At 58.9% G+C, this 57,671-nt stretch carries 48 protein-coding genes and 1 other RNA gene (1 of these 49 running past the window's edge); 21 read left to right on the top strand and 28 right to left on the bottom strand.

From position 1 onward, the window contains the following. Nucleotides 1-872, bottom strand: partial view of a phospholipase D-like domain-containing protein gene (locus tag H1B37_RS19105; protein WP_182868263.1) — the 5' portion only. The gene continues 514 nt to the left of window position 1, outside the view; 872 of the gene's 1,386 nt are visible here — the first part of the coding sequence; the start codon lies at nucleotides 870-872; the stop codon falls past the left edge of the window. 53 nt (nucleotides 873-925) lie between these two features. Continuing rightward, nucleotides 926-1,726, bottom strand: a complete 801-nt coding sequence (locus tag H1B37_RS19100) for a DUF1206 domain-containing protein (protein ID WP_286177900.1) — start codon at nucleotides 1,724-1,726, stop codon at nucleotides 926-928. A 402-nt stretch (nucleotides 1,727-2,128) separates the two neighbouring features. Here H1B37_RS19100 and H1B37_RS19095 point away from each other — a divergent pair, with 402 nt between their 5' ends. Further along, entirely contained in the window at nucleotides 2,129-2,950 is an 822-nt protein-coding gene (locus H1B37_RS19095; RefSeq protein ID WP_182868261.1) for an EcsC family protein, read from the top strand. 11 nt (nucleotides 2,951-2,961) lie between these two features. Here H1B37_RS19095 and H1B37_RS19090 read toward each other — a convergent pair whose 3' ends face one another. From H1B37_RS19090 to H1B37_RS19050, 9 genes are all read right to left on the bottom strand, one after another. After that, nucleotides 2,962-8,946, bottom strand: coding sequence for a PAS domain S-box protein (locus tag H1B37_RS19090; protein WP_182868260.1), 5,985 nt, complete (start codon nucleotides 8,944-8,946; stop codon nucleotides 2,962-2,964). 478 nt (nucleotides 8,947-9,424) lie between these two features. Further along, the gene (locus H1B37_RS19085) at nucleotides 9,425-9,931 is read right to left on the bottom strand and encodes a response regulator (protein WP_182868259.1); all 507 of its coding nucleotides are present in this window, start codon (nucleotides 9,929-9,931) and stop codon (nucleotides 9,425-9,427) included. Between the two features lie 172 nt (nucleotides 9,932-10,103). Beyond that, nucleotides 10,104-10,388: a hypothetical protein gene (locus H1B37_RS19080; RefSeq protein ID WP_182868258.1), complete on the bottom strand. Its 285-nt coding sequence runs from the start codon at nucleotides 10,386-10,388 to the stop codon at nucleotides 10,104-10,106. A 569-nt stretch (nucleotides 10,389-10,957) separates the two neighbouring features. Then, a complete protein-coding gene (locus tag H1B37_RS19075) occupies nucleotides 10,958-11,884 on the bottom strand; it encodes a YihY/virulence factor BrkB family protein (RefSeq protein WP_182868257.1) in 927 nt (308 codons plus the stop codon). 49 nt (nucleotides 11,885-11,933) lie between these two features. Next, a complete protein-coding gene (locus H1B37_RS19070; protein WP_182868256.1) occupies nucleotides 11,934-12,110 on the bottom strand; it encodes a YqaE/Pmp3 family membrane protein in 177 nt (58 codons plus the stop codon). A gap of 127 nt (nucleotides 12,111-12,237) precedes the next feature. Further along, nucleotides 12,238-13,257, bottom strand: coding sequence for a hypothetical protein (locus H1B37_RS19065; RefSeq protein WP_182868255.1), 1,020 nt, complete (start codon nucleotides 13,255-13,257; stop codon nucleotides 12,238-12,240). A gap of 163 nt (nucleotides 13,258-13,420) precedes the next feature. Beyond that, entirely contained in the window at nucleotides 13,421-13,618 is a 198-nt protein-coding gene (locus H1B37_RS19060; RefSeq protein ID WP_182868254.1) for a hypothetical protein, read from the bottom strand. Between the two features lie 106 nt (nucleotides 13,619-13,724). Then, nucleotides 13,725-14,003 (bottom strand): DUF5658 family protein, encoded by a 279-nt coding sequence (locus tag H1B37_RS19055; RefSeq protein WP_182868253.1) that lies wholly within the window; start codon nucleotides 14,001-14,003, stop codon nucleotides 13,725-13,727. A gap of 666 nt (nucleotides 14,004-14,669) precedes the next feature. After that, nucleotides 14,670-15,002: a DUF4235 domain-containing protein gene (locus H1B37_RS19050; RefSeq protein ID WP_182868252.1), complete on the bottom strand. Its 333-nt coding sequence runs from the start codon at nucleotides 15,000-15,002 to the stop codon at nucleotides 14,670-14,672. 422 nt (nucleotides 15,003-15,424) lie between these two features. Between H1B37_RS19050 and H1B37_RS19045 the strand changes: the two genes are divergently transcribed. The 3 genes from H1B37_RS19045 (at nucleotide 15,425) to H1B37_RS19035 (ending at nucleotide 18,524) form a co-directional block, all read left to right on the top strand. Then, on the top strand, nucleotides 15,425-15,916 hold the full coding sequence (locus tag H1B37_RS19045) for a PA2169 family four-helix-bundle protein (protein WP_182868251.1): 492 nt from the start codon (nucleotides 15,425-15,427) through the stop codon (nucleotides 15,914-15,916). 47 nt (nucleotides 15,917-15,963) lie between these two features. Beyond that, nucleotides 15,964-17,511 carry an alkaline phosphatase family protein gene (locus tag H1B37_RS19040; RefSeq protein ID WP_182868250.1) on the top strand — a complete coding sequence of 516 codons (1,548 nt, stop codon included), beginning with the start codon at nucleotides 15,964-15,966 and terminating at the stop codon, nucleotides 17,509-17,511. Nucleotides 17,512-17,771: 260 nt separating this feature from the next. After that, nucleotides 17,772-18,524 (top strand): hypothetical protein, encoded by a 753-nt coding sequence (locus tag H1B37_RS19035; RefSeq protein ID WP_182868249.1) that lies wholly within the window; start codon nucleotides 17,772-17,774, stop codon nucleotides 18,522-18,524. 207 nt (nucleotides 18,525-18,731) lie between these two features. On the opposite strand, the gene ssrA is transcribed toward H1B37_RS19035, so the two are convergent. Further along, nucleotides 18,732-19,103: a transfer-messenger RNA gene (ssrA, locus tag H1B37_RS19030) on the bottom strand. Between the two features lie 225 nt (nucleotides 19,104-19,328). Between ssrA and H1B37_RS19025 the strand changes: the two genes are divergently transcribed. Further along, a complete protein-coding gene (locus tag H1B37_RS19025; protein ID WP_182868248.1) occupies nucleotides 19,329-19,949 on the top strand; it encodes a hypothetical protein in 621 nt (206 codons plus the stop codon). A gap of 2 nt (nucleotides 19,950-19,951) precedes the next feature. Here the strand turns inward: H1B37_RS19025 and H1B37_RS19020 are convergent, their stop codons facing one another. Both H1B37_RS19020 and H1B37_RS19015 read right to left on the bottom strand, forming a co-directional pair. Then, nucleotides 19,952-20,560, bottom strand: a complete 609-nt coding sequence (locus tag H1B37_RS19020; RefSeq protein WP_182868247.1) for a metallophosphoesterase family protein — start codon at nucleotides 20,558-20,560, stop codon at nucleotides 19,952-19,954. Nucleotides 20,561-20,648: 88 nt separating this feature from the next. Continuing rightward, nucleotides 20,649-21,941, bottom strand: coding sequence for an outer membrane protein assembly factor BamB family protein (locus tag H1B37_RS19015; RefSeq protein WP_182868246.1), 1,293 nt, complete (start codon nucleotides 21,939-21,941; stop codon nucleotides 20,649-20,651). 141 nt (nucleotides 21,942-22,082) lie between these two features. On the opposite strand from H1B37_RS19015, the gene H1B37_RS19010 reads away from it, so the two are divergent. Next, on the top strand, nucleotides 22,083-23,081 hold the full coding sequence (locus H1B37_RS19010; RefSeq protein ID WP_182868245.1) for a Gfo/Idh/MocA family protein: 999 nt from the start codon (nucleotides 22,083-22,085) through the stop codon (nucleotides 23,079-23,081). 68 nt (nucleotides 23,082-23,149) lie between these two features. Here the strand turns inward: H1B37_RS19010 and H1B37_RS19005 are convergent, their stop codons facing one another. Continuing rightward, on the bottom strand, nucleotides 23,150-23,575 hold the full coding sequence (locus H1B37_RS19005; protein ID WP_182868244.1) for a YkgJ family cysteine cluster protein: 426 nt from the start codon (nucleotides 23,573-23,575) through the stop codon (nucleotides 23,150-23,152). A gap of 685 nt (nucleotides 23,576-24,260) precedes the next feature. Between H1B37_RS19005 and H1B37_RS33925 the strand changes: the two genes are divergently transcribed. The 5 genes from H1B37_RS33925 (at nucleotide 24,261) to H1B37_RS18980 (ending at nucleotide 30,033) form a co-directional block, all read left to right on the top strand. Further along, nucleotides 24,261-24,941, top strand: a complete 681-nt coding sequence (locus H1B37_RS33925; protein ID WP_353620866.1) for a ribonuclease HI — start codon at nucleotides 24,261-24,263, stop codon at nucleotides 24,939-24,941. Between the two features lie 234 nt (nucleotides 24,942-25,175). After that, nucleotides 25,176-27,425, top strand: a complete 2,250-nt coding sequence (gene glgB / locus H1B37_RS18995; protein WP_182868317.1) for a 1,4-alpha-glucan branching protein GlgB — start codon at nucleotides 25,176-25,178, stop codon at nucleotides 27,423-27,425. Between the two features lie 94 nt (nucleotides 27,426-27,519). Continuing rightward, nucleotides 27,520-27,939 carry a bifunctional nuclease family protein gene (locus H1B37_RS18990; RefSeq protein ID WP_182868243.1) on the top strand — a complete coding sequence of 140 codons (420 nt, stop codon included), beginning with the start codon at nucleotides 27,520-27,522 and terminating at the stop codon, nucleotides 27,937-27,939. 12 nt (nucleotides 27,940-27,951) lie between these two features. Then, nucleotides 27,952-28,809 (top strand): pantoate--beta-alanine ligase, encoded by an 858-nt coding sequence (gene panC, locus H1B37_RS18985; protein ID WP_182868242.1) that lies wholly within the window; start codon nucleotides 27,952-27,954, stop codon nucleotides 28,807-28,809. 255 nt (nucleotides 28,810-29,064) lie between these two features. Next, complete coding sequence (locus tag H1B37_RS18980; protein WP_182868241.1) at nucleotides 29,065-30,033, top strand: UDP-glucuronic acid decarboxylase family protein; 969 nt, start codon at nucleotides 29,065-29,067, stop codon at nucleotides 30,031-30,033. Nucleotides 30,034-30,122: 89 nt separating this feature from the next. Here H1B37_RS18980 and H1B37_RS18975 read toward each other — a convergent pair whose 3' ends face one another. The 3 genes from H1B37_RS18975 to H1B37_RS18965 all read right to left on the bottom strand — a co-directional run bounded on the left by H1B37_RS18975 (nucleotide 30,123) and on the right by H1B37_RS18965 (nucleotide 31,758). Beyond that, nucleotides 30,123-30,794 carry a 16S rRNA (guanine(527)-N(7))-methyltransferase RsmG gene (locus H1B37_RS18975; protein WP_182868240.1) on the bottom strand — a complete coding sequence of 224 codons (672 nt, stop codon included), beginning with the start codon at nucleotides 30,792-30,794 and terminating at the stop codon, nucleotides 30,123-30,125. A 20-nt stretch (nucleotides 30,795-30,814) separates the two neighbouring features. Beyond that, nucleotides 30,815-31,009 carry a hypothetical protein gene (locus tag H1B37_RS18970; protein ID WP_182868239.1) on the bottom strand — a complete coding sequence of 65 codons (195 nt, stop codon included), beginning with the start codon at nucleotides 31,007-31,009 and terminating at the stop codon, nucleotides 30,815-30,817. A gap of 80 nt (nucleotides 31,010-31,089) precedes the next feature. Next, entirely contained in the window at nucleotides 31,090-31,758 is a 669-nt protein-coding gene (locus tag H1B37_RS18965) for a PEP-CTERM sorting domain-containing protein (RefSeq protein WP_182868238.1), read from the bottom strand. A gap of 387 nt (nucleotides 31,759-32,145) precedes the next feature. Between H1B37_RS18965 and H1B37_RS18960 the strand changes: the two genes are divergently transcribed. Continuing rightward, the gene (locus H1B37_RS18960; RefSeq protein WP_220498269.1) at nucleotides 32,146-34,140 is read left to right on the top strand and encodes a hypothetical protein; all 1,995 of its coding nucleotides are present in this window, start codon (nucleotides 32,146-32,148) and stop codon (nucleotides 34,138-34,140) included. On the opposite strand, the gene tmk is transcribed toward H1B37_RS18960, so the two are convergent. Beyond that, nucleotides 34,119-34,757 carry a dTMP kinase gene (gene tmk, locus H1B37_RS18955; RefSeq protein ID WP_182868236.1) on the bottom strand — a complete coding sequence of 213 codons (639 nt, stop codon included), beginning with the start codon at nucleotides 34,755-34,757 and terminating at the stop codon, nucleotides 34,119-34,121. The genes H1B37_RS18960 and tmk overlap by 22 nt on opposite strands. 388 nt (nucleotides 34,758-35,145) lie before the next feature. On the opposite strand from tmk, the gene H1B37_RS33920 reads away from it, so the two are divergent. Next, nucleotides 35,146-35,292 carry a hypothetical protein gene (locus H1B37_RS33920; protein ID WP_286177896.1) on the top strand — a complete coding sequence of 49 codons (147 nt, stop codon included), beginning with the start codon at nucleotides 35,146-35,148 and terminating at the stop codon, nucleotides 35,290-35,292. Nucleotides 35,293-35,339: 47 nt separating this feature from the next. On the opposite strand, the gene H1B37_RS18945 is transcribed toward H1B37_RS33920, so the two are convergent. Together H1B37_RS18945 and H1B37_RS18940 are read right to left on the bottom strand one after the other, a co-directional pair. Continuing rightward, on the bottom strand, nucleotides 35,340-36,365 hold the full coding sequence (locus H1B37_RS18945; protein ID WP_182868234.1) for a helix-turn-helix transcriptional regulator: 1,026 nt from the start codon (nucleotides 36,363-36,365) through the stop codon (nucleotides 35,340-35,342). Nucleotides 36,366-37,200: 835 nt separating this feature from the next. Continuing rightward, a complete protein-coding gene (locus H1B37_RS18940; protein WP_182868233.1) occupies nucleotides 37,201-37,860 on the bottom strand; it encodes a metallophosphoesterase family protein in 660 nt (219 codons plus the stop codon). Between the two features lie 391 nt (nucleotides 37,861-38,251). Here H1B37_RS18940 and H1B37_RS18935 point away from each other — a divergent pair, with 391 nt between their 5' ends. The 4 genes from H1B37_RS18935 to H1B37_RS18920 all read left to right on the top strand — a co-directional run bounded on the left by H1B37_RS18935 (nucleotide 38,252) and on the right by H1B37_RS18920 (nucleotide 42,817). Next, on the top strand, nucleotides 38,252-40,357 hold the full coding sequence (locus H1B37_RS18935) for a vWA domain-containing protein (RefSeq protein ID WP_182868232.1): 2,106 nt from the start codon (nucleotides 38,252-38,254) through the stop codon (nucleotides 40,355-40,357). 97 nt (nucleotides 40,358-40,454) lie between these two features. Further along, on the top strand, nucleotides 40,455-41,579 hold the full coding sequence (locus H1B37_RS18930) for a hypothetical protein (RefSeq protein ID WP_286177895.1): 1,125 nt from the start codon (nucleotides 40,455-40,457) through the stop codon (nucleotides 41,577-41,579). Nucleotides 41,580-42,145: 566 nt separating this feature from the next. Continuing rightward, a complete protein-coding gene (locus tag H1B37_RS18925) occupies nucleotides 42,146-42,544 on the top strand; it encodes an HU family DNA-binding protein (protein WP_182868231.1) in 399 nt (132 codons plus the stop codon). Between the two features lie 54 nt (nucleotides 42,545-42,598). Continuing rightward, complete coding sequence (locus H1B37_RS18920) at nucleotides 42,599-42,817, top strand: hypothetical protein (protein WP_182868230.1); 219 nt, start codon at nucleotides 42,599-42,601, stop codon at nucleotides 42,815-42,817. 155 nt (nucleotides 42,818-42,972) lie between these two features. Here H1B37_RS18920 and H1B37_RS18915 read toward each other — a convergent pair whose 3' ends face one another. From H1B37_RS18915 to H1B37_RS18885, 7 genes are all read right to left on the bottom strand, one after another. Further along, nucleotides 42,973-44,616, bottom strand: a complete 1,644-nt coding sequence (locus tag H1B37_RS18915) for a flagellar hook protein FlgE (protein WP_182868229.1) — start codon at nucleotides 44,614-44,616, stop codon at nucleotides 42,973-42,975. Between the two features lie 202 nt (nucleotides 44,617-44,818). Beyond that, nucleotides 44,819-45,184: a flagellar hook capping FlgD N-terminal domain-containing protein gene (locus H1B37_RS18910; protein WP_220498268.1), complete on the bottom strand. Its 366-nt coding sequence runs from the start codon at nucleotides 45,182-45,184 to the stop codon at nucleotides 44,819-44,821. 10 nt (nucleotides 45,185-45,194) lie between these two features. Continuing rightward, complete coding sequence (locus H1B37_RS18905; protein WP_182868227.1) at nucleotides 45,195-47,126, bottom strand: flagellar hook-length control protein FliK; 1,932 nt, start codon at nucleotides 47,124-47,126, stop codon at nucleotides 45,195-45,197. 235 nt (nucleotides 47,127-47,361) lie between these two features. Continuing rightward, nucleotides 47,362-48,363, bottom strand: coding sequence for a sigma-54 interaction domain-containing protein (locus tag H1B37_RS18900; protein WP_182868226.1), 1,002 nt, complete (start codon nucleotides 48,361-48,363; stop codon nucleotides 47,362-47,364). A gap of 5 nt (nucleotides 48,364-48,368) precedes the next feature. After that, nucleotides 48,369-48,755: a hypothetical protein gene (locus H1B37_RS18895; RefSeq protein WP_182868225.1), complete on the bottom strand. Its 387-nt coding sequence runs from the start codon at nucleotides 48,753-48,755 to the stop codon at nucleotides 48,369-48,371. After that, entirely contained in the window at nucleotides 48,742-49,788 is a 1,047-nt protein-coding gene (locus tag H1B37_RS18890; RefSeq protein WP_182868224.1) for a tetratricopeptide repeat protein, read from the bottom strand. Before H1B37_RS18890 ends, H1B37_RS18895 begins: the two co-directional genes overlap by 14 nt. Beyond that, complete coding sequence (locus H1B37_RS18885; protein ID WP_182868223.1) at nucleotides 49,785-52,076, bottom strand: hypothetical protein; 2,292 nt, start codon at nucleotides 52,074-52,076, stop codon at nucleotides 49,785-49,787. The genes H1B37_RS18890 and H1B37_RS18885 overlap by 4 nt, the downstream gene beginning before the upstream one ends. 213 nt (nucleotides 52,077-52,289) lie before the next feature. Between H1B37_RS18885 and H1B37_RS18880 the strand changes: the two genes are divergently transcribed. The 4 genes from H1B37_RS18880 to H1B37_RS18865 all read left to right on the top strand — a co-directional run bounded on the left by H1B37_RS18880 (nucleotide 52,290) and on the right by H1B37_RS18865 (nucleotide 57,224). Continuing rightward, on the top strand, nucleotides 52,290-52,583 hold the full coding sequence (locus H1B37_RS18880) for a flagellar biosynthesis anti-sigma factor FlgM (protein WP_182868222.1): 294 nt from the start codon (nucleotides 52,290-52,292) through the stop codon (nucleotides 52,581-52,583). Between the two features lie 94 nt (nucleotides 52,584-52,677). Further along, nucleotides 52,678-54,087, top strand: coding sequence for a flagellin N-terminal helical domain-containing protein (locus tag H1B37_RS18875; RefSeq protein WP_182868221.1), 1,410 nt, complete (start codon nucleotides 52,678-52,680; stop codon nucleotides 54,085-54,087). Nucleotides 54,088-54,780: 693 nt separating this feature from the next. Continuing rightward, nucleotides 54,781-56,775, top strand: coding sequence for a flagellar filament capping protein FliD (gene fliD, locus H1B37_RS18870; RefSeq protein WP_182868220.1), 1,995 nt, complete (start codon nucleotides 54,781-54,783; stop codon nucleotides 56,773-56,775). A 38-nt stretch (nucleotides 56,776-56,813) separates the two neighbouring features. Further along, nucleotides 56,814-57,224 (top strand): flagellar protein FliS, encoded by a 411-nt coding sequence (locus H1B37_RS18865; RefSeq protein WP_182868219.1) that lies wholly within the window; start codon nucleotides 56,814-56,816, stop codon nucleotides 57,222-57,224. Nucleotides 57,225-57,671 lie beyond the last annotated feature (447 nt).

Genomic DNA, 57,671 nt, shown 5'->3' with positions numbered 1-57,671 from the left:
GGCATGACCGTCAAACGTGACGGATCCTCGACGTCGCCCTCCCTATCGGCATCGAATTGACACTGCGAGAGTTCTTCCCCGGTTTGAAACGTCCAATCACTGCAGAAGACTGACTGCAATTGCGACGCGGCGGGCCCCTCGATCCATAAACTCAAGTCGACCCAAGTTTCGTCATCCGGGTCTTCCGTGACCTCTTCCTCGACAATGTTCGCACCGCCCAAAATCGCCCGCCTTCCATCGGCGACGGCCAGCTTTCGGTGATTGCGAAAGTTCAAGTAGGCCAGTTTCGACAGGCTGGACATCCGTTTGAAGCGCGCGGCTTTCCCGCCGGCCGCGTGAACCGCTTCAAGCTGCTCCTCCGATAGCACAAACGACCCGAAACCGTCGACCAGCAACCGAACCTGAACACCCTGACGCGCTTTTTCGCAGAGCCGGTCGACCAGCGCACGCCCCGTATCTTTTTCGTCCAAGATGAAAGTCATGACGTGAATCGTCTCACGAGCCCCATCGATCAACTCCATGAAGGCATCCCGCACCTCGCCAGGGCGACTTAGCAGTCGCACCTGGTTGGCCACCGTCGGCGGTCCGAGTCCGCGCGCGGCGAGCATTCGTTCCACCACGTCACGCAATTCGCGTTTGGCACTACCGATCGTGGGCAAATTGACCAAATCGCGTTTTTCGTGCTCCGCAGAAATCTTCCGCCCCCCGAGCCAGAGGCACAGGATCAATCCGATCGGTGGCGACAAAAGGATCAACCCCAACCAACCGATCCGCCCGATGCTGTGCCGCTGATCGTTGCGGATGATGGTCATTGCCACGATCGAGAGGAACGCGCCCGCAACGGAACTCAAATAGGCCACGATCCAGATCATGTTGTGCTCTCGATGCTCTCCGTGAAATTCGACCGCATATCATGCCAGTTCTATCATTTTACGTTGAACCTGCGATACCACCCCATCAACAGCATGTGAACGGCGTAGCACATCAGTCCGAAACCGGTGATCCCGATCAGGATTTTTCCATAGGTCTGCGCGGCAATCGCGGCCAAAGCGTCGCTCATGCCGGCGATCTCGCCGTCAGACGTCCCACGGATGGCCGACATCAAGATGAATCCGCCGATGATTGCAAACGCGATTCCTCGGGTGCTGATTCCCGTCCGGCCGGCGTGTAACGCCAGCTTGCGGGTCGTTTCACTCATCGCCGAAAGCTCATACTTCGTCATGAACTTGGCCCGGTAGGCCTTGTAAAAAAAGTAGCATGCGACCGCAACGGTGACCGCGCCCGCCAATCCCAGCGCGATGCGTCCCCACGTCGATTCGAGCAGCGGACTTGCCGCGCCGCCTTGCGATCCGTTTCCGCCCGAGGACCATCCCAAAGCCAAAGAGCCGGCGAAACACCCCAAGCTTAGATAGGCAACTCCGCTGACCGCGTACCCGATTCGCTTGCAAACGCCTTTGACACCGTTGCCAACCCCATCGGTATCCTTGCCCGCCTGAACCGCTCGCCAGGCAAAGTAGCCGAGCAGCCCGATCGCTACCAACCCCAGCAAAAAGCGTCCAAAGGGCTGTTGCCCAATCTCACGAATGGCGTCGCGAGCCCCCGCGATCTCGCCGCCGGCACCGATTGCCAGCTTGAACGCCAAAAAGCCCATGATGAAGTAGACGAGGCCCTTGGCGAAATGACCGAACCGCCCCAACGATTCGATCCACGCGGGGACTTCGGGCATCGAACGGGTCTGGAAACCATGCCAAGTTGAGCTTTGCGAATCAGATACAGAAGGATGACGGCGCTGCGCCGAGGGGCTGCTAGTCGACATGAAATGGTCTCCGCGGAAAGTGGGTAAATGCACACTGAGGCGGACTCAGGCTCTGACCCAACCCGCCGGATTGACCTCAACGCAACCATCATGCCAACCACGAACCGCGCGACGTCACTACGCCTTAAATCCGACGAATGCGATCACCTCAATCCGCGAGTTTCGTCCGCTCTCCGTTTTTCGCCGCCAATCGAGGCAAAGAGGCTCGGCACATCATTTGCCTCGGTGGTCTACAATCATCGCACGACGACCAGTTTGGCCGTTTTTCGACCGATTGATTCATCCGACAAGGTCAAGGCAGAGAGACTGAACATGAATGACGAGCTTCTTTCTGGCGCGCTGCCTGACGAAGCCACCGCAGAGCTTCGTGAGGCCAAACGAATCTTGGAACATCACGGAATCGCCGATCGACTGACCGAGCTGGTCGGGGCGCCGATTACCGCGTCGATCAAGATGTTGCCTGATGTCGCTGAGAAGACGCTGCACACCGCGATCGACCATTCCCTCCGTGTGGCCTTGGACGTCGCGCTGCGAACACTCGGCGAACACTCGGTCGAATCCAAAAAGCCGCGTCTGTTGACACACAAGTTGTTGGCGGGAATCAGCGGTGCGGCAGGCGGGGCCTTGGGCGGGGCGACGATTGCGGCCGAGTTGCCGGTTTCAACCGTCCTGATTTTACGCAGCGTGGCCGACATCGCCCGCAGCGAAGGCGAGGATCTTTCCGCTGTCGAAGCACGACTGGCCTGTTTGCAAGTCTTTGCCCTCGACCCGGGTAAAGACTCGGCAATCGACGATGACACCGAAATCGGCTATTTCGCGGTTCGAGCCGCGATGGCCAAACAGATTCGCGATGCATCGCAGCATATCGTCAAGAATGGTGTGGCGGACAAGACCGCCCCGGCCTTGGTGAAACTGATCAGCCAGATCGGCAAACGCTTCGGCGTGGTGGTCAGCGAAAAACTGGCCGCACAAGCGATTCCGGTCATCGGAGCAATCGGCGGCGCGCTGATCAACAGCTACTTCATCGATCACTACCAAGACCTGGCGCGAGCGCACTTCACGATTCGCCGGCTGGAACGGGATCACGGTGAGGCGCTCGTCCGCGAGGCCTACGGTTCGCTAACGGTGCGTTGACGCTTCGCCACTCACGATGACGTGTCGGTCTGGCGGATCATCTGACGGACCAGCCGCAACAGCTTCTTTGCGTCGATGGGTTTGGACAGGTAGTCATTGCAACCGGCCTGCAAACATTTATTCATGTCACCTTGCATCGCGTCGGCGGTCAGGGCGATGATTGGTGCGTTGTATCCGATTGCCCTCAGTTTTCGTGCCGTCGAATAGCCGTCCAACTTGGGCATTTGCATGTCCAACAGGACTAAATCGGGGCAACTGCCGTTTCCCAGGCACTCACTGACATGCTCGACGGCCAGCAGACCATCCTCGCACTCCTCGACGACCGCCCCGGCGTTGGTCAGAATTCGTTTGCTGAGAAAGCGAATCTCTCTGCGGTCGTCGACGACCAACACTCGACAGGAAAGCTCGACCGGAGCATCATCTTCCGTCGTCGCATCGTCATCACCGTCGGATCGGCTCGCGTCGTCTTGGGCCCAGTCGGAAGCGTCGACTTGGCCGGTTGCGACGCGGACCGAAAACGTGCTGCCGACGCCTTCGGCACTGCGGACCGAGATGTCGCCGCCCAACATTTCGGCCAGCCGTTGGCTGATCGCCAGCCCCAACCCGGTGCCGCCGAAATTGCGGGTCACGCTGGTATCGCCCTGGGCAAACGGACGAAACAGTCGACGAAGTTGTTCGTCGGGGATTCCGATCCCGGTATCTACCACGTCGATGTGCAATTGTCCTTCGGCGGCGACGAAACGCACTCGAATCGTCACCCGGCCCTTGCGGGTAAACTTGATGGCGTTGCCGACCAGATTGATCAGAATCTGCTTCAACCTCTTTGCGTCCGTTCGAATCAGTCTTGGTAGATTCCCGTCGTATTGGACCTCCAGTGTCAATCCACCCTCGGTCGCGCGGACTTCCATGATCCTGCGGACGTCCTCAACCAGCCGGCGCGGATCAAAACTCTCACGCTGGACATCCAACTTTCCGGCTTCGATCTTTGACAGGTCCAAAATATCGTTGATGATTTCCAACAAGTAATCGCCGTTTCGTCGAATCGTCTCGAGATACTGGTTGGCTTCCTCGTGATCGATCAAATCTCTCAACAGATCGGCGTATCCCAAGATGGCGGTCATGGGCGTACGGATTTCGTGAGACATGTTCGCCAGGAATTCGCTTTTGGATGCGTTGGCTTCGCGGGCACGACGCTCACTTTCACGCATCGCGTCGGCTTGCAAGTGTTCTTGTGTCGCATCCCAATTGACACCGTACATACTGACCACTCGTCCGGAATCGTCACACACCGTTTCGCCGACTCCAGCGACCCAGCGGATTTCGCCATCGGGACGGATGATCCGAAATTCGCTGTCATACGGCGCGACGCCATCGATCGCGTTTTGCCAGGCCTGCCTCAGTGCATCGACGTCCTCGGGATGGACCAGCGAAAAGAACAGTTCCGAACTGGCTGGTTGTGCCGAATCGATCCCCAGCAACTCGTATAACTCTCGGGTCCAAATACTTTTTGTCGGTGACCACTCCCACGCCGCCATCCCGCCGGCGCGAAGTGCCATTTCCATCCGCCGGGTGGCGGAACGTTGCTCCCGTTCGATTTTTACGCGTTCGCGGATGTCGACGCCGGACGGGATCAGGTACTCGACCTTGCCCTCGCCGTCAAAAACCGGTGCGATCATGAAATCGATCATCACACCGTCGCTGCCATAGGAAAACAGCGAGACGTCGTATCGTACGACTTCGCCGTCGAGCGCTCGGCGCATCGCGTCACGCATTTGGCGGGAAACTTCGGGGTCATAGTTCCACCAGGGTGCATCGGCGAAATGCTTTCCGAGCACTTCGTCGCGTTTCGTTCTGGCAATTTCCAACGAACGGTCGTCGACTTCCAACAGGATACCGTTGCGATCGATGACGCCGACCAGCCCGAGTTGGTTGTTGATCACGCGACGCAGATGAGCCTCGCGATCGATCAACTCCTTTTCCCAGTGTTTTCGCTGGGTGACATCGACGGCAACGCTGACCATCGCCAGCGGTGTTCCATCGGCCGCACGCGTGATTCGGCCTCGACTGAGCGTCCACAACGTGGATTGATCGGTACCACGAAGCACACGAAATTCCACCTCGTGCGTCGCACAATGACCGCTAAACGCCGACGCGATCATACCTTCCAGCCTCGACCGATCCTCCGGATGCACGACCTGCAGAAAACCGGACTTGGTCGGCTGAAATTCCTCCGGAGTGTACCCGAACATCTTGTACATCTGATCGGACCACGTGATGTGATCCGATTCGATGTCCCACTCCCATAACCCCATCCCGCCGGAATCCAATGCCAGCTGAAGACGTTGCTCACGTTGAAAGACCGCCTTTTCCGCCGCTTTGCGATCGCTGACATCGACTCCCGAGGGAATCAGATGGGTGATTTGTCCGTCGGCATCGCGTACCGGGCTGATCATAAAATCGATCGTGATGGTCGCATGATCTCCCACGCGAACGTCGGTGTCATAATGTACGATCTCGCCCGAAGCCGCCTTTTCAAACTCACTTTTCAGCCGCTCCGCCACGCGGTCGTCGTAGCTCCACCAATAACAATCCCAAAACTTCTTGCCGATCACATCTTCCCGTTTTAACCCGCCGGCCCGCAGTGCGGCGGCGTTCGCTTCGACCAGCGTCCCGTCCGGCTGCAACACGCCGACCATACTCAATTGGTGATCGATGACGCGGCGCAGATGCCCCTCGCGGTCGGCAAGGTCCAATTCTTTTCGTTTGCGTTCGGTGACATCAACGACGACACCAAAAAAATCCTCCGCAACACCATCGGTCGCCCGAACCAATCCCCGCGCACGGAGATGGCGCAAGTCACCGTTGGGCCATCTGACGGGATACTCTTCGTCATAGACCTCGCCCGTTTGGATGGCGCGTTCGATCGCCGAAGAGACGCGTCGGCGTGACGATTCCTCGATTCGGTCCATGAACTCCGACAACGCCGGTGTGGCGTCCTCGTCGAACCCGAACAATCGGTTCAGCGTCGGATTCGAAACCGGTTGACCGGTCCGCATGTCCCAGCTCCATGGAGCGATATCGGCGACCTCCAGCGACAGCTCGACACGCATCTTCGCATCGGCGAGCAGCCTTTCATCTCGCCGGCGTTCGGTGATGTCGAAAAAGGTCACGACACAGCCGATGATCTCTCCGTCTCGAATCTTCGGGTGTGACCAATACTCCGCTTCAAAGGGCGTTCCGTCGGCGCGCCAGAAGACTTCGTCATCGATGTGCATCCGTTTGCCTTCGTGGATCGCCCGGACGATCTTGCATTCGTCCTTCGGATACCGGCTGCCATCACGACGCTTGTGATGAATCACCGCATGCATGTCTTTGCCGAGCAGATCGTCCGGCGAATCGTATCCGAGCAGTCGAGCGCAGGCGGTGTTGGCAAACGTGCAGATTCCGTCACGGTCGGTGCCATAAATCCCCTCGGCGGTGGAACTCATCAACGCCGCCAGTCTGGATTCGCGTTGAACCAGGTCCGAGACATCGACAAAGGTCACAACGACACCGTCGGTCGCGCCGGCGGCCGAACGGTACGGAAGCACGCGGCGGATATAGTGCTTTCCCGACTTCGCACGAACCGTATGCTCGATGACGCCGACTTCGTCGAGTGTCGTCGGGTCGGGCAAGGGCGGCATCTGGTCAACTGACGGGACAATTTGCTCGAGCGGTCGACCGACGTCGGACGCCAACAACCCATAGATTTCCTTGATCGCCGGGGTGAACCGCCGGATCTTTAGCTGTTTGTCCAGGAAAACCGTCGCGATCTGCGTGCTGCGGAGCAGATTTTCCAAGTCGGCGTTGGCGCGGGCCAGCGCGTCGCTGCCGGCGCGGATCTGTTCTTTCGAACTCTCCAGTTCCTCATTGGCCGATTGCAACTCCTCGTTCATCGACAACAGTTCTTCGTTGGATGACTTCATCTCCTCATTGGCGGCTTCCATGTCCTGCAGCGTCCGCTCCAGATCACCACGCGTGGATTCAAGCTCGCGCTCCATCTGTGTGATGACCGCATCCGCGTCTCGATCGTCCTCTGACTCGGCGTCGGCCGACCGGTCTTGATGATCGCGGCGAATCGGTTTCCCGACATCCTGGAACACGACCAGGAACAGTTCCTCGTTCTCGCCCAATTGTGGCATCGGTTGCACCGTCAGCATGACACGCTGAATCAGCCCCCCCGTGCGTATCGAAAGATTCTTGTGAGTGACCTTGCGTCGAAACTTGGTGGCTTCATTGATGGCGCTCCGCATCGCGATCCGCAAACCCGGCGAAGCCAATTTGACGATGTGATTCTGAAAGTCGCCGCCGCCGACCGCCAAGTACTTTGACACGCCATCGGAGGAGTTGAGCACCTGACCGGATTGATCGATCACGACGGCCTGCGGTGCAAACTCGTCCAGGATGATCCGCTGCCGCAATCCATTGAGGTCGACGGTTTGATCGGGTTGTGTTTCACCGCCGCGAACCTGTCTGACCTGCCCCTTTCGCATCGTCAGCGCGTTGACCGGACCGGTCGCCGCTTCCTTTCGCTGGGAGATGCGAAATTGGTTGTCCAACGCCTCGAACAATTCACCATGCGATGAAATGGTCTCGCTCGGCCCCAAAAACAGGTATCCGAAGGGACGCATGGCGTAGTGAAAAAGCGGAATCAGCTTTTCTTGCAGGTGGGTCCCCAGATAGATCAACAGGTTTCGACAGGAGACCAGATCCTGTCGCGAGAACGGTGGATCGCCGATCAAATTGTGCTTGGAAAACAGCACACGACTCCGTAATTGCTTGCTGACTTGGTAGTGGTTGCGATGTTTGACGAAAAAACGCTCCAACCGCTCCGGGCTCACATGGTCTTCGATCCCCGTCGCATACCTGCCGTCCCTGGCGACCTGCAGCGCCCGCTCGTCGATGTCGGTGGCAAAGATCTGGAACGCCGGAGGATCTTCCATCTTGTCGGCATGTTCCAAGCAAAGCATCGCCAAAGAGTAGGCTTCTTCGCCCGTGCTGCAGCCCGCCACCCAAATACGGACCGTCTCGTTTTCCGGCTTACCGTCGAATATTTCTGGCAGCACGGTCGACGCGATCGCATCAAAGGCTTCGGGATCCCGAAAAAACGCCGTCACGCCGATCAACAGCTCTCGAAACAGCGCCTCAGCCTCTTCGTCGCTGGAACGCAATCGGCTCAAGTACTCGTCGGCGTCGGCGAGTTTGAGTAATTGGATGCGTCGTAAGATGCGACGTGTCAGCGTGCTGGTTTTGTAGTGCCGAAAATTGTGGCCGGTCACCTTCAACAGATGTTTCGTGATCAGCGGGATCGAAACGCCGATCTGCTCGTGAAGGCGGCGCAGATCATCCTGTTTTCCGCGTTCGGCGGCGTGATCGGCATACCGCCGCAACTCCGCGGCGATCTCGCCGGGACGACAGACGTGGTCGGCCGCTCCGATGGTCGCCGCACTGGCGGGCATGCTTTCGTATTTGGCCGATTGAGGATCTTGCGCAAACGTCAACCCGCCGCCGTCGCTGATCGATTTCAAGCCGACCGTTCCGTCGCTGCCGGCCCCCGACAGCACAATCCCGATCGCCCGACCGGCTTGGTCAGCGGCCAAGGACTGAAAGAAATGGTCGATCGAGGTCAGCGGACTGTCGTCGTCACCGAGTTCAACCGGACGCGCAGCACCATTTTGGATCTCCAGATACATCCTGGCCGGAGCGATATAGACACGGCCGGGTTTCAGCACACAGCGCTCGGTGATCTCGACGACGTCCAACTTTGTCGACGTCTCCAGCAATGGACCGAGAAGCGACGGCTCGGAAGGGTCACGGTGCTGAACAACCACCAACGATAGCCGGTCGCAATCTCCCAGGTGCTGCAATAATTCCTTCAGGGCTTCCAGCCCACCGGCCGACGCGCCGACACCGACAATCAACGGCCCGTCGATCAATTCATCGTGATTGTTGTTCATTCGCTACCCAGCCCCCATCTCCCTTGCCGAATCCCCGAAACCCCTCCACCTAGAGGACCTCGACCCCAACGCACGACCGTTTTGCGATCATCATCCCATGGAATCCGATTCAACCTCGCACGTCAATCACCGTTCGTTCTTCGAAAGTCGGTCGACCGGACCTTGCCCACGGATTCCCCTCCCTAACAAGTGCGTCGAAACCAATCGCTACCCGTCAACGCAATTAGAGACGAATGAGCCGATTTCGTCTCCCGGAATTTCCTAGATTTCCTATCACGACGGCAACCAAACGTGGGCAAACGCGATGAAACGCCCGATGGCACACCCCCCGGATTAGAAGCACCGAGGCCGGCATCCCAACGGAGTTGGACAACACGGGCCGCCCGCGTCCTGAGTCATGCGATCGTTTCGAGGTCCAAACGCGTCGTTTTGCTTCGACGTCAGACGATATCGACACCCATGATCAGTTGACCGCGTCTCAGTCCTTCGGCCGCAGCGAGTGATCCGAATCACCGCGCAGCAATCGGCGAAGCTTTGGAGAGATTGTCGGGCACGCGTCTAAGACTTCCTGGGGCGGCGTTTCCTTTTTTCCTCGCTCAAGAGAACGGAGTGGGGAACCGGATCCATCTGGCTGAAGGATCGCGACCACGTCTCGGAACAGACTGTCTCGGTCCAGCGGCTTGGGTGAAAACCGAATTGCGCCCACCTGCTTCGTGATGGACTCAATCTCGTCGTCCTGCAAACTGCTGATCGCAATAACCGGGACGCGTTTGACACCAGCCCCACCATACTCGCGAATCGCCCCGATCAAATCCAAACCGCTAACACCGGGCATATCGATGTCGGTGATGACCAAATCAAAGCTGTGATCCTGGACCAATTGCCACGCCTCCTCGGCTCCAGACGCAAGTGAGCACGAGAACCCCCAGTCGACGAACCATTGGTGAAGCAGTTCGCGATAGGCTCGCACATCATCAACGATCACGCATCGGCGATTGGCAAAAGGTGGTGTCAATGCATCAAACCATGAGTTTCGATTTGACACACCCCGGAGATTGAAACGCGGTCTCTACCGGGGGTGTCGCGGGCTGATAAAAACGGCCGTCGCAAATGATCTTTGCGACGGCCGGGTAGAAACGCGACGATCGAAGCTTGGATTATTCGTCGTCCTCGGGCAACGTGACATCCACGTCCGGCACCTTCACCTTGGCCTTTTCGGTGTCCACGTCAACATCCACGTCAGGAACCTCGATCTCCTTCTCCTTCATTTCAACATCGACGTCAGGCGTGTCGACGTCGTATTCGGGAAGGTTGCCGGGGTCTCCGGAAACTTCAACATCAACGTCCGGCAGACGGCCTTCCTCGGTTTGCTCAACATCACAACCGGCACTCGCGACCAGCAAGCCGACGGCACAAAACGATGCAAAAAATTGTTTCAACATGACTTTCTCTTCGAAACGGGTGAGCCACGATGTCGACAGCGGTGACTCAACGGGACGGTAGTACTTGGATCGTCGACAACTCAATCCCATGCAACGGCTGTACCAAACGCCGTACTCATTCCAAAACTTCTTGGCAGTAGCCCGGGGATCGAAGACCTCCACCGAGATCGGCTGAACCGCGTGAACGGCAACGTGTCTTGACGCGTTCGGCCTGCTTTTCACGGCAGTATCGAATCGCGTAGGTAAATTGAGCCATCGGCAGGCTGACTCCGTGGACGGTGTGAATGGTTGCGGGATACATCTGTCTTTCTCCGAATGGTTTTGATTCCAAATCGTTTTCAAGACTGACGGAGCAACCAACATGCCACTTGCATCGAATCGCTGCACGCCTTCAAAACTGTTTCAATAGAGTCCGCTCCGATCGATTGTCGACCAACGAAAAAACGCAGCCTCCAGACCCACGGTCCGACGGCTGCGTTTTTGAATCGAAATCTTTGCCCCTTTCCAGCTGTGAGGACTCCTCGCGTCGTCCACTACCTTTAATCCGAATTTTAAGACGAAAAGGGATACTAGGACGTCGTCGCCCGATCACCGCTGACCAACCGCCGCTCGACACGGACCGCGCCTTCTTCCGGTTCCAGCCCACGGCCATACACGGTGGCCCACGCCTGGGTGAACTCCGCCCCCAGTAAAAAGATCATCGATGAGTAGTAGACCCAGACCAGTAGGACTGCCAGCGATGCCGCGGCGCTTCCTAGACGGGCCGCCGGATCCGCATTTTCAAAGTAGATGCCCAGTCCGTAGCGACCCAATGAAAACAGTCCCGCAGTCACGAACGCCCCGACCGCAACATCACGCCAACCGATCTCGGCATCCGGCATGAATTTGAACATTGCGGCGAAAATCACCATCGTGACGACGAAGATGACCGCGTAGTTCAGAAACGCAACAACGGTCTCTTCCAATCCGACCCATTGACCGATTTGCGACCCGACCGCGGCCAGCACGGTGCTGACCACCATTGACACCAGCAGTAGGAATCCCAGACCGAGAATCATGCCGAGCGACAGGACACGTTTAACGACGAACGATTTGACGCCGCCTTGGTCAGGGTCCGGCTGGACACGCCACACCAGATTAAGTGAGGCCTGGACCGCGGCAACCAACCCCGTTGCACCGAATAGAATCCCGGCAAGACTGACCAACGACTTCCACCACACCCCGCCCTGCTGGCGGTTTTCTTCCAAAATGGTTGTGATTTCGTCCGCCGCTGCTTCGTTTCCGATCAACTGGCCGGCTTGGTTTTCGATCAATCGCTGCGCCTTTTCCCTTGCGACGTCTGCGTCATACGCGACCGTCATCGAATAGGTGACGATCGTTAGCAACAGATACAAAAGCGGGGGCAATGCGAAAACAGTGTAGTACGCCAACGCAGCCGCTAGCGTCGTGCAATTGTCCGTCGAAAACTGCGTGAAAGTCGTCTTGAGTAACTTCATCGGTACACCATGCTGGTTGTGCGAGACATCGTCGGGTTGCTCAAACGCCCTACAGCGTGATCGCCAGGGCGTGAACGATTCCGACGATCCAGAACCCCAACAGGGTCAAGACAATGTTCAGCCAGAATTGGCCTGAGAGACCTCTCTGTGCGAAGACGGCTGCCGGAGGAAGCAGGATCGCTAGGATGATCATCAAGAATTTGTTTTGCGTCGCGACGGTGGACATCAGGGGACTCCATAAGGTTTGTGGTGAAGTGAAACCGAGCGTTGCGTTGGCTCGATCGTTCCACATTTCCCCGATGCAGCTTCCGTACCAAACTCTGCCAACATTGATGACCTACGGAAACTGTCGACTAACGCGACAATTGAAACAGTGTCGTCGGATCGACTGGGATGGTGATCCACGGCGACTGCTGCGACGACGGTTCAGAGCGTGATACGAGCCGCATCTTTGTCATCGAAACCAAGGCGGACAGCGGAGAGGACGCCGTGGTGGGAAAGAAACTGCCGGCACTGTTGAATCCGATCAACAAACCGCCCATCGGCCCGAAGCGGTTTTCCAACCAGCCACGGTGAATCAGAATATCAGCCGGACCATTTAAAGGCACTTCCACCAGCCCCGCTGCAACCGATCGTTCATCATCCAACTCGAACGCAGGCACACCAAGCACTGCGTAAAGGGTGTCGCCGGAAGAACAGAATTGCGGCGGCTCGTTCCCCAAGATCGACTTCAACCAACCAGGCATGCTGCTCATGCGAAGCGATCCGTTCAGTGCAGCAATTTGCTTGTCGACATGCCGCTGAAAATGTTCGGCGATTCGGTCGAGCGTCCGGCGACGACTGATCCGGAGAGTCTGCTCCCGCCTCTCGGCAACACGCTTTGCCGCGACGCGTTTGGTGATGCGAGAGAACATCCGACGGCGTGTCGAAATACCTTCAGTATGACTGTTCGTGTTGCCATCGATCTCAACCGGCCCGCGGCGAATACCTTTTTCCAAATCAAACTTCAAGACGACCGACGCATCAAAGTCGGTCCAGCAACGCGAGTGCACGATAACCGGACCGTTGTACCCATTGGTCTTGCTGGACACGCGACCGGTGAAATGAATTCGGATCGCCGCCGATTCGCGACTGGGTTCCAAATCGGCTCCGAGACGCCCGGCTGTATTCGCTTTTCCGACAACATGCGTACCCAGCAACATCGTGTCGACATCCATGTTCTCATTGATGGTCGTACCGAGTTCGCGCTGGATCCAAGACTCTGACACCCGGACGATCACGCCGGAGCCCCCTGCAGGCGACTCCGCGTTGCCAAGGCCGCCACCGAACCAAGCAAAGACAAATAGCAGTAACGATTGGCTAGCGATTCTCATTGGCTCTCTCCAAAACACCCCCGGTCACTATCGCGTCAAAACTTTCCCAACACCGCCCCCAGCATTCTGAATCGCCGCGACACTCGGGCATTCCGTCATGGACGACGCGAGAGGAGTCCTCGCAGCTGGAACGAACGCTGACAAAGCCCTAGGCATTGGGGCCCTAGGCATTGGGGACACGCCCACCAATCCCCAGCGTCACCAACAGAGACTCTCGTCGAGCCCGGCCGAGTGCATGGCGATTCGCTCGCTCGGCGGGACTCCAGTTTCGACGGATGACGTTGATTTGTTCCTGAATCAAACGTTCGGTGACGTCGATCTCGTCGTCTTGCAAAACAGTCGGTTCCGTGTAATTGGACATCGTATCAGTCTCCCGCGCTAAAAGTGAGTTTTCAAATCCTGCGAAAGCAACAGCCGTGCCAATCCCCACTCACCGGCGAAGACATTCTGAAAATCGTTTCGATCGTCTAAGAGAAGTCCAGCGGGTAAAGCCACCACGCCAACGCGACACCGGTGTAAATCACAATCGAAACCAGACACCCGACCTCGGCCATCCAATGTCCGCGGCCGACGAGAAAGCCGACCATCGCGACGCTGACCATCGCTGCTTTGAAGACCCGCAAACCGGTCGCCCCATGCGCTGACAGCAGCCACTCGGCGATCGGATTCGCTTCGTGCAACACACCGGCCCGAAACGCCGAAAGCGTCATCTCCAGGTCGTACCAATTTAGAAGTGCGAGGATCAAACCGAAGCTCAGCACTCGAGAAGCGCGGTCAAATTCCGGAGTAAAACTCTCGGTTTGTGCGAAATCTGCGAACCTGAGTTTGCTATGTGTAGCTTGCACGCCTGCTTCCCCCAACGAGTACGAACGGTTCTGCTCGAACCGAACATCACTCGGGGTTTGAGACACGTCGGCTGAAGCGGTGAGTCACCGAACGCAGATGTCGTGCCAATCGGACGAGCCTCGCTTACAATGCTTCGAAGGGCGCGCCTTGAACGCCACGCTCGACGAACTCATCAAGTGCACGGACGAGAAACGAACCGCATCCTTTCGTTATCGCGAGATTCGAAACGGTTCCGATCAGCGTGACGTTGAATCCGCCGAGCAACCGGCGACGTGTTCGAGAAATCCGACACAGACCCCTTCGTGCCACCTTGCGCCGTTGTTCGACAAGAATCCAACGTGGCCTCCCGCCTGACAGTGCAGCGGATAGAGCGGGGCATCTTCTTTCCATCGGTAGTCACGAAAGGGGCTCGCCGTCACCACGGGATCGTCGGCGGCGTGAATCAGAAGGGTCGGCGTCTCAATCCGCGACAGAATCCCTTGCGTGGACGTTTCGCCATCGTAGATGCCAATCGAAGCCCCTCGCCGAGCTTTCCGGCAAGAGCAATTCGGAGATCACGAGACGATTCACCGACGGCGGTACACACCCGACGCCGTGCGTCGCGATGCGATTCGGGCGGCGCCAATGACTGCACCCGACAACGCCCCCCACAACAATGCTTCTTTCCAACTGACCGTGTGTGACGCCGGGTTCTTCGGTGGCGGCTGCCCCACCGACTTGCGCCAAACGGCCTCCAACGCCTCTCGCGTGATCAACGTGGCAGCGGTCGCCGCGGCAAACGCAACCACGGCCTCGTTGCTGGTGATCCCCGCGTTCCTTTCCGGTGTTTCGCCCAATCCGGTCGCCTGGCCGAACTTGTCACGCAGGTCTTCCAGGGGTTCGTCAATCGTATCAAGCATCGTCTTAAACTCTCCAGGTGGTGAAAGGTTGGATGTTCGCAATTCGAATGGACTCGTCGCCCCGCTCACGCCCCGAAAACGGAACTGCGGTGGAATGCGAAAACCGCTCTCGGATTTCCCGGCTGGTGACCGATGCGAACGTTGTGCCAATGGATCAACCGATCGCAATCCCACTCGGTTCTGCCGTCGACTGACTTCGAAGCGACCAGTGTGACAGATTGCCGACCAACAGAAACGCTTCGGAATGCCGTCGATTCATCAACCGATTTCCCGACAACTGGAATGCAGCCCCCACGTTGTCGAACTGCCGCTAGATCATTGACCATCCGCTACCCCGTCTTTGGCACATCGCTTGCGTCCGGTTGACCGAGAGCATTCTTTTTCCCGATCAATCCTTACCGTTGACGCTGAGTATTTAAAACATGTCGGTTGACACCAACGCGCCGCTGACGCCAGAAATGGTCGAGCGGCTTCAGGATTTAATCCAAGCGAACATCGATTCGGCGGACGGTTACCACGACGCCGCGGCACATTTGGATGACAACCGAGTTTCCGATGCATTGGTTCAGCTGAACCGGCAGCGACTTAAATTTGCATCCGAGCTGCAAACCTTTGTTCAAGCCAACGGTGTACGCCCAGTGAAAGACGGTAGCTGGCTGGCGACCTTGCACGGCGGTTGGCGAGCGTTGCAAGCCAATTTGATCGGCACGGACGCAGCGAACATCGTGCGTGAAATCCGCGAGGTCGAAGAGCTGCTTGAAAACGCCTACGACGAAACGCTGGCTCTGCTAGCTCCGACGAATTCAACCCAGCTGACCGATCGCCTTCATGCGCATCTTGATTCCATCAGATTGGACCGAGAGCGTATCGGTCGCCTCCAGCAGGATGATCCGACAAACCACAAGACCGGCTGAGGCAAAGCTCGTCGACACGGTCACTTTCCATCAACCCCTCGATTGCAATGTCCCAATCCAAACGCTGTGTGTTGTTCGTCATCGACGCGCTTTCCGAGCCCGTCGTTCGAACGTTTCTGGATAAAGCTCGGCTCCCCGCCTTGGCCACCTTGCTCCAGCAGGGCGGCTCGCTTTTGCCCTGCCTGTCAATCTTCCCTTCAATCACACCAGCAGCCACCTGCTCGATTGCGACCGGCGAATACCCGCGCTGCCACGGGATTGAGGGCGCCTGCTGGCTCGACCCGACGGGCAATGATGCGGCATATTTTGGGGACGATCTGCGGTTGGCGCTGCAAGAAGGCCTTCAAGAATACCTGCGAGATTTCGGCGATCGGCTGAACTTCGAACGACTGCAGGCTCCCCTGATCTACGAACACCTGTTCGAACAGGGGATCGAATCGGCCTGTCTCAACTACATGTGGTTTCGCGGCCCGCACGAACATTCTCGTACCACGCCGTTGACGTTGCGAATGGCCGCGGGAAGCCTCAGCGAGTCCGTTCGGGGTCCGAAGCTGTTGAAACTCGGCGACTTCGTTCACAGTTTGCCCGAAGGTGTCGAGGTGTCGGGGATGAAGACCGGGCTGCTGGGACGATACGGTTTTCACGACGAAACCACGATCGCCTGCCTGATGGGGTTGGCCGAAGCGGACGCATTGCCGCCGTTTACGCTGGCCTACTTTCCGATCAACGACGACCGCGGCCATGAAGCCGGCTTGGATGAAGCCGCAGCAACGTGTGTCGAGCGGTTCGATGAGTTTCTGGCCGACTTTGTCGAAGCGATCGGAGGGTGGGACAAGGTCGGTACGGAGTACTCGTTTGTCATCGTCGGTGACCACGGTCAAGTGCAGTGGGATGAATCGCCAAACGTGCTCAAGTTGGACGACTTGCTGAACGAATTCTCGATCGCCGACACCGGCGCAGGATTTGGGGACGATGACGAACTACTGATCTGTCCCAACATGCGGGCCGCTGCAATCTACACCGCAACAGACAGCGCTGGGCTACGCGACCGCGTGATCGAACAGCTGCTCCCCCACGACGGGATCGATCAAGTGATCTATCAAGAATCACCGGGCGACTCGATTTCTCCGCTGGTCGTCCGCACCCGCGACCGCGGTCAATTGACGTTCAGCCGAGCCGACGAGCGGTCCACCGAACTTTCGCAGACCGGAGGCGACCGCTATGGGAATCAGTGGGCGTTTCGCGGAGACCTCACCGCTTTGGACCTTCGCCTTGATGATGACAGACGACTGCATGACGGTCGCTATCCCAACCCGCTCGAACGGATTGAAGGCGCGTTCACGGGCGGCCTATCGCCCATTTGGGTCACCGCAGACCGACGATTCGAGTTTGCCATCGACGGCACCTCCACCCACGACGGCGGTAGCCATGGTTCCTTGCTGCTCGAAGACTCCACCGCAGCGGTCATCACCAGCGGCGACGTCTCGCTCGAGCGGCTCCCCGTCCCCGCCGCCCCCCGGATCGTCGATGTGATGGATCTCTGCTTGTCCCTCCTCGGCGTCTCGCGCAGCAAACTCGCGACCGCCACATCGTAAAGGGGACGGGGGTTGATTAAGCGGCAGCTGCCATTGTCGAACCAATGTCCCCAATCGTTCCTACTCAGCCGGCTCGGCTGAGAGGATTCTTTCCGGCGCCCGCGGGGCGGCCAGGGGGAACAGCTGAGGACAGCGGTTCTACTCTTTGGTGGCACCAAATTGAACGATCGGGCAGCGAATAATGGGCAAAATGACGGGGGCACAACGATCTCAGCCTGACAGAGTTTTGCCCCCGAGGGTTGTTCATTTTCCAAACCTCGGTGGCTTCTGTGGTCACACTCGACGGTTCCACGATCCAAGGCAACACCTCCACCGATGGCGCCGGCATCTTCAACGATCGCGGTGATCTGACGGTAACCGACAGCACGATTGCCGGTAACCGCGGATCCTTCGGCGCTGGCATTCTGAATAACTTTGCCAGGACCGCGCTGACCAACGTCGATCTTCTCAAAAACACGGCAAATCAAAATGCCGGTGCGCTGCTTAACTACCGCAGTGACGTCACAATCAATGACACCCTGATCCGCGGCAATCAAGCACTTGGACTCGATCCCCAATATAACTTCACCGTCGGCCGGGCCGGAGCAATCGAGAATGTCGGATTGACCTTTGGTGCGAACCTGACTGTCACGGATACGATTATCCAACAGAATTTCGCTGCCACTCAAGGAGGCGCCATCGACAACAATGGCCCGGCATCGGAACTGACCATCGTTGGTGGAAAGTTCATTCAGAACGAGGCCGGTCTTGATGGAGGCGGAATCTTCAACGACGGCGGAACGGTGAACGTCTCGGGTGTGCGTTTCAACCACAACGTTTCCGGACGAAACGGTGGTGGCATCTTTAACAGCGGCGGATCGGTCGTGATCGCGGCCAGCAATTTCTCCGGAAATAAGGCCGCCAAGAAGACCGGGCTGGGAACGGCGATCTACAGCCCCCAACTCGGTGTCCTGACGATCGATACCGATTCGGCGATCAGTCAGAACGGCGTCGCAGTTTTTGAGGAAAGCTGATCCCCATCGTTTCGCTGATGCATGACAGGCACCCGTGGGATTTCCCAGGCAAGGCATGACGCGTCCGATGAAAAACTCTTCATCGCGTTCTGCGTGGGCTCCCACCATCAAAATCCCGACCTCGCCGAAGCGAGCAACTTCGCTGGGGCTGGTGCCGGGCAAATGACAAAAAGGCTGCTTTCGATCGGATCGAAAGCAGCCTTTGATCGATGGAGGCGGAGGGAATTGAACCCTCGTCCCGCGATGCGTCCACGACGGCGTCTACGTGTGTAGTCGAGCGGTTATGAGCCGAAACTCGTTTCGCTTACCGCGGCGCTGCTCGACAGACTACGCGGCTCGCTAACTCGAATCTGATTTAACCCGCCGCGTCTCGAGTAGGACGGCGGGCGATCCAGAATTGTGACGGACTTTCAGGCGACTCTGGCAGCCCCCATCAGTCCGGGCAGCCTGTAATTAGGCAGCCAGTGCGAGATTTTCATCTGCAATTAAAAGTTTGATCAGCTTTTTACGTGGCCAACTGATCAACCACGACACGCAACCATACGCTTCCAATCATCCGGTCGAATCCAAGTCGCCCCCCTGACTGGTCGATTTTCGCCGCTTGCCCACGGTGACACGTGATCGGTCGACGGTAATCGAGGCGTGGAAAGTGACACAAAATCGCTTTCACGGTTCACTGTATCTTAACGCGGCACGGGGGGCGGGCAAGGGTTGGGCAGAATGATTCGGGGCAGAATGATGGAAGGCAGATCGACGGGCGGAATGGAATCGTTTTTTGGTCGATTTTTTTGGCGATGCCGTAACATGTTGGGGCTCGGTCCGCTAGGCGAGTTAGCTACCCGGCGGACCGGCCAAGGGCAAACGCCGCTGGTGCATTTCATCGAGTTGCCCCAAGACAAGAGCAGGACCGTCATGAATCGCCGCTTCTTCATCTCGCTGATCGTCGTTCTCACCGTCCTGACAGCCGCATCGTCGCCCGAGCAGCAGGCGGTCGCCGGCGGGAACAGCGGATGGGGCTGGGCCAAACCAATGAACAAGCGGATGGGCGCGTTCTACACGAGCAACAAAAACGCCAACTTCAGTCGCAACTCGACGAAACGATCGACGTCCTACCGGTACCACCATCGTCCGCCCGCGGCGACCAAGTATCGGCCGGCACCGCCGCGTCAAATCCTACCGCATCGGATTCCGCAGCCCGTCGCCCCTGTGCCAACACCGGCAGTGACGCCGCCTCCGATTCCAGCGGCTGAATCATCGCTCGGGTTGAAGAAACAGGTGTCGATTTGGACCGCCGGCGGAGTCGCAAAGCCACCCGTCCAAATTTCAAAGACAAAGGTCCTGCCGCCCCCGAACGCGCTTCCCGGCAGCTCCGCTGTCGCCGCCCCGTTGCCCCACGCATCGACGACGAACCGGTTCTGGCAATAGCCTCAATCAAAGTCAATTTCGACGACCACACCGCGCGGGCCGGCGTTGAGCACCCGACTGGATTCGAGCGTGACTTGTTTTTCCCAATCGTCATGGATGTGCCCACAGACGACCAGGCGCGGCCGCTTGGCGAGCACACACTCGCGAATCGACTCGCTGCCACGGACTCGCCGACCACTATCGCGATCGACCGTGTCCAGCGGCGGCGAATGCACGACCAACACGCCTTGCTCCGGGCACCCCTGAAGCAACTCCGTGGCCTGCGTTTCGTCAAAGTCATAGGACCAGTCGCCGAAGGGCGTTACGGGGATGCCGCCGCCGACGCCCCAGAAGGCCACCCCGGCGTGTTCACATCCCTCGCCATGCAACACCGTTGCAGACTTCCACCCCGCCGTCGCGACACGCAGTTCATCGACGGTTTCGCCGTTGCCAGGCACCAAGATCGACGGCTTGTCGATGTCCGCCAGGATGTCCAACGTGTCGGCCAGGCCTTCGTGGCGGTTGGCAAAATCGCCCGCACCGATCACGACGTCGACGTCTTCGGCAAGCCGCACCAGATTGCGCGCCGCCTCTTGATTTCGGTGCAGATCGCTAAAGCAAAGGAATTTCATCGGTCAATCAATCAGAGAACGTGGCGTTGTCCATACAACCGTCAGTTTATCAATTTCGATGACGGACGACGATCGGTGCGACCAACGATCACGGCCCGATCGCGATCAGGTATTCCTGGCGGCGGCCGGATTCGTTGATCCCGGTGCGCACATACAGTCGGTTTCCGACGGCGACCGGGGTGGCGAAAATGGAGTCCCCGGTTTGAATCGTGGCCATCGACTCGAACCGATCCGGGAACGCCATGAACACAAACACTTCGCCACGTTCGCTGGCGACCACCACGTGGCCATCGGCCAGCAACGGCGACGCGCTGATCCCGCCCCCGAACAAACGCCTCTTCCACATTTCTTTGCCGTCTTGGGTCCGCCAGCAATAGGCCACGCCGTTGTCGGCCACCGCGAACAGATAGTTTTTGATCGCCAACAGCGACTGCTCATAGCACATCACCCGGTTGCTCCACAGCAATTTCTGCGAGCCGTCGGCAGCCACACACCACGTCCCCGCCTCGGGGTTGCCCCCGCTGACGATCACGCGACGGTCATCCCAGACCGCCGTCCCACAGATCGCTTCGGTCGTCGTTTGCACTTGCCACAACAACCGGCCCTTCGCCGGATCGTAGGCTGAAAAGGTTTCCGCACCGGCGATCAACAATTGTCGTGTTCCCGCGATCGTGGTCACGACCGGCGAAGCAAAATTCAGGTTCGTCGGCCGAGGGATTTTCCACGCCGGTTTGCCACTGGCGCGATCGAAGGCATAGATCCCACTGTCCCGGCCGTCGTACTCCGCCGCGACGATGACAAAATCGTCTTCGATGATCGGGCTGGCACCGTATCCGAATTGAAACGCGACCGGTTCGAAGTCGCAGACGCGCCGCTGCCAAAGCTGGCTGCCATCGGTCGAAAGCGCCGTCAGCACGATTGCATCGTCGGTATGAAACGATGCGAACAGTCGCTCCCCGTCATAGGCCATCGAGGGGGACGCATGCGAGTTATTGGGATGGATGCGACGCGGCAACGTGCCACGGTGCAACACGAACTCCTCGCGCAACTGTCCCGATTGAGCGTCAAGTTCCAACACCGACTGTGTCCCGGCATCGACATCCGCCGTGGTTAAGAAAATCGCATCGCCGACGAAAATCGGAGTCGAATGTCCGCGGCCGGGCAACTTGGTTTTCCAGGCGATGCCTTCCCCTGTCCCCAGGTCCCAGTGACGTGGCAACGTGACGTCCGCTGTGGCGTGATTGTCCGACGTGGGGCCGCGCCATTGCGGCCAAGGACCGGCGTCGGGGGCCTGTGCGAGGCAGACCACAGCGGCCGACAGAATCAACCATGCGGATGCGATCAAGCCGAAACGATGCGTCAGTGCGTTGAATTGTTTCATCGTGGAACCGTGGAAGCAAAACTGAATCAATGTTAGATTTCGACGCGCCGGGACGGGTACGAATCGAACGCTGGCACTCGTTGGCGACGATTCGAGGCTACAATGGCCGAGAAACCTACTTTGAAAAGGACAAGAGAGCGTATGCGTGCGGGAATCGTTGGCGTCGGATTTATGGGCTGGATTCACTATCTGGCTTACCAGCGAAGTGATCAAGCTGACTTGGTGGCTTTTTGCAGTCGAAATGAGGCGAAACGCAACGGCGATTGGACGGGCATCAAGGGTAACTTTGGCCCGGCGGGAGAACAAATCGACGTTTCCGACCTCGGCGTTTATGACTCGCTGGACGCGATGTTGGCGGACGATTCGATCGAGTTGATCGACATTTGTTTGCCGCCAAGTCTGCACGCCGAAGCGATCGAAAAATCGATCGCCGCGGGAAAGAAAGTTTTGTGCGAAAAACCGTTGGCGCTAACCGCCGCCGATGCGCGACGTCTGGCACAACTCGGTTCGCCGGGTGACGTGATGGTCGCCCACGTGCTGCCGTTCATGCCCGAATTCGGATTGTTGGTCGATGCGGCCCATGACCGGCGGTTCGGCAAACCGATCGCCGGGCGTTTCAAACGCACCATTTCGCCGCCGGATTGGATTCCAGATTTCTATGACCCGACCAGCGTCGGCGGACCGCTGATCGACTTGCACGTCCACGACGCCCATTTGATTCGCGTGTTGTTCGGGATGCCCGAATCGGTCGAAAGCAGTTGTGTTCGCAAGGACGGCGTGCCCAAGTTCTATGAAACCCTGTTCCGCTATGCCGACGGCCGCCCGGTGACGGCCGGCGGCGGTGTCATCGACTCTCCGGCGCGGGGATTCACGCACGGGTACGAGGTTTCGTTTGAAAAGGCGACAATTCAATATGAATTCGCCGCCTATGCCGACGAAACCACCGCGACGATCCCGCTGGTGATCCTGCATCAAGACGGTCGCGTCGAAAGGCCCGATCTGGGCGATGGAGATCCGATCACCAGCTTCGTCAAGGAGTTGGATGCGGCCGCCGAGTCGATTCGCAGCGGTGAAGTCTCGCCATTGCTCGATGGCAACTTGGCTGCCGACGCGATCCAGATCTGCCAGTGGCAAAATTAGGATTGGGTGGGATAGCCTTCCAACTGTCGGCATGTTCGTGACAGGCTGGACGCCGATCCCACGTTCCCCTACACCTTTTTCTGCTTTCGCTGGACTTCGATTTCTTCCAGCGTGTAAAGCTTTCCGGTACCGGCACCGGGACATTCCTCACAGGTCTCGCGCCAGGCCTTCTTCGTCTCGACGGTGGAATCCCAAAACGGCCACGTGCGACACTGGGTCGGCCGGGCCTGGTAGACCATGCAGGTTCGTTGTTCGGGATCCAACAAAATACAATCCCCATCGGGATACTCACGTAGACTTCGCTGGGTGCCGACACGGCGAATGAATCGGGATTCGAATTCATCGACCGTCAACTGCATCGCTTCGGCCATCGCATCGATTTCGTCTTGATCGACCCAAACGTAGCCGGGATCACCGCTGCAACACAAACCGCACTGCGTGCATTCGAAACGCAGACCTTCGTGGTACCAGGGGCGTTGGGATTGGCGTGGCATGGAGTGGAGGAGTGAAGGAGTGAAGGAGTGAAGGAGTGGAGGAGTGGAGGAGTGGAGGAGTGAAGGAGTGGAGGAGTGAAGGAGTGGAGGAGTGGAGGAGTGGAGGAGTGGAGGAGTGGAGGAGTGGAGGAGTGGAGGAGTAGACGTGCAGGCTTTGGGTGATCGCTTCCCGTGTTCCATGGTTCTTCCGGGCCGTCGTGCGAACGTAGCTACCTTCGCCAGAAGGTGGATCTCCGGCGCCTTCCCTACTCTGGCGAGCGCAGCTACGTCGAAGAGATGCCGCCCCGCTGGAAAGGACGTCGTCCTGCCCAACACCAACGACTCGAATCCGAGGCGGCGCGATTGTAGCGAATGGTAGCGTCCTGACAGCGGGCATCAATCGGCGCAAACAAAATCTGCTGGACAAACTTTGGCGGCGTGGCAAAGTTTGACGAGTTCATTCTTGCACGACGAGAGTGCCTGCCCCTCCCAATCCTGCGGGCGATTCTCGTCGTCGCACTCGATGGAATGGATCACTGGTTTGGCGGCCCGGATGCCTGAGCCACTCGCGGATGTGACGCGAGTCTGTTTTCTTCCCGAAGCATCGTCAATGGAGCTGCGTGCCGTGAAGTTGTCATTCCCAATCGACCCCGTCGGCCCTTCGCTGATGACGCAAAACCGAGCCCTCCATAATCCACCAATTGCCGTGCCCTCCTCTGGACTCCCCTCCCACCAGACCCCAGCAATTGAAACGGATTACCTGCTCGTTTGCGAAGCCTACTCACGTTCGCTGACCGATGGACGATGGCGTTTCACACTCGAAGCGGCCGACGGGGAATTGATTCTGGACGCCGAAGACCATGAGTTGGGCGACCTGAACCGGCTGACGTTGCTGGCCGCGGTCCGTGGCTTGGAATCGCTGGAAGGCCCCAGCGCGGTGACGCTGCTGAGCAACAACCGCTATTTGATTCGGTCCCTTTCGAATTCGTTGCCGCGTTGGCGTCAAAACAACTTTCGCTGGGAACATTTCGGCCGGCGGATCGAGGTGCAGCACGCCGACCTATGGCGACGCGTCGACCACGCTTTGGCGATTCACCGCGTCCAGGCCTGTTTGGTCAGCTCCTGTCTGGTCAGCCACGGTCACGACCGAGCGGCAGCCGGCGGCGGATCCCGGCAAACCACACCAAACCAGGCCCGTTACCGAATCGATTCGCCGGCAGGCGAGGCAAACGATGCCGCCGCCCCGCTGCGAAGGGCCCGCAGCGTGGTTCCCGCGCCGAGCACGCGGCTGCGGCGTTTGATCAACGGCGATGCGGTCCCGGCCCCAAGTCAATCCGGCACGCGTCGCCGCGGCCGATTCACCGCCGAAGACCTGCAATCTCCCTAAGCTGCAACCCTCCTGAGGACCGGCCGGCTCACCGCCCCACCGAAATCGATTCCATGCACCGTGCCGGGGGCTTTCGGCGATTGGCGTTTTGACGCCAGCGCTGCCTCCGGTGCCCCACGACTGCCTCCGCGGCCGTCCCCCCACAATTCACGACTCGGCAAACTTCACGGTCCCGCAATGGATTTTGCGGGCCGATCGTCAGACCTGACCTTTTTGGACCCCCTGTTTTTCGACATGCACACACAGATTTCCCTCACCGATCTCGGACGACTCGTTGACGGTCATTTGGAAAACCCCTCGTCCATCCTCGGACCGCACACGATCGATTACCGCGGCAATCGGGCCACGGCGGTTCGCAGCTTTTTGCCCGATGCCCAGGCGGCTTGGGTCGTTGATCGTCCCAGCGGCAAGCGTCGTCCGATGCGTAAACTGCATCCAGCGGGGTTTTTTGAGGCAATCTGCTCGGACGCGGTCGACGGGGCAGCGATCAGCCATAATGATGGTCAGGCATCCTCGACGCACTCAAATTATCGAATTCAAATGGCTGACAAAACTGGCAAACTCATCGAGACGCACGATCCCTACGCCGTGCCATCGATCCTGACGGATTTCGACCGCTACCTGCTCGGCGAGGGAAAATTCTACCGGCTTTACGAATCGCTGGGCGCCCAGCTGCGGACGGTCGACGAAATCGACGGCGTCAATTTCGCCGTCTGGGCCCCGAACGCGCGGATCGTCCAGGTGGTGGGCGATTTCAACGGCTGGGACGGACGCGGTCATGTCGCCAAACTGGACATGTCGGTCGGGATCTGGGAATTGTTCATCCCCGGCGCGAAAGCGGGCCAGAAGTACAAGTTCCGCATTCTGGACCAGCACGGCCAATGGATCGACAAGACGGACCCGGTCGGGTTCGCCGCCGAACTGCCGCCGCTGACCGCTTCGATCATCACCGATTTGGACACGCATCAGTGGAACGACGACGTCTGGATGAAGCGTCGCGCGGCGACCGACCCGATGCACGCCCCGATGAACGTTTACGAGTGTCACCTCGGCAGCTGGCAAAAGGGGCCGGGACGCACGCACGGTTGGCTGGACTATCGCGACCTGGCACACCGGCTGGTCGATTATTGCCACCGAATGAATTTCACCCACGTCGAACTGCTTCCGGTCACCGAGCACCCCTTCACCGGATCCTGGGGCTATCAAACGGTCGGCTACTTTGCCCCGACCAGCCGCCACGGCAGCCCCGAAGACTTCATGTACTTCGTCGACTACCTGCACCAGCATGATGTCGGTGTGTTGGTCGACTGGGTGCCCGCACACTTCCCCAAAGACGCGCACGGGTTGCGGCGTTTCGACGGGTCGGCGCTGTATGAACACGAAGACCCACGTCAGGGTGAACACCCGGACTGGGGAACGATGATCTTCAACTTCGGCCGCAACGAAGTTCGCAACTTCTTGGTCGCCAACGCGATGTTCTGGTTGGAGAAGTACCACATCGACGGTTTGCGAGTCGACGCGGTCGCGTCGATGTTGTACCTGGATTACAGCCGTGAAGATGGCGGCTGGATCCCGAACCAATACGGCGGCCGCGAAAACTTGGAAGCGATCGATTTCCTGCGTGAATTCAACGTGGCCGTTCACGAACACCATCCCGGTGCGGTGACCATCGCCGAAGAATCCACCGCGTGGCCCGGCGTGTCACGCCCGATTTACGACGGCGGATTGGGTTTCACCTACAAGTGGAACATGGGGTGGATGAATGACACGCTAACGTACATGCACAAGGAACCGATTCACCGCGGGCATCATCAAAACGATTTGACCTTCAGCATGATCTATGCCTTTACGGAAAACTTCATGCTGCCGCTCTCGCACGATGAAGTCGTCCACGGCAAGGGGTCGTTGATCAGCCAGATGCCCGGCGACATGTGGCAGAAATTTGCCAACCTGCGACTGCTGTACTCGTACATGTGGACGCACCCCGGCAAGAAACTGTTGTTCATGGGCGGCGAGCTGGCACAGTGGAACGAGTGGAACCATGACGACGGTCCGGATTGGTTGCTGTTGGACTTTGAAACCCATCGTGGGGTGCAGGAATTGGTTTCCGACCTGAACCGATTGGTCGTCAAGAACCCGGCGTTGCATCAGCTGGACTTCACCGAAGACGGATTCGAGTGGGTCGACTGCATGAATTGGCAGGAAAGCACGCTGATCTACTTGCGGAAAGGTCTCGAGGGCACCGAGCCGATCTTGGTCTGCTGTAACTTCACGCCGGTCGTCCGCAAAGACTATCGCGTCGGTGTTCCCAAGAGCGGTTTCTGGAAAGAGATCTTCAACAGCGATAGCGAACGCTACGGCGGGACCAATGTCGGCAACTATCCGGGGGCCAAATCCACCGGCGAAGGCCACCACGGACGCCCCGACAGCATTCTGGTCAACCTGCCGCCGCTGGGCGTGACGATGTTCCGCATGGAAAAATAGGCGTCTGCCCTATCGTGCCCGAGCTGGCGATCGGTGGTAAACTCAGAACCAGTGTTACGTCTGACGAATTCCAGTCCCATTCTGGTCCGCCGCAATGCCGGTTCAAATGCAACTTGCTCGGATCATCATTTCCGAGCTGACCGAAAGCCAAGTGATCTATTTGCGCGAGATCGATGGGGAGCGTGAGTTCCCCATCCTGATCGGCATTTTTGAAGCGACCAACATCGATCGTCGCGTCAAAGAAGATGGCTATCAACCGCCGCGACCGCTGACCCATGATCTGATCGTCCGCACCGCCGAGGCGCTCGGCGGGACGATTCACAGCGTGGTGATCAGCGATTTGAGCAACCAGACGTATTACGCTCAATTGCGCGTCGAGACCGACGACGGCGAAATGATCGAGATCGATTCGCGGCCCAGCGACGCGATCGCCGTCGCCGTCACCTTCTCACCGCCGTTGCCGATTTTCGTCGCCGAGCATGTTCTCGACGAAGCGACTTCGAGCTTGCCTTAGCCGACGACCGAAATGCAGATTCTAAGTACGACCGAACAAGCGTACCAGTTTGTTTGGCAATCACGTCGCAACGGTCAAACGGTAGGCCTGGTCCCCACAATGGGCGCGCTCCACGAAGGCCATCTGTCGTTGGCCAAGACGAGTGTCGGCCAGTGCGACCAAACGGTGGCCACGATTTTCGTCAACCCGACGCAGTTCGCTCCCCACGAGGACTTGGATCAATACCCGCGAACACTTGACGCCGACCTGGAAGGGCTGCGCAGCGTCGGTGTGTCCGCCGTGTTTGTGCCCCAAAGCGACGTGATCTATCCGCCCGGATTCAGCACAACGGTTCAACCGCCCGACGTCGCCCGGTCTCTGGAAGGTGCGTTTCGTCCCACGCACTTTCAAGGCGTCGCCACGATCGTGCTGAAACTGTTTCACATCCTGCCCGCTTCGCACGCGTTTTTCGGCCAGAAGGACTACCAGCAATTGTGCGTGATCCGGGCGATGGTCCGCGACCTGAATGTGCCGATTGAAATCGTCGGCTGTCCCACCGTTCGCGAATCCGACGGACTGGCGATGAGCAGCCGGAACCGTTATCTGGATACGGACCAGCGGACACGCGCGCTGCGACTGTCCGCGGCGCTGAAGGAAGCCGAAAAAGCGGTCCTGGACGGCCAACGCGATCCCGAGGCCGTCGAACGGATCATGCACGCCACGCTCTTGGCCGGCGGACCCGATGACGGCGTCGATTCGATCGATTACGCAACGGTCGTCGATGCCGTCACCTTACAACCGATCCGGCAAATCCAAGACCAAGCGGTCGCGCTGGTGGCCGCCAAGGTGGGATCGACGCGATTGATCGACAACCGACTGATCGATCCTTAGCCGAACAACAGTCCCGTTTGGACGTCCCGACACCCGCCAGAGCGTGGAACGCGCCAGGAACCCATCTTCTGGCGAAGAAGATCAAGATCGACCGGCGTTGAAGCATCCATCCATCGTCTTGACGGGCGGTGATCAAAGCGTTCTGCAAAAAACGCAGGCCTTCATTTCTATTCAATTTGTCTCCGGCCGGAAATCGCGTCATGATATCCGCCAATCATCCACGAGTGCCTCTTCACATCCTCCCCGATCCGTCAAATGATTCAACGCATTCTTGTTACCGGCGGAGCCGGATTCTTGGGTTCCTACCTGTGCGAACGACTGGTCGACCAGGGTCACGATGTCATCTGTTTGGACAACTTCTTCACCAGTCAGAAAAGCAACGTCGCCCACCTGCTCGATTTCCCAAACTTTGAACTCATCCGGCACGACATCACACTGCCGGTTTTTTTGGAGGTCGACCAGATTTACAACATGGCGTGCCCGGCGGCACCGGGACATTACCAGTTCAACCCCATCAAGACGATGAAGACCAGCGTGATGGGCGCGATCAACATGCTGGGGATCGCCAAACGCTGCGGCGCACGGATTCTGCAAGCCAGCACAAGCGAAGTTTACGGCGATCCCGAAATCCACCCCCAGGTCGAATCCTACCGCGGCAGTGTCAACCCGATCGGGATTCGAGCCTGTTATGACGAAGGCAAACGGGCGGCCGAAACGTTGTTCATGGACTATCACCGCAGCAACGGCGTGGACGTCCGGATCGTTCGGATTTTCAACACCTATGGCCCCCGCATGCACCCCTTCGACGGTCGCGTCGTGTCCAACTTCATTCGCCAGGCACTGGCCGGTGAAGACATCACGATCTTTGGCGACGGCTCTCAAACCCGATCGTTCTGTTTCCGCGACGATCTGGTCAACGCCATCATCGCGATGATGAATCACAACGATTTCACCGGCCCGGTCAATATCGGCAACCCCGATGAATTCACGATCCGCGAATTGGCCGAACAGGTGATCGAAATCTCCGGATCGTCCAGCAAGCTGGTCCAACGACCGCTGCCGGCAGACGACCCGACGCGGCGGCGGCCGGACATTTCCCTGGCCCGGAAAGAACTCGATTGGCAACCGGAAATCAAACTCGCCGATGGATTGCGGCAAACGATCGATTGGTTCAAATCGATCGACCTGAGTGACTATCGCCCGCCGACGCCCAACTACGTCTAAGGCAGGTATGCAGAAATGTGGGATAGGCTTCCAGCCTGTCGGCGTCGCAATGACAGGCTGGAAGCCTATCCCACTGTTCCGCTTCGATATCAGCTGATCTTCATCGCAAGCTCACGCCCCTTGGGCCAGACCTGGACGATCGCGCCTTGGTCTTCGTCGCTTTCATCCCCCAGCGGATAGGACGCCACCTTGCGCAGTTGCAGGTTGCCCATCAATCCCAGGTGACGCGCCTCGCCGCGCTCCTGGATCCATTTCGGCCCCTTGATCAGCAACATCCGGTCGACGTTACTCCAGTGCGGCTCGATCCATCGGCAGAGCTTGGCGATGCTTCCCACCGCACGGCAAACCAGGCTGCTGAACCGGAAATCTTCTAACAAGTCTTCTCCGCGGGCCGAATAAACAGGCACGGGAAGATCCAAATCCGCAATCATCTCGCCCAGCACGCTGGCCCGCTTGGCAACCGATTCGGCCAGTGAGACGTCGATGTCCGGTCGCAGGATCGCAAGCGGAATTCCCGGCACGCCATTGCCGCTGCCCAAGTCCAGCACTTCTTCGCCCGGATCCAGGATCGGCGCCAACTGCAGGCAATCCCGCAGGTCTCGGCCGACGAACAAATCCCACGTCGTGTGGCGGGTCAGGTTCAACTTTTCGTTCCAGCTCCACATCGCCAGGGCATAGGCCTGCAAACGCTCGGCAACCTCTCCATCAAGTTCGACGGAGTGGTTCTTCAGGGCGGTCTCAAAATCTGGATCGAGGGGCATGGGCGAAATGTGTTGAAAGGTCAAACGATGTGTGCCCAAATGATGATGCAATCATCCTGGTTTGGGAACATCCCGCCGAACGGGATTTCACGATGGGACGGGATTGCCGCGCTGGCCAGCCCCCACGATTGCCGCAGCGACGCTCGCCAGAGCGTGGACGCGTTCGGAAAGTCGCCGTGTTCTCCGAACTCGGCGCACGCGAACAAGCGACGCATCGCCCCCCACCGACCTCGGAGAGGACAACGACTGTCCAGCCCAAGCGAAAATGAAGCGGCGGTGGACGACGAGTGCTTCGTTAGCTTCGCCGCCGCCGGAGAAACACCCCAGCGGAGGCGAGCATCAACATGGCCGCCGCCCCCGGTTCGGGAATCGCAACGGCACCGACGGTGACCACGCCCGGCGAGACACTGATATCGAGGTCCGCCTCGCTTTCGTCGGTAAAAAAAGACGTCAAATCCACCCTCACTTCAAATTGGTCGCCCGCGGTTGCCACCGGAATCGCCCCGCCCAGCTGGTGGCGAACGTCGACTGATGCCAGCAAGTGCCCCGAGGTCACCGGAACATTCATCGGATCTCCCAGGGCGTCGACGCTCAAGTCGTAAAGCGTGATCCGATTGCCGGAGTTGATTTGCGTCGAAGGGAGGTTTTCGATGACCGATTCGCTGGTCGCGGCAAAAATGTAGTCGGCGTCGGCAAGAAACGCCTCCGATTGTGGTTCGACAAACACCAGCGAACTGCCGGGGGCGGCGCTCAGCGGCGTAATCTCCAGGATCAACTCGAACTCCGCCAAGTCCTGAGGCGGGGTGTCGCTTTCGATACCGATCTCCAGCAACAAGTCTCCGCCGGCGTCGATGGTTCCGCTGCCGACCGAGATCGCAAACTCGGCACAGGCGGAGGCGAGCGAGAAATGCAGTGCGATCGCGAAAGCCACCATCAAACGGAGAAACGGAGTAGACTTGAACATCGGCTCTAACCAGAAGAAAAGCGTGGGGTTGCTAGCGCGATTGTAGATTGCGAATCGAACAAGCGTTCACACCGTAGAATAGTTAGAAACCGAACCCTGTTCGAACACTTTTCGGGGGCCGTTCGTTTTTTGCACTTTCCCCGGGTTGTGATCGCGGCGCTCGTTCGCGCCAATCGTAGTGCCCCGTCTCTGAACCACCGCCCGTTCGACGACTACCGGAATCTGTCCTGAATGAGTCTCACGCCCACCCCCAGCTGGACAATCGGACTCCCCTATGGCGTTCGCCTTGGAACCACCCTTGGTCATTGGTCCATCGCGGCTATCGCGATATTAACTGTCCTGTGTTTTGCCGCTTCGGCCGGCGCGGGCATAAGCAGCGAAAACGTGGTGGTGGTCGTCAACGGCGACTCCACCGTCTCGCGGACCATCGCCAACCACTACATCGATGCACGAAAGATCCCGACCAAGAACGTGGTGGTTTTGGATGATGTCCCCGCGGGGCTTGAGATCGACTTGGAATCGTTTCGCGAGCGGATTCTCAAGCCGTTGCTGGCGGAAATCGATGCCCGCGGGATCTCGGCCCTGGCCCGCGTGATCGCCTACTCGGCGGACTTTCCCACCGCGATCAAGATTCCGTCCCATTGCGAAAAACTGACCGACCCGACGGCCAAGAAGTACCAGCTGCCGGTCGCATCGATCACGGGGCTGACCTATTTTTATCGCTACGTCATGGCCGACGATCCAGGCTACCTGAGCTTTGCGTCCAACTTGTACGCACGCGGAAAATTTGAACGCCATTTCCTGAATCCCTTCGCCGGTGACAAAAAAGCCGAATTCGAACAGGCGTCCGCATTGCAGAAGGAGCAGAAGTACGCCGAAGCGGCGGTGATCTGGAGGAAACTGCACGAAGAACATCCGAAAACGATGCCCGCGTTGGCGTTGCGAGCGGCCGAAGCGTATTCGCTCGACGGCCAAGCCGAGTCGGCGGTCGAGATGATCCGGGGGGCGTTGAAGGCCGGTTGGCGGTCTTCCAGCTACCTGACCGACACGCCGGAACTGGAAAAACACCTGGACGACCCGCAGCTTCAAAAGGCACTTCCGTATCTGGACGACAGTCCGATCGCATGGCAGGGCCCCCAGGCGTTCGCCTCCAACGTGGGTTGGACCCTGACCGGCAGCCCGGTCGCGATCAAAGAAGGCGGGATCCCCTACTTGTGCTCCTGTTCGTTGGCCGTTGTCCACCCCGGCGGTTCCACCCTCAGCGATGCCGTACGCGTTCTGTTGCGTGCCAGTAAGGGCGACCGCACCTTCCCCCGAGCCCGATTTGCGTTCAGCACGACCGGCGATGTCCGGTCAAAGACGCGCTATCCGGGGGTCGCCGACACCGTCGTGTACCTGCAAGAAAACGGATTCGAAACCGAGGTGTTTAATTCGGTCGTTCCCAGCAAAGAAGGTGCGATTGCGGGTTTGATGTTGGGGACCGCGTCGGCCGATGTGATGGCCAAGCCGTGGATCTTGGTCCGTGGATCGATCGCAGAAAACCTGACCAGTTTCGGTGCAGCCTTCGGCAATCGCTCGCAAACCAAACTGACCGCGTTTCTCAGTGCCGGTGCCGCGATGTCCAGCGGTACGGTCGCCGAACCGTATTCGTTGCAGTACAAGTTTCCCACACCGATGCTGTACGGGTATTACGCCCAAGGCCTGTCGGCGATCGAGTCGTTTTATCAGTCGGTGGCGTCGCCCTATCAATTGTTGATCGTGGGGGATCCCTTGGCACAGCCGTTTGCCAAAGCGCCCGATGAATTGGTCGAAGCGACCTTTGTCAGCGAAGGTAAACGTCGGCTCAGAATCCTGCGTCGCTCGATGCGATTGAAAGTCCCCAAGTCGCGCGCCGCCTCGATGGAGCTTTCCATCGATGATCGGATCTTTCAAGTCGTCCCGCTGACCGGTTCGGTGGACGTGAAAACGGTCGAAGTCAACTGGCCCGACAACACCTCGGGGATCTACGACGTTCGCGCCACATTAACCGGGCTGGATCGGACCGAACCGCGTGTCACGTTCTTGTCCGAAGTGGATGTTGATGGAGACCACCCCGCGCCGACGGCGACGATCACCGAGCCCCGCTCGGATGCCGACGGCTACGGCAACGACGGCAGCAACGCGACTGCGATCCAAGTCGAATTGGAATGTCCCGGTGCCGATCGGATCGAACTGCATCACTTGGGGAAAAGCGTCGCCACGGTCGACTCCGACCAAGGGACGGCGAGGGTCGAAACCAAGGCACTCGGCGGTGGCCCCTTGCGATTCCGCCCGATCGCGTTTTTCGGCGACAGCAAGGTCCGGGGCAAGACGCTGGTCGATCAACTGCAACCGCGCAAGTAATTTTCGACCGCCGCGCGAATCGCCGCCTGCACCTCTTGCGGCGGACGGTCGGCATCGATCACCGCAGTCGCGGGGCTGGAACGCGGCAGTTCCGCCAAAAACGCTTGGCGCACCGATTCCATGTACTCCGCGCCACGCGATTCCATCCGGTCGGCCGGTCGCCCGATCCGGCGCAGCGCCCGTTCGGCCGGCATGTCCAGCAACAGCGTCAGGTCGGGACGCAGCCCCCCATTGGCCAGGTCGCCGATCTGCCACAGCAAATCCGACGAAACCCCCGCCTGGGCATCCCCGATGCTTTGGTAAACCACGTTGGCCAATAAAAATCGATCGCTGATCACGCTGGTCCCGGCGGCCAGTGTCGGACGGATGGTCGATTCGACCATTTCGCAACGACTGGCCATAAACAGCATCGCCTCGGTTCGTCGGTGCATGGTCAACTCGCTCTCCAGCAACAATGCCCGTAACCGCTGGCCGATTTCCGAACTCCCCGGGTCACGCGTCGTAATGAAATCCAAATCGAATTCCCGCAACAGACTTTGCAGGCCTTGGATTTGCGTGGTTTTGCCGACGCCGTCGATTCCGTCGACGGTGATAAAATGTCCGGTTTTTTGAGGCATCGAAGGGTCTTGAGTGACGAAGAGGGGGAAAGATGGTCGGCCCGATTCGACCCGATGACGCCGGTCGACGGTAGGGGAAGGCGACTTTCGGCATCAAAAGGCGGCAACAAGTGATCAAACTCGCCCCCGCCCCCCCGGCAGGAGTGCTTCAGATCCGTAACGGAGCGGCTTCGGGATTTTAAGCTTGATTAATACAGACGGAAGGGATAAGTTCTTGCCCTTGCAGCCCTAGTCAATGGATTTCTCTTTTCAGGAGTGGCTGATGAGTTCAAACAGTCTTGTTCGCTTCACACGGTCTTGTCCTACGTGCGGTCGGCGAATTCAGATCCGTGGCTCGTTACTCGGTCGCATCGTTGCCTGCCGTCATTGCAATGCCGAATTTGTCGCGATGGTGTCCGACGACGCCAGCGGTTGCATGGATGATGCGCAGCGATTGATGGATCGGGTGGAATCGGCTTTGTCGCGCAGCCAGGCGCCGGTGATCGACAACCCGGTGATGGAGACGCCCGCTTCAACGACGACACCGGCGGGGTAACGGTCACTATCGGCTGGACAGACAATCGGCCGCGACCGGGGCGTCCGTCAGGCGTAATTGGCGACCATCGCACGCACCGATTCGGCCACCGTGTCTCGGAATTCCGTCGGTTCGATGACCTCCGCATCTGCCCCCAGCGACAGGACTTTGGGCAGGATTTCTCGGGGGTGGGCTGCCGGGACAGTCAGCAAGGTGGCGCCGTCGTCTAGTTCTTCCAGCGTTTGCTCGGGGTGCCAGGGATCTTCACGCAGGTAAGCGGCACTTCGTTTTCCCAAGCGAATTTTTACCAGCGTCGTCGAATCTCCCGAAAAGATCCCGATGCTGCTGCCGAGGTACTTCGAAAGGTTGATTTCGGGATCCGGCTTGAAGTATTCGTCCAGTAAGGTGGCGTGGTGAAAACGATCGAGTTTCCAGTTTCTTAGTCGCTGGCCTTTCTGCGCTGAATCGGACGCGGTCGTCGTCGGGACTGCGGCGACGATATAAATGCTGCTTTGGTAAACGGCCAAACCATAGGGTTCGATCTTTCGCGTCGACACCGGTTTGCCGATCGGTTCGTACTCGATTTCAACCAACCGGTGCTCCAGGATGGCCCGGTTGATGGTTTTGAGCATGCCCTCCTGGCGTTCATACGATTTGCTGGGTGAACCGAAGACGTGCAGGGCGGCGCGGTAGCGGGCGTAGTGGTCGAAGACGCCGTTGGGGACCGCTTCCTGAACTTTGTTCCAGAACGTTTCGATCCCGCGCCAGTATTGGGTGCCCATTAGCGGGTACAGCAGTTCGCGTCCGATCGACAATGCGATCAGCTCGGTCGCAGAAATCCCGATCTCGTGAACATCCGTTGTGTTCTGGCCCAGCTTGAACACCCGGCCGCGTTGCAGAGTTTCGGACTGGATGTCAAAGCCTGCCGCTTGCAGCGCTTCCAGATCGCGACGCACCGTGCGTTCGTGAAGTTTGGTCAGCCCTAGGTCGGCGACCAAATCGCCTCGCAACTCCTCCAGCGTGCGCCCGAACCGCGACAGTTCGAGCAGTTGAAGCAACTTGTGCTGGCGAATGAGTTGTTCGTTGCGTGCCATCGGGGGAAGCGTCTCCATACGAGTCACGACCGGAACAACACACGCCTAACGCGATTCGTCACCTCCCGGCCAGGAATTGAGGGACCGGATTCTACGCATCGACACCCGTCCAGAGCAGTGGTTTGCCAGATGCGAGCCCCAAAAAAACACCCCGCCCCGTCCACCCCAGGGTCTGTCCCCGTCCACCCCAGGGTCTGTCCCCGTCCACCCCAGGGTCTGTCCCCGTCCACCCCAGGGTCTGTCCCCATCCACTCCAGGGTCTGTCCCCGTCCACCCCAGGGTCTGTCCCCATCCACCCCAGGGTCTGTCCCCATCCACCCCAGGGTCTGTCCCCATCCACCCCAGGGTCTGTCCCCATCCACCCCAGGGTCTGTCCCCAGGCGTGAGATGGGTCATCTGCGCATCGACGGTCATTTGCGAAGGAATGGAGCTTTGGCGAAGCTGCGTAGGCAACCGGGCTGGCTGCGCTCGGGGGTCTGTCCCCGGCGGGCGCGGGTGACGGCGATAGGGGGTCTACACCCCGTCGGGCGCGGGGGCCTGCCCCCGTCCAGCCCAGGGTCTGTCCCCAGGCGTGAGATGAGTCATCTGCGCATCGACGGCCATTTGCGAAGGAATGGAGCTTTGGCGAAGCTGCGTAGGCAACCGGGCTGGCTGCTCTCGGGCGGGGGTCTGTCCCTGATCGCAGGGGTCTGTCCCTGATCGCGGGGGTCTGTCCCCGGTGGGCGCTGGGCGCGGGGGTCTGTCCCCGGTGGGCGCTGGGCGCGAGGGTCTGTCCCCAGATGGGCGGGGCAGGGAAAATGGGCGACTTGCGATGGATGCAAAACGTGGGGGGGGGCTATTGACGTAGTTCGCCTTTCTCGTTCGCTTGCCAGACCTGACGCGTGTTGACGTCCATTGCTGTCAACCAACCGCCGCCGTAACAGTAGGTGTCCAGGCAGATCAGATGCCCCGTGTCCAGGATCTCCCCGTCGCGATTGGCCGTGTGGCCGACCACGGCGGTCTTGCCACTTTGATGCCGCGTCGGGATCCCGTTGGTTAACGAATACCAGCGCAACAGTTCAATTTCCTGATCTTCCAGGGCAGCCTCGGGGTCGTACGCGGCATGGGTGAAGAAAAAGTCGCCCGCGACGTAAAAATCTCCCAGAGCGTCGAGGAATTGCTGGTGTTCAGACGGCAAGAAATCCAAGTCCCCATCAAAACCGTAACTCTCCAAGGTCTCGACGCCGCCATATCGCAACCACGCATGATGCGAGCCTCCATGATGCAGCACTTCCAGCATCATTTCTTCGTGATTGCCCAACACGCCGACCAACTGCGTCTGCTCACCCAGACGGATCAACGTCTCGATGACCCCACGAGAATCCGGCCCACGATCGATGTAGTCGCCCAGCGTCACCACCGTGTCGTCAGCGGTCGGCTGGACCGCATCCAGCAATGTTTCCAGGGCCGTGCGACAACCGTGAATATCTCCAATCGCGATCAGTCGTTGCGTCACAAATTCTCCTGAGTCGCCAGTGTTTGCGTGGATTCCAAAACTTCATCGCCGCACCGGCAAGAACGTCGATTCGTTTCCGCCCGCACCCGCTCCTCAGAAGGGGCTGGCGAAGCGGGGATGGGTACAAAGGGTGCCAAATCGGCGTTTCTTCGATAGAGTTCGGGTGAACAGGTGGTCTGAAAGCCGTTTCTACGTTGAAAGTTTGCGAAAGCTCAGCGAAACTGTCTAGGCAGTGAAGACGACGGAACTGCTTTCAGAGTGACAATTTACGTTCATGGAACGCCCATTTTGACGGCTCCGTCTCGGCCTCTGCTCCCGTTCGCCCCAGACCGCAACGTTGCGGCCCTTCGCTCAATCCTTCTCTGCAAGTTCTCCAGGATCGGATGTTAGCATGAGTACGACTGAATTTCCCAGCACTGAATCGGCCGAGTTTCCGGAGCGTGGCGACGGAGCGGCCGATCTGGACGACCAGGAAATGGAAACGGTCGACGCCTGGGATGAGGAGGAACTGGAAGAGGAGCCTGTCTTGCAGACCGACGAATCGGCTGCGTTTTTTGGCAGCATGGCCGTGCACATCTTGATCATCGTCTCGCTGGCGATCATGCCCAGCCAGGTTTTCAAGGAGGAAGAAGCGGTCGTCATCGTTTCGCCGCCGGTCGAATCCGAATCCGAACCACTGGTCGAGGAGGTCGTGTTCAGCGACATCCCGGAAATCGCGATCGGCACCAACAGCACTGCCGAATCCGAAATGGCGGACGCATCGGCGGAAATGTTCGCTGAGATCGCCGAGATCCCCAGTCCGGTCGAGCTCGAAAAAAGCGACCTAGGCGACATCGAAGTCAATCGGATCTTTTCTCAACCGATGGCTCCGATGGATCGTCTGACCGACCAAAAAGGCACCGTCGGCGAAGGCGCCAGCGGCGCCGCCGGCGCGGTGGACCGATTGACGTTCGAAATCCTGCAATCGATGGAAGAACGTCCGACCCTGGTCGTCTGGCTGTTCGACCAAAGTGGCTCGCTGCATCGCCAACGCCAGGAAATCCGTGACCGGTTCGACCGCATCTACGACGAACTGGGAATCCTGGCCGACGCCAAAGCGAAGGACGAAAAGGAACTCGCGGCACAGCGACGACGCGGGATGAACCACGACGCACAATTGCTGAACTCCGTGATCGGATTCGGTGAAACCATCACGCTGTACACCGAGACGCCGACCGAAGACGTCGATGAAATCAAACAGATCGTCGACAACATCGAAACCGATTCCTCGGGAACGGAACGGGTTTTCACCGCTGTCAAAAGCGCCGCCGAACAATACAAATCACTGCGGGTCAGACGTGGCGGCAACGAGCCTCAGCGCAACGTGCTGTTGATCGTCGTGACGGACGAACGCGGCGATGATGAACAGCAAGTCGAAGACGCGATCGAGATCTGTCGCAAGTACGGAATGCCGGTTCACATCATCGGGGTCCCCGCCCCATTCGGACGACGCGAAACGCTGGTCAAGTACATCGATCCGGATCCGAAATACGACCAATCCCCGCAGTGGGCACCGGTCAGTCAAGGCCCCGAATCGTTTTTGCCCGAGCGTGTTCAGCTGCCGTTCACCGCGAACTTTGAAGAAGAGCCGACGATCGACAGCGGTTTCGGCCCCTACGCGTTGACACGGTTGAGCTATGAAACCGGCGGGATCTACTTCAACGTGCACCCCAACCGCAACGTTTCCCGCCGTGTCAACAAACGCGATGTCGCCGCCTATGCGTCCGACATGCAATACTTCTTTGACCCGGTCGCGATGTCGCGGTATCGCCCCGACTATTTGTCGCCGCGCGATTATGTCGCCAAAGTCAAATCGAGTCCGCTGCGGACCGCCCTGGTGACCGCCGCCCAAATGAAACCGGTCACCGGGATCACCCGCCCCCGATTGCGGTTCATCGGTACCGACCAAGCGAGACTTTCGGGCGACCTGTCGCGGGCTCAACAGGATGCCGCCCGGCTGGAACAACCTCTCGGCCGCATGGCAATGACATTGGAACCGGGAATGAAGTATCGCGACAGCGAGGAAAGCCCGCGTTGGCGTGCCGGGTTCGACCTGGCGATGGGTCGCGTGCTGGCCCAGAAAGTTCGCACGGAAACCTACAACGCGATGCTGGCCAAAGCCAAATTGGGGATGTCGTTTGAAAAGGAGAAAAATAACACCTGGGTCCTGGAAGCCAGCGACGAAGTCACCGTCGGCAGCAAGTGGAAACGCGAAGCGGACACCGCCCGAATGCTGCTCGAAACGGTCGTCAACGAGCACCCCGGAACCCCCTGGGAATTGCTCGCCAAGAAGGAACTGGAGGTGCCGATCGGTTGGACGTGGACGGAAGATTTCACCGACCTTTCCCCGCCGCCGCGACGCAATCCCGGTAACAACAACAATCCCCCGCGGCCCGCTCGCGATGACCAAAAACGGATGCTCAAAAAGGCCCCCAAGCGACCGGTGCCAAAGCTGTAGCCGGCTGTCGAAAACTCTCTTTCGCCCCCGGGTTGGGATTTGATACCTAGAGACGAGTTGACGATCAAATCGACTCGATATCCAGGGAAACCAACCGATGATGCGTCCCTCCCGACGTTCGTTTGCCGCGTTTTGCACCGCCGCCGTTGTCGCCGGCCTGACCTCCGCACCATCCGAAGCCGCCCCGCCGAGCCTGTTGAAGCTGTTTGGCAAGGCCCAACCGATCGACCAAGCCGACTCGTTCTTGCTGAGCGAAGAAGACGGACCGTGGCTGTTGTTGGCAACGACCTTTGTCGGTGAAGACGCCAAGGATCGCGCCCAACGCGCCGCGGTGGAAATCCGCAACGAGTTGCGATTGCCGGCGTTCATCTACAAAGAAGAGTTCAATTTCACCGGCACCGCAGGCCAGGACACCGCGACCGGTCGACGAGCCCGCTATGCCAACCCGCACCAATACCAAGCCTATGCGGTTTTGGTGGGCGAATACGACTCGGTCAACCACGAAAGCATCGATGAGGACCTGGACCGATTGAAGTCGGCCGACCTGGACGTGTTCCGCGACCCCGATGACGTTGCCGCCGAATACAACACCGATTCACCGGCGTCGATGATCAAGGCGTTCGGAGAGCAGTTGTTCAAAACGCGGAAAGGCCGCGGACGCAACCCGATGGCCGCCGCCTTCGTCACCCGCAACCCGCTGTTGCCCGAATCGTTTTTCCAGCAACCCGAAGTCGACTCGTTCGTCAAGCAACTGAACGAAGGCCTGGACTACAGCCTGCTGGAAGCCGACGGAAAATTCACCGTCGTGGTGCGAACCTTCAACGCTTGCGGAACCATCTTGGGCGCGAAAAACCAAGACAAGTTCAAGCCGAGCGAAGAACGGATGGCCAAGTTTGCCCGCCAGGCCGCCAAAATGGTCAAAGAGCTTCGCAAGCAGGGTGAAGAAGCCTACCAATACCACGACCGCGACCGATCTGTCGTCACCATCGGAAGCTTCGACTCACTGGGACGCGAACTGCCCGGCGGTGGATTCCAATACGAGCCTGAGATCCGCCGGTTGATGCAACAATACAGCGCCCTAAACGCATCGCACGCCAAACACGTGCCCGGCCGCCAAGGCGTCGCTGCCAACCACGTCGCGATGATCCCCTTCGACGTCCAACCGACTCCGATCGCAATTCCCAAGGCCAGTAAACGAAGCCTGTACAGCTCGCTGCGATAGCCTTTGCGCGGCCCCGCAACACTCCTTGGTGACCACCCTGCTTTTCGGAGGGCGTGCGGTTGTTGAAATCAACCCTCCCTGGCAGGGAGGGTCGAGCGTAGCGAGGGGAGGAATTTCTTCTGGTGTCTGAGTGCACTCGAGCGACAGCAATCTTTCCCCGCGTCGTCGCTCACTCCACCGCGCCCCTTCCAGGGGGATGATCAATCCGTTGCGGCAATGATTCGACCGCTTAGCTTGATGTGGATGCCCCGCTCCGAGCGTATGCCCCCCACCGCGACCGTTCCTGCCGGGAACGTTGAAACACTTTCGCGACACTCCGCAATTCCGCCCGCAACAATTTTTCCGGTTATCCGGAATGTTTCAAGAATCCGGCGTCCGGGTGCCGACAACCATACCAAGAGCGGCCTGAATCGCCAGAGATCCGCCCCCTTTCACTTGGGGGCGTTGGCTTGACGCCCGCCTCCCGCGGCCCTATGCTTCGGCCTTTAAGTTGAAAGCGTGCAAAGGGTTACATCATTCGCCCTCAAGCACAATTTGGGTCGGCGGAGAGCCAGCAGGAGTCGGGTGTGACCAAGAAAGACATCGTTCGAACGATTTCTGACGAAGTAGGCCTAACGCAACAACAGACCAAGAAGATCGTCCAACGGACTTTCGATTCGATCATTGAGACACTCGTCCGCGAGGGTCGGATCGAATTGAGGAATTTTGGCGTCTTTGAAGTCAAACCGAGGGCTGCACGCCGGGCGCGCAACCCACGGACAGGCGACGAGGTGATCGTACCGGAAAAGTATGTCGTCACCTTCAAGCCTGGTAAGTACATGGAGGTCCGGGTCCAGGACGCCGAACTCGATGGTCACCACGACAGCTTGTCAGGTGAGCACGGTCCAGCGAACTCGGCCGCCCCGACCCCCGAACCCGAAACCATGCCTTCCAACAAGAACTCCGGTCGCTGGGACGAAGACTGAATCGTCGTCACAGGGGTCGTGGCCCAACAGAAAACGTTCACGGAGGAACGTCCTATGCGTCGCTTGTTCCAAATCACCCTGCTGGCCGTCTGCGTGAGCAGCTCCGTCGGATGCTTCCTTCCGATCTACTCACCACGCCCCGAGCGTCGTGTCCAGCAGCTGCTGTATACCTCTGAAGACATGCGGTCGGTGATCGACGAATGGGAACGTTTCTGGTTCCTCGATTCGCCCAGCCACCTGACGCCGATCCGAACTCACGGCGGCATCATGTAACAAACGCGTCGACGAAACGCCTTGGGCCTGAAACTCCCAAGGCGTTTGTCGTTGATTGTCGGCTGAACGGCAGTGGACGACGCGAGGAATCGCGGCATCTTGCGATCCAAGCTAGTCGCCGAAACTCGTGGCGACTTCCGCTACCGTTAAGAATGCTAACGGATGATGTTGGTCAGCTCTTCCAGCATTTCATCCGACACGGTGATCGTCCTGGCGTTGGCGCTGAAACCACGTTGGGCCACGATCAACTGCGTGAACTCTTGGGCGATGTCCACGTTGGATCGCTCCAGCTGGCCGCCCCTGATCTGGCCGCGATTCCCGGCCATCCCGCTCCCCAGCGATGCCTCACCGCTACTCATCGATTGCTTGAAGTAATTGTTGCCCACGGCGTCGAGTGCATTGGGATTGCTAAACGATGCGATGGCAAGCTGAGCCAACGGGACCGCGCGACCATTAGACGCCAATCCCGTCAGTTCTCCGGTCGTCGAAACGGCGACCGACGTCAACGAGCCCGGCGGAATGCCGTCTTGCATTTGCGTGATCGAGAAATCGGTGGCGAGGTGGCTGAGCCCGGAGAAATCCAAGGCAATCTCTTGGGGCGCGGTGATCCCATTGAACTGGATTTCGATGTTCGCATCCCCCACTCCCGTCAATCCGGCCAACCCGTAGCTGCCATCTTCGTTGAAGGTCAGGTTGTAGACCGAGTCGTCCAGCAGGACGCCGGATTCGGCGCGAATGTCAGCGGTCACCGTCCAGGTGTTTTCGGTCTGCTTCAGAAAGTCGAAATTGATGCGATGACTCTCGCCCCGCACATCAAACACTTCCATCGACAATTCGAACGTGTCGCCGCTGCTGCCCTGGGTGCTAAGGAACATCGAGTTGGCGGAGAAGCTTGACCCGCCGACGTTCCCCGAGGCATCACGCAGCAGTAGACTGAGAAACCCTTCGCCGGTCGTGTCCGAGGTCACCGAAAGCGAACCATCCGCGGCCAACGCGGCGGTAGCGCCGGTCAGGGTGGCATTGAGCGTGTCGACCAGATCCTGCAACGTCGCCGTTTCCGCGTCCAGGTTCACGGCGAACGGAGTGCCATCGGGATTGGTGCCCGAGATTTCGATCACATCGCCGGCAACGTAAGTAGCCGTGTTGATCGTCAAATCGGACAGCAGGGTCGTCCCATCGGCGGTTCCCGATGCAGTCTCGAATCCGGTGTATGACTGCAACACCTCGGCGACGGGCGGAGAGGAGCTTGACGGCAGATTGCCGGTGAAGTTCACCATGCTGCTTGCTTCTCCCGCGATCGGGGCACCGATCGGAACGTTGATGTAGCTTTCGCCGACATCTTGAAAGGCAACGCCGCCGTCAGACCCTTCGCCGACATCTCCCATTCGCTGCACCAAGTAGCCGGTCGCCGGATCGACCAGGCGGCCGTTGGCATCCAAAGAAAATGCCCCTGCACGCGAATACACGTTTTCATTGGCCTGGCCCGCCAAGGTGAAGAACCCCTCGCCCTCGATCGCAAAGTCAAAGATCTGCGACGTCGACTCCAATGTTCCTTGCGTAAAGTTCCGGGTGATCTGCGCCATTTGAACCCCGGTTCCGACCGCTTGTGGGTTGATCCCGCCGCTGTCGTCGGTCGCCGCCGACGCGCCGCGGGCGACGTTGTACATCAGGTCGCTGAACACGGTCGACTGGGTTTTAAAGCCCACCGTGTTCATGTTCGCCAAGTTGTTGGCGACGACGTCAAGTTTTTGTTGATGAGTGCGGAGTCCGGTGATGCCGGTCATCAAGGATCTAGACATAGGTTGCCCCTAAAAATGAAAAGTGGTGGTCGGTTGAAAGTGATATCAAAGGTTAAATATTGAGACGTCTTCGTTGCACAACGCCAACTCGACGTCGCTACGCTCGCCAGAGCGTGGGAAACGCCGGGCACACCTTCTGGCAAAGGCAGCGACGATTGGCCGGCGATTCGAAATGCTGCTCATGCATCGATACACAGCTGAACTAGCCGGCCTCGGTCACCCGAGCGATCCGATCCAGTGATACGGTCTGCCCCTCGACGAGCACTTGGATGGAATCGTCGATGTTGAAAACGTCGGTCGCGACGCCGGATTTGACCTCGCCCGATGCCTCGTCGATGTAGTCGACCGACTTGCCGATCAGGTTGACCCCCTGGGTCAATTCCTGAAGCTCCATGTACTGGCTGAACGATGCGTTCAAGTTCTCGATCCCTTCCAGGATGGAAAACTGTGTCAAGTCGTTGATCAGACCTTCTTGGTCGACCGGATCGACCGGATCCTGGTGCTGAAGCTGGACGGTCAGCAACTGAAAGTAGTCGACCGAAGCGGTTTGCGAAGTGATTCCTTCCACGTGATTCTCCTTAGGCCACAATGTTCACGCCGCCGCCGGACACCGATTCTCGGCTCACGATCGACTGCGTTTGTGATTTTGATTGATAACGATGATCTGAAGGCCGCTGCTGGCCCTCCGATTCGCCCGACGATTGTTCTTGGTACGAAATATTGACGTCCGATGCCTCGAAGCCGGCGTCAGCCAGTGCGTCCATCAATTGATCGCGGTGGCTGAGCAACAGTTCGCTGGTCACGTACTCGGTCGCAATGATCTGTGTCTCGATCGCTTGATCGGTCTGCGTGACGTGAATCTTCAATGTCCCTAACTCAGCCGGATGAACTTCCAACCGTACAGTTTGACCATCGAGTTGTAAGCTCGTTCGCATCGCCTCATGAATCACCTCGGCCGTCTTCTTGACGGCTTCGGGTGATGCCGGTGAACTCTGAATGAACTCTTCCAACGACAGCGTGTCAAAGATCTCCTGGTCAACAACCGCGTCCATTCCGACGTCGATTGGTCCGTCCATCGGAACGATCGCCGGCGATTCATTGGTCAACGGATTCGAATCGGCCAACTCCGCTGAAACGATCGGCTCAAACGGGCTACCGCGACGCGACTGCCGGTCGCCGAACTCCGCCGCCCCTCCTGATTCGATCGGCAGCGAATCCTGCAAGATCGAATCGGTAGAGCGGTCTCCCGAATCATCGAATTCAACCGGATCGGCCGCATCGTCGATCATCTCCGTCGCCTGTTTGGCAGCATTGACGGCCGGTGCATGGGTCTGAGCCGAATCACTGGCCGTTTCACCCGCCACCTCGGCCGCGGAAGTGGCTGCGGTCTGCGGGGGAACGTCATTGACTTGCTCGGTGCTGCGTGATGCACTCGCATCCTGATCGACGGCATCCGTCATCGCGGCTTGATCAACCACGACATCGCCTTCGATCACAGGCAGTGCGTGATCCGATGCGCCGGTCGCTTGCATCGCATCGGCCCCTTCGGCGCTCTCACCGGTCAATCCATCCGCGGTTTTTCCGAACGTAGGGTCTGTTGCCGCGATTGGAGTCTCGACAGCTCCGGTCGTCGATTCAGTTGCTGCGGCACTGGTGCTTGCTTGGCCAGTTGGATCAACCGATCTGTTCCTTGCGGCATCGATGGCCAGAGGATCTGCGACATTTGCCGCGGCACGCTCTTGTTCGTTCGATGCAGCCACCACTCCCGGCAGCTCAGCGGCATTCTGCGGGACGTCGTTGGCCACGTCTGCTGAATCGAATACCTCCGACGCCGATGCGTCATGTTCGGCACTTCGCGGTCCTTCGGCATCTGCAACGCCGTGCCGCGGGGAATCAAACGAGGCTTCCGATCCGGCCGCAAGTGATGCCACCGGGCCATCCGTCACCGGGCCATCGGTCACGGAATCGATTCCCTCTTCCGCCACCGCCGACGGGAAATCATCATCCACCGGAGTGTTATTGGCGGCGGCGTCCGTTTCAACGGTTCCAACTGCGGTGCCGACGTCCGAACTGGCCGCATCGGTTGACGCGTTGACGTCGATGCTGGCCTGGGTCGCATCGAGATCCACCGCGCTGGGTGAGTGATTCCCCGTGTCGATCGGCTGTGTCACCAGCGGGTACCCCGACAACAGCACTGCATCGCGCTGTGAGTCGAACTCAGCGACCGTCTCCGCTTGGCCGTTCAACTCCGCATCGGCGTTGCCTCGGCCCAACTCTTGGTGGGCGAATGGCTTCGTCGATTGTGATGCCTGTGCGAGATCGGATGCCGGTGTGACCAGCTCAGACGTGACCGAAGCCGACTGGCCGTTTGCCGCCGCGGACATATCGACTTGGCTGACCGGATCTGCTTGAGTCAGGAGTCGTTTCGCGACCGAATCGAACGACTCGGATCCCCCCGCCGATCGATCCTGCTTCGGGGATGCCGACGCTTTGCTCGGGCAAGACGCCATGCATGGGAAATCGAAAAAGTGGTTTGCCATTTGTTCCTCAAAGTGAGCTTCACACCGCCGGCGCGTCCGAAGACGTGCCGGCGTAGCACTTGGCAAACGCTGTGCCAAACTCACCAGAGACGCAAAAAGGCGTCGTTGAGGGCGGGTCAATTACGCAGAACGATCAACCCGCATTTCAGAAAATGACTCAAGTGCCGGAGGCGGCAAAACCTGCACCATCGGTGGCAATTCTTTCCTAGGCCGCCCTGCGATCTTCGCCGTCGAGTTCGCGATATCGCTTGATCTTGTTGGTCAACGTCCGCGGCGAAACCCCAAGTTTCTCCGCGACAAGACGTCGGTTACCGAAACGATCGATGGCCGCCGTGATGATCTGCCGCTCAACCTCTTCTAAATGCGTGTGCAGCCAATGTTCCGGCAAGGCGGGATCGGCGTCACCGCCAGCTTGCCGGTGTTCGTCACGCCCGCGATCGTGCCGCCGATCACGCCGGTCGTCGCTCTCGGGCAACCCCAAGTGCTCGACGCCGATTCGCGGCCCGTCGGCGAGCACGCAGGCGCGGTGGATCACGTTTCGCAGTTCACGAACGTTTCCCGGCCAATCGTGACGCGACAGTGCCTTCATCGCTGCCGCATCCAAACCTTCCACGTCGGCCTCGCCTTCGCAGCGAAACTGTTTCACGAAGTGCATTGCCAGCGGCGGGATGTCACCGAGCCGTTCACGCAACGGTGGAATGACGATCTCGATGACGTTGATGCGATGAAACAAGTCCAATCGAAAGTTGCCGTCCTCGATCTCCTGATGAAGATCGCGATTGGAGGCCGCGATGATTCGAACGTCGTGCTCAATCGGGGTGCTGTTGCCGACACGTTCGAAGCGTTTCGATTCCAACACGCGCAGCAATTTCGCCTGGGACGCGACTGGGATCTCGCTGACCTCATCCAGCATCAAGGTACCATCGCCGGCCAATTCGAAGCGTCCTTGACGCGTGGCGACGGCGCCGGAAAAGGCTCCTTTTTCATGCCCGAAGAGTTCGCTTTCGAGCAGATTCTCTGGCAACGCGGCGCAGTTGAGCGTCACCAAGGCCTTGGACGCTCTGGGACTGGACTGATGAATCAATTGGGCGAACAGCTCCTTTCCGGTTCCGCTCTCACCGGTCAGCAAGACCGGCGCACTGGAACGAGCCGCCCGCTCGGCGAACTTGATCAGCTGTTTGATTTTTGGCGATTGGGTAATGATCATCCAAGTTAGCTGTGATTGTTTCCTCGATAGGCGTTTTGCATTTGCACGGCACGAACGCTTCCTTGGATTTTGGGGAACAGGCGACGCAACGAATCGACCGACGCCTTCTCCAGACCCGCTAACTTTGGCATCAGCGACTTCACCACATCGATGGTCTCGTCGGTCAGGTTCTTGATTTGCCCGCTCGCGTGCTCGTGCTGCTCCTGGTAGCGCTGTCGAAGCGGACGCAACACGTCTTCGGTCTGTTTAATCTCTTTCATCTGCTCGCCGATCGTTTCGACGCCGCCGCCGGGTTCGCGACCGACGGTGTCGACAATCTCATTCAGCCGTTCGTACTGCTGCTTCAAACGAACGGTGTATTCGATCAACGTCTGTTCTTCACTGGGAGACATATTGGTTGGACCTTTCAAGGAGGGCATCGAATTCCGCCGACACATCACTGAATTTTTTCTGAGTCCCATCGGACGACTCGGCGTACTTGAGCCACCACTTGGCCGCCTGGACGGGATAATCCGAGGACTCTTCGTTGGCGATGTCACGCAGCGTCCCTTGAGCTTTTTCGTACTCGCCCCGCTTGCGTTGACACAACGCGATCAACAGGTCCAACCATGTTCGATCGGACTGCGAAAGCCTTTCGACCGGGACGGATCGGAATGCCTTCAGCGCCGATTCATAATTCCCGGTTCGGTACAGGCTTTCGCCGAGGGCCAAGGCGTTGACGGGGTTGGGCAAAAGTCGCTCGGCAGCCACCGACCCCTCGGACGCTTCGTCCTCTGCCGCGGGCTCGACGGCCGCCGGTTGCTCCAGACTTTCCTCGATTGAAGAAAGCGTCGACTCGGTCACGGCGGCCCCGCTGCTCGCGTCGCTTTCAACGATATTTCCTCGGGGCGGCTCCAACTGAGGTGTGCCGGTTCCTCCGGGAATCGGTTCGGCTTGCCCGGCCGACATCGCCATCGCCCGGTCGCGGCGAAGCCGTTGCAGGATCCGAATCCGCTCGCGAATCTCCGACAGACTGCGGGATGAATTCTGGGCCGGTCCACCCGAGCCCTGTCCCCCCGACTGCTGACCGCCCGCGGTTGCGGTGTCCGTTTCGACCGCACCCTGCCCGGGAACCCAAACGCTTCTCGGCGCCGGAGTCTGTGACTGCTCGGCGGCCGACTGGCGTTCCCGCCGTGCTTGTTGCGTCCGCTTGATCAGCGCTTCCAAACGCTCTTGAACTCCCTGATCGGCCGCGGCTTCGTCTGCCATGATCGACCGCAACGACGTCGGGCCATCGGCCGGCGACTGGGCACACAAAGGACTGATCGGGCCGACGGGGCTGATCGGGCCGGTGATGGCGACGACAAAGACCAGCGTCAAACTGCGAAGCAAAACGTTCCAGATCACTTGGCTGCATCCCGTTGATGATTGTGTTTGTGCATTCATGGTGTCACCGTCGATCCCTGGTCGCCCGACGCCGCGTCGCCCTCGGTCCCCGGCAACAGACCGGCAAAGCACAACGCCGCAGCGTAGTGATCCCCCGATTTCTGGAGCGTTTCACCGAGTTTTTCCAGCGCGTCGGATTGAATGGTCTGGTCCACCTGCATGGCGAGGATCCGGCGGCAAATGGATTCACTCTGCTCCAGATTCCCCATGTCCAGCTGAATCGAAGCGTGCAGGTACAACACTTCCGGCAATAGATCGGCCGACACCGTCGCGAACGACTCGATCGTGGCGTTGGCTTGATCCAAGTCCAACGACTTGTAATGCATTTCCGCCAATTGCAGGCGAATCCGTTCGTTCCAGTAGCCGGCGGGCGCGGTATCCAGGGCCGCATTCAGGTTGTCGATCGCCTTGGACCGCAATCCGACCGCCGCATAGGCCTTGGATACGATCAGCGAATCGGCAAACGAAACCATGTCCTCGGGTTGAAGAGCCGCCAGCGCCAACACGACGCGTTGCCCTTCGTCTTGCAAGCCGTGTTTGGGGCCCACGTGCTGGAACCGCGCGAAGGAAGAAAACACGCTCGCCAATCGCTGCAACGCCCCACCGGCCAAATCGCCAGAAACGTCAAACAGAACCGAATTGGCGGAATACGGGTCATCGGTCAACAAATAGGCCCGGGCCAGCGTCATCGCGGTTCGCGCCAACACGGCCGGGTCGTCCGCTCGACGCATCCCTCGCGAAGCGGCCGTGATCGACTTGGACAACTGCCCGAATTCCAACTCCAAATCCGCGATCATCGCGTAGATTTCCGACTGAAGCGTTGGAGACAGAGTTTGGTCCAGGGCCATGTAGCTCGCATGCAGTGCGTTCAAGCTGTCACCCTGCACCAGCGACAGCGAGGCTTCATTGAAATACAGGTCGGCATTCAATTCATGAGCCGGCCCGGCCTCGCGCGCCGCACGGTACTTGTCGGCGGCAAGGTCCCACCCGCCGGACAAACGAACATTATTCCCGTCGTTCATGATCGCCGCCACCCGTTCGACGCCTTCAAGGTAGTCCAACTGCACTCGCTGCAACATCCGCTGGGTACGGGCGAGATCGTAGGAAGCCAAATCGCGCGCGGTCAGTTCCCCTCGAGTCATGATCGTCAACGCACCTTCGGATTGGCTCCACGACAGCTCCATCGACTCGAGCGCTTGATCGAGCAGCAACGACACCGCCATGACCGGCGCGTTGACATTGGCCAACCGCCCCACCAACGACAACTTCGCCTTTTCGGTGACCGTGATCTGCAAGCCCGACAAACGCTGCAATTCCGAAATCAGCTTCAGCACCGAGACGCCTTTCAAATGAGCTTGCACCAGCACCAACGACACGTCGCCCTCGTAGTTCTGCAGCAGCTTTAGCCCCGACCCGGGATTGACCGGCACCCCTTCGGGCGACTCCCAGTCGGCCAGGGCCAGCATGGAATCCACCGCGACGGGGACCCAGTGGTATTCCATCGGCTCCTTCTGAAGGGCTTCGACGACCACTTCGTTGGCGAGCAGTCGCCGCTGCAGGCAGTCCGCCAGCTGATGCACAATTGTTTGCCGAATGATTTTCGGGTACCCGTCATGGGAATAAACCAGAAACAGCTCACTCAACAGCGAGATCGCCTCGCCCAATTGACCTTGACTCTCCCACAGACGAGCCAAGCCCAACAGGCTGGCCAGTTGCTGCACCGAGCCCTTTTCCGCCACCCGAATCGCACTGTGATAGTGTTTCTCGGCCTGCTCATGCAAACCGGCCAATTCTGACGCCAGCCCCAATCGGATCAACACGGCGACATCGACTGGCACGTTGGCTTGCTGCCAAAGCTTGTTGTAATGCTTGACCGCACCGATCGAGTTGCCGCCGGCCAGCAATCGGTCGCCCAGTTCGAGCACGCCGAAATCGATCGGCTGGCTGCGTTGCGTCGCCGGGCGGACGTCATTCCAGATCCCCGCGACGTTATCGGATTCCGCCAGCGGCCTCTGAGACCCAGGCCCCTGAGCCCCAGGCCCCTGAGCCCCAGGCCCCTGAGGGTCATCCCTCACCGAGCCGTCAACGTCATCGGACGCAAACGGAGAAAGCTGCTCGGCGCCCGCCCGGGCGCTTGTTTCACTGACCGGCAGCGACTCTGGCAGCAACTCCGACTCGGCGGACGACTGGACGTCCGGCTGGGCTTCGGAGGGCCAATTGTAGACCAGCCCGCCGACCGCACCGATCGCCAGAAAGACTGACACCCACAAGACTTCCGATCGAAACACCGCGTCTGCATCCTACATAAGAACTTGCCCCGATCGCTCAGAGCGGGGCACCTAAAAGCGATCCGATCGGCGCATTCCGGACATGCGCGATCGTCCCTTTATTCGCTACGACTGTATCGACTAAAAAAGCTTTGCGGCTTAAGGATTTTATACGCAAGTTCGTCACGGGCCTCTCGACAACCCATTTCAGTCACCCATTGCGGAGAGAGAAGAATGAGAATCAACCCCATTGGAAATTCGCAGCCCGCTCAATACAAGCGGCTCGATTCCCAGTCGACGGCCCAGCAGAACGAGACGTCATCGCCGACCCAGGCGACGGCGGCCCCGTCTACGACCGCCTCGACGTCGATTCAACTTGATTCGATCCGCGATTTATCACAGGTCCTCAAGCAGTCAGCTGATGTGCGAGAGTCCGTGGTGGAAGCAGTCAAACTGAAACTACAAACCGGTGAATACCTGACCAAAGAGGCTGCGGCCGAGACGGCCAGGTCGATTCTCGATTTGTAAGCTTGCCGGGAATCTCCCAAATACGCAAGTGCCACGGATGCACTCATTGTCACGGACGTTTCTTTGAATCCTTAATCCAGAGTAAGCAAGAGAAATGAGCTTAACAATAACCAACAACGTCGGCGCTCTGAATGCCCGCAACAATCTGAACCGATCTTCGAACGCGTTGAACAAGTCGATCGAACGACTGTCGACGGGTTTCAAAGTCAACCGGGGTGCAGACGGCCCTGCCGCTCTGGTGATTTCGGAGAAACAACGTGCACAGATCGCCGGTCTGCGGACCGCCATCGACAACACCGAAAAAGCGGTCGCCGTCGTGCAAACCGCCGAAGGTGCACTGAACGAAATCAACAGCATCTTGATCAAAGTTCGCTCGCTGGCACTCGATTCGGCAAACTCGGGCGTCAACGACGCCGACGCGTTCGCCGCCAACCAAGCGGAAATCGACAACGCACTGGACACCATCAACCGAATCGCCGCAAACACCCAGTTCGGTGAAAAAGCGTTGCTGGACGGTTCGGCCGGTGTCACCGGTTCGGCCTCCGACGCTGACGTCACCTTCCTCAAGGGCGGCAGCAACACCAGCGACGGAACCTACGCCGTCGAAGTGACCACCGCAGGTGAACGAGCCAACATCACCGCCGGCACCTCGCAAACCGGCAACCTGGCTGCCGACGAAGTCCTCTCGGTCAACGGCGTCAGCATCACGCTGAACTCCGGTCTCAGCCGAGCCGGTGTGGTCGCTCGTATCAACGAATTCACCGACCAAACCGGTGTCGTCGCCGAAGACATCTCCGGCGGAACCCGCCTGCGTTCGATCGAATTCGGCTCCGACGCCGAGATCGAAGTCGTCTCCGATACCGCTGCTTCGGCAACGTCCTCCGGATTCGGCACCACGCTCGATACCGACCAAGGTCTTACCGTTATCGGTACCATTGATGGCGTCGCCGCTACCGGCAAAGGCAACACGCTGACCAGCGTTTCCGGTGCGTCCAAAGGTACCGTGGTTCGCATCGGCGAAGGCTCCGACGCGGCACTGACCGCATCCGGTGCTCAAGGCAACGTTTCGATCCAGAACAATGCTCTGGTTTTCCAAATCGGTGCCAACCAGAACCAGACGGCTCAAATCTCGGTCCAATCGGTCAACGCCGACGCACTCGGTGTCGCCGTGACGGGATCGAAGTTCAACAGCTTGGACGAAATCGACGTCACGTCGTTTGACAACGCTCAAGACGCCTTGAAGGTGATCGACTCCGCAATCGACGAACTGTCCAACATGCGTGGCGAACTCGGTGCGTTCCAATCGAACACGCTCGAATCGATCGCCAACAACATGCGATCGACGCTGGAAAACACCGTCAACGCCGAGTCGGTCATCCGCGACACGGATTTCGCCGAAGAAATCTCGAAATTCACCAACAACCAAATCTTGGTGCAAGCGGGAACGTCGGTTCTGTCCAGTGCGAACCAAACCTCGCAGTCGGTTCTGTCGCTGTTGCAGTAAGACGAATCGATCAGAAAGTCACCGCCCGAGGCGGGGAAATCCACCCCTTCCCCTCTCGGCGGCCCGGTCAGCGTGCTCTCCGCGATCACACCGCCCATCAGTTCGGCGGTGCGGCCGCGGCGGGCACGCTGACTTTGTTGTTAGGCCGGCGAACGCTGCAGGTTCGGCCGGTTGATTGAGTGAGCCGTAAGGCACTCGGGGGCTGTCGGTTTGGTCAAAATGAACAGGATAACGATCAGCCGGTGGGCGCTAGCCCGGATTATTCATTAGCCGATGAGCGCTAGCTCACGGTTCATGTGCTTCCACCGCGCTTGGCGGAGGAACCGCACGCTGGCGCGTGGCGGCTGAGCTCAATAGGTGATGATCCGATTAGATCAACCGGCCGGGTTGTCGCCGGCACGATCCGCCTGGAATGTGAAACCGTAGCCGTCCTCCGGATTAGCAGTGGAGGTTTACCGTCGGATCGGGCTTTTGCGCTAACATCGCAATGCAAGCGGCCTACGGTTCCGATGGAACGGTTCGGGGGTGAGACCAGAACGGACTCGCGATGTCATCAACTTGGATGATTTTTTCCTGTCAGGGCGCTGAGCTCTTTGGCTGCCGGTATTTGAATCTTCACTCGCAGCCTGAGATCCCGCTTCTTGACGCCATGTACGGCCCACGCGGCTACACCTCGCCAGAAGATAATTGACGATGTTCAATATTGACGGGATCGTTTCTGGTTTTGACACGACCAGCATCATCGAAAGCCTGCTCGGTTTCCAGCAGACCCAGATCGATACATTCAATTCGCGGAAGGCGGAAGTCACCACGAAGCAGACGACGTTCAAGGGCATCGAAGCCCAGCTCGTCACCCTGCAGTCGTCTCTGAGCCGCCTGAACCGGGCGACCAACTCGGTGTTCGATGCGCGGACCGCATCAAGCACCAACGAAGACGTGGTCACCGCGACGGCCGGCAGCGGCGCCATCGCCGCCAACTACCAAATCAGCGTCGAACAACTTGCGTCGGCCCACCAGATCGCTTCACAAGGCTTCTCGTCGACGAGCGAACAGATCGCCACCGGCGACATTACCTTCAAAGTCGGCGACCGCGCCGAACAGACGATCACGATCAACGAGAGCAACAACACGCTCAAAGGTTTCGTCAACACCATCAACGAGCAGGTCCAGGATCTCAACGCCAGCGTGATCTTTGATCAGGCCGCCGGCTCGCATCGCATCCTGCTGTCTTCCAAACACACCGGCGCGGCCAACACCATCTCGGTCACCAGCGGCCAAGATCCGCTGACCGGAGTGCTGCCGGACTTTTCCGGCCCCGCCGTGCAACCCCCGCTCAACGCGATCGTCAAACTCGGCTCCGGTGTCGGTGCGATCTCCGCCGAGTACGATTCCAACACGGTCGACGGATTGATCGAAAACGTCACGTTGGAACTCAACCAGGCCGACCCGGGCGCCGTGATCAACATCGATATCGAAACCGACACCGAATCGGCCAAAGAGGCGGTACAAGGTTTCGTCGACAACTTCAACGCGATCATCGAGTTCATCGACACCCAATCGCAATACAATCCCGAAACCGAAGTCGCCAACCCGCTGCTGGGCGATCGCTCGGCCAGCACGATCAAGAACAAACTGCTGACGATCGTGTCGGAATCGGTCCCCGGTTCCGGATTGGCACGGCTGAGTGAAATCGGGATCGATCTGGACCTGAAAGGCAAACTTGCGATCGATTCGGTGAAACTGGACCAGGCGCTCAAAGGTGAGTTGGAAGGCGTCGATGCCGGCGAAATCCGCAATCTGTTCGGGCTCAACGGCGCCTCGACCAGTTCCGGCATCCGGTTCCTCGGTGGCACCGCCCGCACTCAACCGTCCGAAACGCCGTATGAAGTCGACATCACTCAAGCCGCCGAACAGGCCTTGGTGACCGCGACCAACGCCGCCGCGGCCAGCATTGTCGTCGACGGCTCCAACGACAGCTTTGAAATCACCGTGGACAGTGTCGTCAGCGAGACGTTGACCCTGAACCATGGCACCTACACCACCGAAGAATTGGCCGCACACCTGCAATCGGTCATCAACAGCTCCTCCACCCTGGGTGTCCACGAAGTGGAGGTCAGCGTCGGCAGCGACAATCGACTGAGCATCACGACCGAGGCCTACGGTTCGGCCGCCAACGTCTCCAGCCTTAGCGGAACGGCCGCCTCCATCCTGGGATTCGATGGCAGCGAAAATGATGCCGGCCAGGATGTCGCCGGACGATTCCTTGTCGGTGGCGTGGAAGAAATCGCCAAGGGCACCGGGCGAATCCTCAGCGGCGACCCGGACAACGAAAACACCGCCGACCTGCGTGTCGAAGTCACGCTGACGGCCGCCCAAATCGTTGCCGGCAGCGAGGCCGAACTGACGATCACGCAAGGCGTCACCGGACGCCTGAATGACTACATCCGCGGCGTCTTGGATGCCGACACCGGATTGCTGAAAACGGTCAACGAAACGTTCGAATCCCGCATCGCGTCAATCGATCAATCCATCGAAAAGGTCGAAGCATTGACGGAATCCAAACGCGAATACCTGATCGCCGAATTCACCGCCCTGGAAAGCATCATCAACGAACTCCAGACCACCGGCAACTTCATTTCGACTCAACTGACATCGCTGGGCAACTTCAGCAACAACAGCAAGAAATAGCAGCTTTCAAAAAACCGTTCACGCACAGGGGATCATCAATGGAACAGCTAAAGACGTATCAACGGACGAGTATCAAACGCGGTTGGACCCGAGTGGACATGCTGCTGATGCTCTATGACCGCGCTATCGAATCCATCGAGGCCTGCGAAATCGCAACCGAGGCCGGCGATCCGGCGCTGCTGGCGAAGCACGAACTGGCGATGCGCAAAACCATCATGACCATTCATGCGGGACTGAAGCCCGATGAAGACGAAGTCGCCTTCAACATCGCGCGACTGCTGCACTTCGTCATGATCCGTTTCGATGAAAAGGACTTCGGGACCTGCATCAAGCTGCTCCGCCAGATCCGCGACGGGTTCGCCCAAGTCGCCGACCAGGCCAACGAAATGGAACGTCAAGGCGTGATCCCCGCGCTGCCCGAAACCGATACCTTCGAATCCATCGCCTGATTTCCAGGCAGATCTCTTTGTGCGTCGTCACCGATCTCGCTGACTCTCGTGAACGTCAGTAAGACCGAATGCGGAGCGGTCTGGAGACGTCGAGAGCTTCCGTTACGAATCTCGGTACTTCCAGGAATTTAGTGGCAGATTTCTCAGGACCGAGGTTTTTTGAGGCATTTTTGCGATGTCCGAATGGGCGGAGCGACGACGAAACGTCGGTTCAAATGACACTCCGCCGGCGCGCGGTCCTGCGGAGGGCACGAAGCACCTTCGGCGCATCGCAGACCAGGCTTTCCTTGGCGGGTTGCTCCTCAGCCGCAGGCCGCCTCCGCTTCATCCGGCGTCGCCATCCTACCGAACAGGACCTTCGGACATCGTAGTCATCCCTCAAAAAACCTTCCCCGAGAATCCGAGAGCAGCCACTAAGTTCTCGGAAGAACCCGATGGGTTCTTCCG

Origin of the sequence: Stieleria mannarensis, from assembly GCF_014154935.1 — a bacterium.
Taxonomy (GTDB): Bacteria; Planctomycetota; Planctomycetia; order Pirellulales; family Pirellulaceae; genus Stieleria; species Stieleria mannarensis.
The sequence above is the reverse complement of the archived record's forward strand: the minus strand, read 5'-3'. Positions and strand labels throughout refer to the sequence as shown.

Coding starts and splice junctions, on each gene's coding strand:
- H1B37_RS19100 (WP_286177900.1), bottom strand. CDS start 1,726: ATGCCCGAAGTCCCCGCGTGGATCGAATCGTTGGGGCGGTTCGGTCAT.
- H1B37_RS19095 (WP_182868261.1), top strand. CDS start 2,129: ATGAATGACGAGCTTCTTTCTGGCGCGCTGCCTGACGAAGCCACCGCA.
- H1B37_RS19090 (WP_182868260.1), bottom strand. CDS start 8,946: ATGAACAACAATCACGATGAATTGATCGACGGGCCGTTGATTGTCGGT.
- H1B37_RS19080 (WP_182868258.1), bottom strand. CDS start 10,388: ATGTTGAAACAATTTTTTGCATCGTTTTGTGCCGTCGGCTTGCTGGTC.
- H1B37_RS19075 (WP_182868257.1), bottom strand. CDS start 11,884: ATGAAGTTACTCAAGACGACTTTCACGCAGTTTTCGACGGACAATTGC.
- H1B37_RS19070 (WP_182868256.1), bottom strand. CDS start 12,110: ATGTCCACCGTCGCGACGCAAAACAAATTCTTGATGATCATCCTAGCG.
- H1B37_RS19065 (WP_182868255.1), bottom strand. CDS start 13,257: ATGAGAATCGCTAGCCAATCGTTACTGCTATTTGTCTTTGCTTGGTTC.
- H1B37_RS19060 (WP_182868254.1), bottom strand. CDS start 13,618: ATGTCCAATTACACGGAACCGACTGTTTTGCAAGACGACGAGATCGAC.
- H1B37_RS19050 (WP_182868252.1), bottom strand. CDS start 15,002: ATGCTTGATACGATTGACGAACCCCTGGAAGACCTGCGTGACAAGTTC.
- H1B37_RS19045 (WP_182868251.1), top strand. CDS start 15,425: ATGTCGGTTGACACCAACGCGCCGCTGACGCCAGAAATGGTCGAGCGG.
- H1B37_RS19040 (WP_182868250.1), top strand. CDS start 15,964: ATGTCCCAATCCAAACGCTGTGTGTTGTTCGTCATCGACGCGCTTTCC.
- H1B37_RS19025 (WP_182868248.1), top strand. CDS start 19,329: ATGTTGGGGCTCGGTCCGCTAGGCGAGTTAGCTACCCGGCGGACCGGC.
- H1B37_RS19020 (WP_182868247.1), bottom strand. CDS start 20,560: ATGAAATTCCTTTGCTTTAGCGATCTGCACCGAAATCAAGAGGCGGCG.
- H1B37_RS19015 (WP_182868246.1), bottom strand. CDS start 21,941: ATGAAACAATTCAACGCACTGACGCATCGTTTCGGCTTGATCGCATCC.
- H1B37_RS19010 (WP_182868245.1), top strand. CDS start 22,083: ATGCGTGCGGGAATCGTTGGCGTCGGATTTATGGGCTGGATTCACTAT.
- H1B37_RS19005 (WP_182868244.1), bottom strand. CDS start 23,575: ATGCCACGCCAATCCCAACGCCCCTGGTACCACGAAGGTCTGCGTTTC.
- glgB (WP_182868317.1), top strand. CDS start 25,176: ATGCACACACAGATTTCCCTCACCGATCTCGGACGACTCGTTGACGGT.
- H1B37_RS18990 (WP_182868243.1), top strand. CDS start 27,520: ATGCCGGTTCAAATGCAACTTGCTCGGATCATCATTTCCGAGCTGACC.
- panC (WP_182868242.1), top strand. CDS start 27,952: ATGCAGATTCTAAGTACGACCGAACAAGCGTACCAGTTTGTTTGGCAA.
- H1B37_RS18980 (WP_182868241.1), top strand. CDS start 29,065: ATGATTCAACGCATTCTTGTTACCGGCGGAGCCGGATTCTTGGGTTCC.
- H1B37_RS18975 (WP_182868240.1), bottom strand. CDS start 30,794: ATGCCCCTCGATCCAGATTTTGAGACCGCCCTGAAGAACCACTCCGTC.
- H1B37_RS18970 (WP_182868239.1), bottom strand. CDS start 31,009: ATGCGTCGCTTGTTCGCGTGCGCCGAGTTCGGAGAACACGGCGACTTT.
- H1B37_RS18965 (WP_182868238.1), bottom strand. CDS start 31,758: ATGTTCAAGTCTACTCCGTTTCTCCGTTTGATGGTGGCTTTCGCGATC.
- tmk (WP_182868236.1), bottom strand. CDS start 34,757: ATGCCTCAAAAAACCGGACATTTTATCACCGTCGACGGAATCGACGGC.
- H1B37_RS33920 (WP_286177896.1), top strand. CDS start 35,146: ATGGTGTCCGACGACGCCAGCGGTTGCATGGATGATGCGCAGCGATTG.
- H1B37_RS18945 (WP_182868234.1), bottom strand. CDS start 36,365: ATGGCACGCAACGAACAACTCATTCGCCAGCACAAGTTGCTTCAACTG.
- H1B37_RS18935 (WP_182868232.1), top strand. CDS start 38,252: ATGAGTACGACTGAATTTCCCAGCACTGAATCGGCCGAGTTTCCGGAG.
- H1B37_RS18930 (WP_286177895.1), top strand. CDS start 40,455: ATGATGCGTCCCTCCCGACGTTCGTTTGCCGCGTTTTGCACCGCCGCC.
- H1B37_RS18920 (WP_182868230.1), top strand. CDS start 42,599: ATGCGTCGCTTGTTCCAAATCACCCTGCTGGCCGTCTGCGTGAGCAGC.
- H1B37_RS18915 (WP_182868229.1), bottom strand. CDS start 44,616: ATGTCTAGATCCTTGATGACCGGCATCACCGGACTCCGCACTCATCAA.
- H1B37_RS18905 (WP_182868227.1), bottom strand. CDS start 47,126: ATGGCGTCTTGCCCGAGCAAAGCGTCGGCATCCCCGAAGCAGGATCGA.
- H1B37_RS18900 (WP_182868226.1), bottom strand. CDS start 48,363: ATGATCATTACCCAATCGCCAAAAATCAAACAGCTGATCAAGTTCGCC.
- H1B37_RS18895 (WP_182868225.1), bottom strand. CDS start 48,755: ATGTCTCCCAGTGAAGAACAGACGTTGATCGAATACACCGTTCGTTTG.
- H1B37_RS18890 (WP_182868224.1), bottom strand. CDS start 49,788: ATGAATGCACAAACACAATCATCAACGGGATGCAGCCAAGTGATCTGG.
- H1B37_RS18880 (WP_182868222.1), top strand. CDS start 52,290: ATGAGAATCAACCCCATTGGAAATTCGCAGCCCGCTCAATACAAGCGG.
- H1B37_RS18875 (WP_182868221.1), top strand. CDS start 52,678: ATGAGCTTAACAATAACCAACAACGTCGGCGCTCTGAATGCCCGCAAC.
- fliD (WP_182868220.1), top strand. CDS start 54,781: ATGTTCAATATTGACGGGATCGTTTCTGGTTTTGACACGACCAGCATC.
- H1B37_RS18865 (WP_182868219.1), top strand. CDS start 56,814: ATGGAACAGCTAAAGACGTATCAACGGACGAGTATCAAACGCGGTTGG.